General features: G+C 70.6%; 55 protein-coding genes, 2 tRNA genes and 1 rRNA gene (1 of these 58 only partly in view). 22 read left to right on the plus strand and 36 right to left on the minus strand.

Going from position 1 to position 55,683, the window contains the following annotated elements; genetic code table 11:
• Positions 1 to 296, minus strand: a 16S ribosomal RNA gene (locus tag JKJ07_RS39075); the annotation flags it as partial.
• A 611-nt stretch (positions 297 to 907) separates the two neighbouring features.
• On the opposite strand from JKJ07_RS39075, the gene JKJ07_RS39080 reads away from it, so the two are divergent.
• Complete coding sequence (locus JKJ07_RS39080; RefSeq protein ID WP_202997065.1) at positions 908 to 1,123, plus strand: hypothetical protein; 216 nt, start codon at positions 908 to 910, stop codon at positions 1,121 to 1,123.
• Positions 1,124 to 1,522: 399 nt separating this feature from the next.
• On the opposite strand, the gene JKJ07_RS39085 is transcribed toward JKJ07_RS39080, so the two are convergent.
• The 3 genes from JKJ07_RS39085 to JKJ07_RS39095 form a co-directional block, all read right to left on the minus strand.
• The gene (locus JKJ07_RS39085; protein WP_202997066.1) at positions 1,523 to 2,320 is read right to left on the minus strand and encodes a carbon-nitrogen hydrolase family protein; all 798 of its coding nucleotides are present in this window, start codon (positions 2,318 to 2,320) and stop codon (positions 1,523 to 1,525) included.
• A gap of 143 nt (positions 2,321 to 2,463) precedes the next feature.
• Positions 2,464 to 3,030, minus strand: a complete 567-nt coding sequence (locus tag JKJ07_RS39090) for a hypothetical protein (protein WP_202997067.1) — start codon at positions 3,028 to 3,030, stop codon at positions 2,464 to 2,466.
• The gene (locus JKJ07_RS39095) at positions 3,027 to 3,386 is read right to left on the minus strand and encodes a nuclear transport factor 2 family protein (protein ID WP_202997068.1); all 360 of its coding nucleotides are present in this window, start codon (positions 3,384 to 3,386) and stop codon (positions 3,027 to 3,029) included. Before JKJ07_RS39095 ends, JKJ07_RS39090 begins: the two co-directional genes overlap by 4 nt.
• Positions 3,387 to 3,458: 72 nt before the next feature.
• Here JKJ07_RS39095 and JKJ07_RS39100 point away from each other — a divergent pair, with 72 nt between their 5' ends.
• Entirely contained in the window at positions 3,459 to 4,031 is a 573-nt protein-coding gene (locus JKJ07_RS39100) for a PadR family transcriptional regulator (RefSeq protein ID WP_202997069.1), read from the plus strand.
• A gap of 85 nt (positions 4,032 to 4,116) precedes the next feature.
• On the opposite strand, the gene clpX is transcribed toward JKJ07_RS39100, so the two are convergent.
• The 5 genes from clpX to JKJ07_RS39125 form a co-directional block, all read right to left on the minus strand.
• Entirely contained in the window at positions 4,117 to 5,406 is a 1,290-nt protein-coding gene (clpX, locus tag JKJ07_RS39105; RefSeq protein ID WP_202997070.1) for an ATP-dependent Clp protease ATP-binding subunit ClpX, read from the minus strand.
• Between the two features lie 210 nt (positions 5,407 to 5,616).
• Positions 5,617 to 6,273: an ATP-dependent Clp protease proteolytic subunit gene (locus JKJ07_RS39110; protein ID WP_202997071.1), complete on the minus strand. Its 657-nt coding sequence runs from the start codon at positions 6,271 to 6,273 to the stop codon at positions 5,617 to 5,619.
• 11 nt (positions 6,274 to 6,284) lie between these two features.
• Entirely contained in the window at positions 6,285 to 6,914 is a 630-nt protein-coding gene (locus tag JKJ07_RS39115) for an ATP-dependent Clp protease proteolytic subunit (protein ID WP_202997072.1), read from the minus strand.
• Between the two features lie 263 nt (positions 6,915 to 7,177).
• Positions 7,178 to 8,527: a trigger factor gene (gene tig, locus JKJ07_RS39120; RefSeq protein ID WP_202997073.1), complete on the minus strand. Its 1,350-nt coding sequence runs from the start codon at positions 8,525 to 8,527 to the stop codon at positions 7,178 to 7,180.
• A 37-nt stretch (positions 8,528 to 8,564) separates the two neighbouring features.
• Positions 8,565 to 8,638 (minus strand) — tRNA-Pro (locus tag JKJ07_RS39125).
• Between the two features lie 133 nt (positions 8,639 to 8,771).
• Between JKJ07_RS39125 and JKJ07_RS39130 the strand changes: the two genes are divergently transcribed.
• The 8 genes from JKJ07_RS39130 to JKJ07_RS39165 all read left to right on the plus strand — a co-directional run bounded on the left by JKJ07_RS39130 (position 8,772) and on the right by JKJ07_RS39165 (position 16,562).
• Positions 8,772 to 8,842 (plus strand) — tRNA-Gly (locus JKJ07_RS39130).
• A 1,201-nt stretch (positions 8,843 to 10,043) separates the two neighbouring features.
• Positions 10,044 to 10,679 (plus strand): GntR family transcriptional regulator, encoded by a 636-nt coding sequence (locus JKJ07_RS39135; RefSeq protein WP_202997074.1) that lies wholly within the window; start codon positions 10,044 to 10,046, stop codon positions 10,677 to 10,679.
• 76 nt (positions 10,680 to 10,755) lie between these two features.
• On the plus strand, positions 10,756 to 12,351 hold the full coding sequence (gene atzF, locus JKJ07_RS39140) for an allophanate hydrolase (protein WP_307834638.1): 1,596 nt from the start codon (positions 10,756 to 10,758) through the stop codon (positions 12,349 to 12,351).
• Positions 12,348 to 13,040, plus strand: coding sequence for a biuret amidohydrolase (biuH, locus tag JKJ07_RS39145; protein WP_202997075.1), 693 nt, complete (start codon positions 12,348 to 12,350; stop codon positions 13,038 to 13,040). Before atzF ends, biuH begins: the two co-directional genes overlap by 4 nt.
• A gap of 3 nt (positions 13,041 to 13,043) precedes the next feature.
• Positions 13,044 to 13,703, plus strand: a complete 660-nt coding sequence (locus JKJ07_RS39150; RefSeq protein ID WP_202997076.1) for a cysteine hydrolase family protein — start codon at positions 13,044 to 13,046, stop codon at positions 13,701 to 13,703.
• On the plus strand, positions 13,700 to 15,289 hold the full coding sequence (locus JKJ07_RS39155) for a SulP family inorganic anion transporter (RefSeq protein ID WP_236030669.1): 1,590 nt from the start codon (positions 13,700 to 13,702) through the stop codon (positions 15,287 to 15,289). Before JKJ07_RS39150 ends, JKJ07_RS39155 begins: the two co-directional genes overlap by 4 nt.
• Positions 15,290 to 15,300: 11 nt before the next feature.
• Positions 15,301 to 15,660, plus strand: coding sequence for an AtzH-like domain-containing protein (locus tag JKJ07_RS39160; protein ID WP_202997077.1), 360 nt, complete (start codon positions 15,301 to 15,303; stop codon positions 15,658 to 15,660).
• A gap of 29 nt (positions 15,661 to 15,689) precedes the next feature.
• Entirely contained in the window at positions 15,690 to 16,562 is an 873-nt protein-coding gene (locus JKJ07_RS39165) for an SDR family oxidoreductase (protein ID WP_202997078.1), read from the plus strand.
• On the opposite strand, the gene JKJ07_RS39170 is transcribed toward JKJ07_RS39165, so the two are convergent.
• Positions 16,555 to 17,166, minus strand: a complete 612-nt coding sequence (locus tag JKJ07_RS39170; RefSeq protein WP_202997079.1) for a DNA-directed RNA polymerase II — start codon at positions 17,164 to 17,166, stop codon at positions 16,555 to 16,557. The two genes, JKJ07_RS39165 and JKJ07_RS39170, sit on opposite strands and share 8 nt — an antisense overlap.
• 102 nt (positions 17,167 to 17,268) lie before the next feature.
• On the opposite strand from JKJ07_RS39170, the gene JKJ07_RS39175 reads away from it, so the two are divergent.
• Together JKJ07_RS39175 and JKJ07_RS50625 are read left to right on the plus strand one after the other, a co-directional pair.
• Entirely contained in the window at positions 17,269 to 18,489 is a 1,221-nt protein-coding gene (locus JKJ07_RS39175; protein WP_202997080.1) for a GNAT family N-acetyltransferase, read from the plus strand.
• A gap of 25 nt (positions 18,490 to 18,514) precedes the next feature.
• Entirely contained in the window at positions 18,515 to 18,946 is a 432-nt protein-coding gene (locus JKJ07_RS50625; protein ID WP_236030670.1) for a hypothetical protein, read from the plus strand.
• Here the strand turns inward: JKJ07_RS50625 and JKJ07_RS39185 are convergent.
• Genes JKJ07_RS39185 through JKJ07_RS39200 form a run of 4 tightly spaced genes read right to left on the minus strand, consistent with a single transcriptional unit; the run spans position 18,943 to position 21,784 of the window.
• Positions 18,943 to 19,419, minus strand: coding sequence for a ribose-5-phosphate isomerase (locus JKJ07_RS39185; protein WP_202997081.1), 477 nt, complete (start codon positions 19,417 to 19,419; stop codon positions 18,943 to 18,945). The genes JKJ07_RS50625 and JKJ07_RS39185 overlap by 4 nt on opposite strands.
• Before the next feature lie 27 nt (positions 19,420 to 19,446).
• Positions 19,447 to 20,361 (minus strand): alpha/beta hydrolase, encoded by a 915-nt coding sequence (locus JKJ07_RS39190; protein WP_202997082.1) that lies wholly within the window; start codon positions 20,359 to 20,361, stop codon positions 19,447 to 19,449.
• 3 nt (positions 20,362 to 20,364) lie between these two features.
• Complete coding sequence (locus JKJ07_RS39195; protein ID WP_202997083.1) at positions 20,365 to 21,561, minus strand: DUF1015 family protein; 1,197 nt, start codon at positions 21,559 to 21,561, stop codon at positions 20,365 to 20,367.
• A gap of 10 nt (positions 21,562 to 21,571) precedes the next feature.
• Positions 21,572 to 21,784 carry a hypothetical protein gene (locus JKJ07_RS39200; protein WP_202997084.1) on the minus strand — a complete coding sequence of 71 codons (213 nt, stop codon included), beginning with the start codon at positions 21,782 to 21,784 and terminating at the stop codon, positions 21,572 to 21,574.
• Positions 21,785 to 21,995: 211 nt separating this feature from the next.
• Here JKJ07_RS39200 and pepN point away from each other — a divergent pair, with 211 nt between their 5' ends.
• Complete coding sequence (gene pepN, locus JKJ07_RS39205) at positions 21,996 to 24,557, plus strand: aminopeptidase N (RefSeq protein WP_202997085.1); 2,562 nt, start codon at positions 21,996 to 21,998, stop codon at positions 24,555 to 24,557.
• 4 nt (positions 24,558 to 24,561) lie between these two features.
• Here the strand turns inward: pepN and JKJ07_RS39210 are convergent, their stop codons facing one another.
• The 3 genes from JKJ07_RS39210 to ctaJ form a co-directional block, all read right to left on the minus strand.
• Entirely contained in the window at positions 24,562 to 25,134 is a 573-nt protein-coding gene (locus JKJ07_RS39210; RefSeq protein WP_202997086.1) for a Uma2 family endonuclease, read from the minus strand.
• A gap of 158 nt (positions 25,135 to 25,292) precedes the next feature.
• A complete protein-coding gene (locus tag JKJ07_RS39215; RefSeq protein ID WP_202997340.1) occupies positions 25,293 to 25,679 on the minus strand; it encodes a DUF5130 family protein in 387 nt (128 codons plus the stop codon).
• A gap of 64 nt (positions 25,680 to 25,743) precedes the next feature.
• Positions 25,744 to 26,028 carry an aa3-type cytochrome oxidase subunit CtaJ gene (ctaJ, locus tag JKJ07_RS39220; RefSeq protein ID WP_202997087.1) on the minus strand — a complete coding sequence of 95 codons (285 nt, stop codon included), beginning with the start codon at positions 26,026 to 26,028 and terminating at the stop codon, positions 25,744 to 25,746.
• A gap of 201 nt (positions 26,029 to 26,229) precedes the next feature.
• Here ctaJ and JKJ07_RS39225 point away from each other — a divergent pair, with 201 nt between their 5' ends.
• On the plus strand, positions 26,230 to 26,733 hold the full coding sequence (locus tag JKJ07_RS39225) for a hypothetical protein (protein WP_202997088.1): 504 nt from the start codon (positions 26,230 to 26,232) through the stop codon (positions 26,731 to 26,733).
• A 46-nt stretch (positions 26,734 to 26,779) separates the two neighbouring features.
• Positions 26,780 to 27,568 carry a class F sortase gene (locus JKJ07_RS39230; protein WP_236030672.1) on the plus strand — a complete coding sequence of 263 codons (789 nt, stop codon included), beginning with the start codon at positions 26,780 to 26,782 and terminating at the stop codon, positions 27,566 to 27,568.
• A gap of 28 nt (positions 27,569 to 27,596) precedes the next feature.
• Here the strand turns inward: JKJ07_RS39230 and JKJ07_RS39235 are convergent, their stop codons facing one another.
• A complete protein-coding gene (locus tag JKJ07_RS39235) occupies positions 27,597 to 28,145 on the minus strand; it encodes an HNH endonuclease (RefSeq protein ID WP_202997090.1) in 549 nt (182 codons plus the stop codon).
• A gap of 216 nt (positions 28,146 to 28,361) precedes the next feature.
• Here JKJ07_RS39235 and JKJ07_RS39240 point away from each other — a divergent pair, with 216 nt between their 5' ends.
• The 4 genes from JKJ07_RS39240 (at position 28,362) to JKJ07_RS39255 (ending at position 32,787) form a co-directional block, all read left to right on the plus strand.
• Entirely contained in the window at positions 28,362 to 29,429 is a 1,068-nt protein-coding gene (locus JKJ07_RS39240; protein ID WP_498370764.1) for a mechanosensitive ion channel family protein, read from the plus strand.
• Between the two features lie 208 nt (positions 29,430 to 29,637).
• Positions 29,638 to 31,008 (plus strand): MFS transporter, encoded by a 1,371-nt coding sequence (locus JKJ07_RS39245; RefSeq protein ID WP_202997091.1) that lies wholly within the window; start codon positions 29,638 to 29,640, stop codon positions 31,006 to 31,008.
• An 8-nt stretch (positions 31,009 to 31,016) separates the two neighbouring features.
• Positions 31,017 to 31,442, plus strand: coding sequence for a globin (locus JKJ07_RS39250; RefSeq protein ID WP_438871474.1), 426 nt, complete (start codon positions 31,017 to 31,019; stop codon positions 31,440 to 31,442).
• Positions 31,443 to 31,530: 88 nt separating this feature from the next.
• The gene (locus JKJ07_RS39255) at positions 31,531 to 32,787 is read left to right on the plus strand and encodes a delta-60 repeat domain-containing protein (protein WP_202997093.1); all 1,257 of its coding nucleotides are present in this window, start codon (positions 31,531 to 31,533) and stop codon (positions 32,785 to 32,787) included.
• 54 nt (positions 32,788 to 32,841) lie between these two features.
• On the opposite strand, the gene JKJ07_RS39260 is transcribed toward JKJ07_RS39255, so the two are convergent.
• The 5 genes from JKJ07_RS39260 to JKJ07_RS39280 all read right to left on the minus strand — a co-directional run bounded on the left by JKJ07_RS39260 (position 32,842) and on the right by JKJ07_RS39280 (position 36,975).
• Positions 32,842 to 33,426: a type III secretion system chaperone family protein gene (locus tag JKJ07_RS39260; RefSeq protein WP_202997094.1), complete on the minus strand. Its 585-nt coding sequence runs from the start codon at positions 33,424 to 33,426 to the stop codon at positions 32,842 to 32,844.
• A gap of 131 nt (positions 33,427 to 33,557) precedes the next feature.
• On the minus strand, positions 33,558 to 34,217 hold the full coding sequence (locus JKJ07_RS39265; RefSeq protein ID WP_202997095.1) for a DUF8185 domain-containing protein: 660 nt from the start codon (positions 34,215 to 34,217) through the stop codon (positions 33,558 to 33,560).
• A 16-nt stretch (positions 34,218 to 34,233) separates the two neighbouring features.
• Positions 34,234 to 34,674: an acyl-CoA thioesterase gene (locus JKJ07_RS39270; RefSeq protein ID WP_202997096.1), complete on the minus strand. Its 441-nt coding sequence runs from the start codon at positions 34,672 to 34,674 to the stop codon at positions 34,234 to 34,236.
• Positions 34,667 to 36,343 (minus strand): energy-dependent translational throttle protein EttA, encoded by a 1,677-nt coding sequence (gene ettA, locus JKJ07_RS39275; RefSeq protein ID WP_202997097.1) that lies wholly within the window; start codon positions 36,341 to 36,343, stop codon positions 34,667 to 34,669. Before ettA ends, JKJ07_RS39270 begins: the two co-directional genes overlap by 8 nt.
• Before the next feature lie 134 nt (positions 36,344 to 36,477).
• Complete coding sequence (locus JKJ07_RS39280) at positions 36,478 to 36,975, minus strand: hypothetical protein (RefSeq protein WP_202997098.1); 498 nt, start codon at positions 36,973 to 36,975, stop codon at positions 36,478 to 36,480.
• A 176-nt stretch (positions 36,976 to 37,151) separates the two neighbouring features.
• On the opposite strand from JKJ07_RS39280, the gene JKJ07_RS39285 reads away from it, so the two are divergent.
• Entirely contained in the window at positions 37,152 to 38,573 is a 1,422-nt protein-coding gene (locus tag JKJ07_RS39285; RefSeq protein WP_202997099.1) for an alpha,alpha-trehalose-phosphate synthase (UDP-forming), read from the plus strand.
• Here JKJ07_RS39285 and JKJ07_RS39290 read toward each other — a convergent pair.
• The 4 genes from JKJ07_RS39290 to cobC are packed head-to-tail and all read right to left on the minus strand — an operon-like array spanning position 38,561 to position 42,260.
• Entirely contained in the window at positions 38,561 to 38,938 is a 378-nt protein-coding gene (locus JKJ07_RS39290; RefSeq protein WP_202997100.1) for a VOC family protein, read from the minus strand. The genes JKJ07_RS39285 and JKJ07_RS39290 overlap by 13 nt on opposite strands.
• A gap of 30 nt (positions 38,939 to 38,968) precedes the next feature.
• On the minus strand, positions 38,969 to 40,156 hold the full coding sequence (gene cobA, locus JKJ07_RS39295) for a uroporphyrinogen-III C-methyltransferase (protein WP_202997101.1): 1,188 nt from the start codon (positions 40,154 to 40,156) through the stop codon (positions 38,969 to 38,971).
• Positions 40,153 to 41,211 carry a nicotinate-nucleotide--dimethylbenzimidazole phosphoribosyltransferase gene (gene cobT / locus JKJ07_RS39300; protein WP_307834640.1) on the minus strand — a complete coding sequence of 353 codons (1,059 nt, stop codon included), beginning with the start codon at positions 41,209 to 41,211 and terminating at the stop codon, positions 40,153 to 40,155. Before cobT ends, cobA begins: the two co-directional genes overlap by 4 nt.
• Complete coding sequence (gene cobC / locus JKJ07_RS39305) at positions 41,208 to 42,260, minus strand: Rv2231c family histidinol phosphate aminotransferase CobC (protein ID WP_202997102.1); 1,053 nt, start codon at positions 42,258 to 42,260, stop codon at positions 41,208 to 41,210. Before cobC ends, cobT begins: the two co-directional genes overlap by 4 nt.
• A gap of 65 nt (positions 42,261 to 42,325) precedes the next feature.
• Here cobC and JKJ07_RS39310 point away from each other — a divergent pair, with 65 nt between their 5' ends.
• Positions 42,326 to 44,548 (plus strand): transglycosylase domain-containing protein, encoded by a 2,223-nt coding sequence (locus JKJ07_RS39310; protein WP_202997103.1) that lies wholly within the window; start codon positions 42,326 to 42,328, stop codon positions 44,546 to 44,548.
• Here the strand turns inward: JKJ07_RS39310 and JKJ07_RS39315 are convergent.
• Both JKJ07_RS39315 and JKJ07_RS39320 read right to left on the minus strand, forming a co-directional pair.
• Positions 44,545 to 45,165: a TIGR03086 family metal-binding protein gene (locus JKJ07_RS39315; RefSeq protein WP_236030673.1), complete on the minus strand. Its 621-nt coding sequence runs from the start codon at positions 45,163 to 45,165 to the stop codon at positions 44,545 to 44,547. The two genes, JKJ07_RS39310 and JKJ07_RS39315, sit on opposite strands and share 4 nt — an antisense overlap.
• A gap of 124 nt (positions 45,166 to 45,289) precedes the next feature.
• A complete protein-coding gene (locus tag JKJ07_RS39320; RefSeq protein WP_202997105.1) occupies positions 45,290 to 46,747 on the minus strand; it encodes a cobyrinic acid a,c-diamide synthase CobB in 1,458 nt (485 codons plus the stop codon).
• A gap of 101 nt (positions 46,748 to 46,848) precedes the next feature.
• On the opposite strand from JKJ07_RS39320, the gene JKJ07_RS39325 reads away from it, so the two are divergent.
• Entirely contained in the window at positions 46,849 to 47,934 is a 1,086-nt protein-coding gene (locus JKJ07_RS39325; RefSeq protein WP_202997106.1) for an SURF1 family cytochrome oxidase biogenesis protein, read from the plus strand.
• A 37-nt stretch (positions 47,935 to 47,971) separates the two neighbouring features.
• Here the strand turns inward: JKJ07_RS39325 and JKJ07_RS39330 are convergent, their stop codons facing one another.
• From JKJ07_RS39330 to JKJ07_RS39360, 7 genes are all read right to left on the minus strand, one after another.
• Positions 47,972 to 49,705 carry an ATP-dependent DNA ligase gene (locus JKJ07_RS39330; RefSeq protein ID WP_202997107.1) on the minus strand — a complete coding sequence of 578 codons (1,734 nt, stop codon included), beginning with the start codon at positions 49,703 to 49,705 and terminating at the stop codon, positions 47,972 to 47,974.
• Positions 49,706 to 49,778: 73 nt separating this feature from the next.
• A complete protein-coding gene (locus JKJ07_RS39335) occupies positions 49,779 to 50,075 on the minus strand; it encodes a hypothetical protein (RefSeq protein WP_202997376.1) in 297 nt (98 codons plus the stop codon).
• A 79-nt stretch (positions 50,076 to 50,154) separates the two neighbouring features.
• On the minus strand, positions 50,155 to 51,636 hold the full coding sequence (locus JKJ07_RS39340; RefSeq protein WP_202997108.1) for an FAD-dependent monooxygenase: 1,482 nt from the start codon (positions 51,634 to 51,636) through the stop codon (positions 50,155 to 50,157).
• A gap of 10 nt (positions 51,637 to 51,646) precedes the next feature.
• A complete protein-coding gene (locus JKJ07_RS39345; protein WP_202997109.1) occupies positions 51,647 to 53,002 on the minus strand; it encodes a dipeptidase in 1,356 nt (451 codons plus the stop codon).
• A gap of 21 nt (positions 53,003 to 53,023) precedes the next feature.
• Positions 53,024 to 54,085 (minus strand): M48 family metallopeptidase, encoded by a 1,062-nt coding sequence (locus JKJ07_RS39350; RefSeq protein WP_202997110.1) that lies wholly within the window; start codon positions 54,083 to 54,085, stop codon positions 53,024 to 53,026.
• The gene (locus tag JKJ07_RS39355) at positions 54,082 to 54,681 is read right to left on the minus strand and encodes a uridine kinase family protein (protein WP_202997111.1); all 600 of its coding nucleotides are present in this window, start codon (positions 54,679 to 54,681) and stop codon (positions 54,082 to 54,084) included. The genes JKJ07_RS39350 and JKJ07_RS39355 overlap by 4 nt, the downstream gene beginning before the upstream one ends.
• Positions 54,674 to 55,683 carry the 3' portion of a cobyric acid synthase gene (locus JKJ07_RS39360; RefSeq protein WP_202997343.1) on the minus strand. Its footprint extends 574 nt past the window's final position, so 1,010 of the gene's 1,584 nt are visible here — the last part of the coding sequence; its start codon lies off the right edge, out of view — the gene reads right to left on this strand; it ends in the stop codon at positions 54,674 to 54,676. Before JKJ07_RS39360 ends, JKJ07_RS39355 begins: the two co-directional genes overlap by 8 nt.

Raw genomic sequence — 55,683 nt, forward strand, 5'->3', positions numbered from 1 at the left:
GCCCTCTCAGGCCGGCTACCCGTCGTCGCCTTGGTAGGCCATCACCCCACCAACAAGCTGATAGGCCGCGAGCCCATCCCAGACCGAAAAACTTTCCACCAAAAGACCATGCGGTCCAAGGTCGTATCCGGTATTAGCCCCCGTTTCCGAGGGTTATCCCAAAGTCCAGGGCAGGTTACTCACGTGTTACTCACCCGTTCGCCGCTCGAGTACCCCGAAGGGCCTTTCCGCTCGACTTGCATGTGTTAAGCACGCCGCCAGCGTTCGTCCTGAGCCAGGATCAAACTCTCCAACAAAAACTGTGGAAAAGCGTCCCGGCAGTTAAACAACTGCCAAAGGAATCTCCCACCAACAAACCCCATCCAAAAACGAGGCAAGCCGGCCGGGGTATTACTTAATTGGCACTGGCTTATCAAGCACCCTGTTGAGTTCTCAAAGAACAACCACACCCGGCTAACCGCTCCGGGGCAACCGCTCAAACTTACCCGGTCGGCTTCGCGAGCGCAAGATCCGAAATCTTGCTCGCACCGCCCAAGTTTGCCCCACGACTCGAACCCGCTATCCGGCGGGTAGTTCGTGAGAGTGGCCTCGCGGACCGGCCGATGATCACTGAGTGTTGAACTTGCTTAGTGATCTGCTTGCCCGGTTCCCGCTGGCTTGACTACCCTACCCGGTCGGTTTCGCTGGCGCAAGTTGCCCTGCTCCGCTCCGCCCGAACTGGTTCGTCAAGCTTAACGCCTTGCCTTCCGGGTTGCCTGACGACCGTCGCTTTCGCTCCGTTCGTCCGGGTTTCCCTCGGGCAGAGAGAAAGTTACGCGACCGGGTGCCGCGCATGCAAATCGACCCCCATGCCCGCCGGAGCGCCGAGACGCCCCGAAACCGCTTCGCATCGTGAAAGAGTGGGCCCATGGGAGCTCCCGGGACGCTGGCAGCCGACGCGTTCATCGACATGATCATGCCTTTCGGACAGTTCCTCATCGGCACGCTTGTGCTGGTCACGCTGGTCGTCTCGATCCGCCGGCTCCTGGAACGGGGTCCCTCCCGCATGGGCGGAGCCATGCTCCTGAGCGGCGGCGCCGTAATCGGTCTGGCACTGGTCGGCTACTTAGTGCAGCTCCTGTGACCCCGGCTACACCCCGCCAGGCTCATTGAAGGACCCCCAGCTCCCCAATGGGTGAATCAAGGTCTCCGCAGTTCCCCAAACAGCCGAAACTGTTGCCGGCGGAGTCGCCGCAGCCTTCAGCGGCGACCCCCACAGCTCAGGTGCCTCAGGTACGCCCAAGTGAGCGAAGGCTTGGTCGCGGGCCTTCGTTACCGGGCTCGGTCGCGGGCCTTCATTGCGGGGCTCGGTCGCGGACCTTGAGCGCGGACCCCGAGCGCGGACCCTGAGCGCGGACCCCGAGCGCGGACCCTGAAGCGCGGGGCTGCCGGCAAGCGCCGCCTACCGGGAGGACGACGTAACCGGGCCACGGCCGCCAGCGGGTGGTGAGAGAAGGCGGCGCGACTGGCCCCTTCTGGGTGGTCAGAGGCGGCGGTTGGCGAGGCTGGGCAGTTCTGTTCGGATCTGGTCGAGGCGGGCCAGGTCGAGGTCGGCCAGGGTGATGCCTACCGTGTCGGGCGCCTGGGCGAGGATGGTGCCCCAGGGGTCGATGATCATGCTGCGGCCGAAACACGTACGGGAGGGGTCGTGGTCTCCGATTTGGCCGGCGGCCACGACGTAGCACTGGTTTTCGATCGCGCGCGCCCGGAGCAGGACCTCCCAGTGGTCGCGCCCCGTGTGCAGCATGAACGCGGCCGGCACGATCAGGACCCGGGCCTCGCCCTCGACCGCCAGGCGACGATAGAGCTCGGGGAACCGCAGGTCGTAGCAGATCGAGAGGCCCGTGCGGACCCCCGCGATCTCGGCGACGACCGTCTGGTCACCGGCGGCTACCGAGCGGGACTCCTGATAGGAGACCCGGCCGGCGATCTCCACGTCGTACAGGTGGATCTTGCGGTAGGTCGTGACCAGCTCGCCCTGGGGGTCGAAGACGAGCGAGGTGTTGTAGGTGCGGCGCTCGTCGGGGCCGCTCTCGTGGAAGGAGCCGGCGTGCACCCAGAGGCCGAGCTCGCGGGCGGCGTTCGCGAAGAACTGAGCGAACTCGCCGTCGATGCCCTCGGGTTTGGGAGCGGTGTCGCCCGGGCCGAGGTAGTCGACGTATTCCGGCAGCACGGCCAGCTCGGCGCCCGCGCCCGCGGCCCGCTCGAGCAGACCCCGGGCCACGCGCAGGTTGTCATCCCGATCGGCCCGCGAATTCACCTGGCACACCGCTACGCGCATGGGTGAAGCCTACGAGCGAACCCGACTCCGACCAACCTCCGAAAGTCGCCCCTCGACCCAGTACCAAAGGCGCTGGGCAGAGGCCCGCGGGTGGGCCAGGCTTGCCGTCATCGAGAGGAAGGAAGCCGATGAGGGTCGAGGGATCACGCTGGGGAGATGCGGCCGGCTCGGGTGAGGAGGGCTTTGATGAAGCTGCGGTGCTTGGGGGCGAGGCGGGTCCAGATGTAACGGCCGGGCGGGTGGTTGTAGCGAACCAGCATCGCCTGGGTCAGCTGCGTCTCAGAGACGTGGAAGACCAGACGGGCGGTGACACCCGCGGCGGCTCGGGATTCGAGCACGATGGCGGTCGGCGCGCTGTAGAGGATGCGCCAGCCCAGCACCTGGGAGCGGGACCACGGCGGGGCCAGCGGGATGCCCAGGAGGGTCCAGGCGGTCAGCATCTGCGCCCGTGCCGTCCACGGAGCGCGCTCGAGGACGCGGCGGGCCCACCGCTCGGCGGTTTCCGCGGAGGGAGCGGCCGAGTCGATGGCGACCGTGAAGGACTCCCGGTAGTGGACGGGGGCCAGGGCGGCCAGGGCCTCCAGCTCCGGCGAGATGTCGATCTCGCGCACAGAGCCGGCCGGGTGGGCGGGGTCGGCCGGATGGGCGGGGCCGGCCGGATGGGCGGGGTCGGCCGGATGGGCGGGGTCGGCCGGGTGAGCGGGGGTCATGTCAGGCGGGACTGCATGGCTGTGGCCAGGGCTTGGATGCCCTTGAGGGGGCGGATCATCACGGTGAACTCGGCGATCCGGCCGTCGGGGCCGGCGTGCAGGAAGTCGCAGCCCTCGAGGTGCATATCGCCCACGCGGGCCTTGAAGAGCAGGGCGTGGGAAGGCTCGTCGGAGAGTTCGTGGGTGTACTCGAAGTCCTCGAAGACCTTAATCACGGCCAGCAAAATCGGCGCCACGGCGAAGCGGCCGCGGTAGGGCGTGTAGACGGCGGGGCTCTTGAAGACGACGTCCTCGTGGAGGAGCGCCAGGGCGGCTTCCACGTCGCTGGACTCGATGGCGGCTCGGAACGGATGCACGGCGCGACCCCTATACTCAACAAATTGAATAGGTGCGGATTAACCTAACTCGCCGCCCGGGAGGAAGTCCAGATGTCACTGCGCCACGCACTGCTGGCCGCCCTGTCGCAGGGAGAGGCGTCCGGATACGAGTTGGCCAAGCGGTTCGACGTGGCGGTCGCCGACTACTGGACGGCCACGCCGCAGCAGCTCTACCGGGATCTCGAACGGCTCGAGCAGGACGGCCTCGTCGAGGCACGCGTCGTCGAGCAGACCCGGCGGCCCAACAAACGCGTGTTCACGATGACCGAAAAGGGACTCGAGGAGCTGCGGGCCTTCGGGCGCCGGCCGTCCAAGCCACCGGCCATGCGCGACGAGCTGCTCGTCAAACTGCAGGCGGCCGACCGCACCGGCGAACCCGAGACGCTGATCGAAGCCGCGCGGGCACGACTGACCCGCTCGAAGGAGAAGCTGGCCCGCTACGAGCAGCTGCGCGAACGACTGCTCGACGGGCGCACCGAAGACGACTACCTGGGGGACAGCGACGAGGTCGGGCCCTACCTGACCCTGATGGCCGGGCGCGAATACGAGCAGCTCAACATCCGCTGGGCGCAGACTGTGATCGAAACGCTTACGCGGCGGCGGCAAGGGCCGGAAGCCGGGTGATCGGCCCGGCCACGACGGCGCCGATCCGCAGCGGCGTCCAGCCACGCGGGTGCGCTTGAAAGAGCCACACCCGCGTACGGGGAAATCAGGCGGACTTCTCCTCGCGCTCCCGACGGCGGCGGCCCACGAACTCACGCGGGACGATCGTCGGGTTCACGTTTTCCAGAACGACCTCGCGCGTGATGACCACGCGGGCGGCGTCAGGGTTGCTGGGCACCTCGAACATTACGGACTGCAGCACTTCTTCCATGATGGCGCGGAGACCGCGGGCGCCCGTGCCGCGCAGCATGGCCTGGTCGGCGATGGCCTCGAGCGCGCCGTAGTCGAACTCGAGCTCGACGCCGTCCAGCTCGAAGAGGCGCTGATACTGCTTGACGTACGCGTTGCGCGGCTCGGTCAAGATCTTGATCAGGGCCTCGCGGTCGAGGTTGCGCACCGTGGTGATGACCGGCAGGCGACCGATGAACTCGGGGATCAGCCCGAACTTCAGCATGTCCTCCGGCATGACCCGGCTGAAGATGTCATCGGTGTTCCGCTCCGAGATCGACCGCAGGTGGGCGCCGAAGCCGACGCCGCCGTGGCCGACGCGGGACTCGATGATGCGATCCAGCCCGGCGAACGCGCCACCCACGATGAACAGCACATTCGTGGTGTCGATCTGGATGAACTCCTGGTGCGGGTGCTTGCGGCCGCCCTGCGGCGGAACGTTCGCCACCGTGCCCTCGAGGATCTTCAGGAGGGCCTGCTGGACGCCCTCACCGGAGACGTCGCGGGTGATCGACGGGTTCTCGCTCTTGCGGGCGATCTTGTCGACCTCGTCGATGTAGATGATGCCCTGCTCGGCGCGCTTCACGTCGTAGTCGGCGGCCTGGATGAGCTTGAGCAGGATGTTTTCCACATCCTCACCCACATAGCCGGCCTCGGTGAGCGCCGTGGCGTCCGCGATCGCGAACGGCACATTGAGCATGCGGGCCAGCGTCTGCGCCAGGTGAGTCTTGCCGCAGCCCGTGGGGCCGATGAGCATGATGTTGGACTTGGCCACCTCGACGTCGCTGCCCGCACCGGGGGCGCCGCTCGACTCGGCCTGAATCCTCTTGTAGTGGTTGTAGACGGCGACCGAAAGCGCCTTCTTGGCCTGCTCCTGGCCCACCACGTACTGATCGAGGAACTGGCAGATCTCCATCGGCTTGGGAAGCTCTTCCCACTTCACCTCGCCGGTCTCGGCCAGCTCCTCTTCGATGATCTCGTTGCAGAGGTCGATGCACTCGTCGCAGATGTAGACCCCAGGGCCCGCGATGAGCTTTTTGACCTGCTTCTGTGACTTCCCACAGAAGGAGCACTTCAGTAGGTCGCCGCCGTCGCCGATCCGTGCCACCTACGTTCTCCTTGAGCTCATCGGCCGACTCGCACCGGCCCCTGATCCGAGGACTGATTGCCTCGTTGCCATCTCATCGTCTGCGGAACCGCGTAACTGAGGCTGCATGCTCGACGTTACCCGCAAAGGTGCCGTTCTCCGACCCCCCAAAACGGGCGTGTCAGGGGTCGGCCAGTTTATCGCCTGCCGGCCGGCCCCTGACATGATGCCTCAGCTGACCGACTGCAGGCTCTTCTTGCGGCTCGCGAGCACGACGTCGACCAGACCGTACTCCTTGGCCTCCTCGGCCGTCATGATCTTGTCGCGGTCGACGTCCTTGCGGACCTGCTCCGGCGTGCGGCCGGAGTGACGCGAGATCATCTCCTCCATCTGCGTGCGCATGCGGAGGATCTCACGGGCCTGAATCTCGATGTCCGACCCCTGGCCGTAGCCGCCCTCGGTGGCCGGCTGGTGGATCAGCACCCGCGAGTGCGGCAGCGCCATCCGCTTGCCCGGCGTGCCGCCGGCCAGCAGGACGGCGGCCGCGCTGGCCGCCTGCCCGAGGCAGACCGTCGAGATGTCGGGGCGGACGTACTGCATCGTGTCGTAGATCGCCGTCATGGCGGTGAAGGAGCCGCCGGGCGAGTTGATGTACATCAGGATGTCGCGATCCGGGTCCGAGCTCTCCAGCGTCAGCAGCTGGGCCATCACGTCGTTGGCCGACGCGTCGTCCACCTGCACGCCGAGGAAGATGATCCGGTCCTCGAACATCTTGTTGTACGGGTTCGTCTCCTTCATCATCCCGTTCGAGGAACGCTCGACGAAGGAGGGCAGCACGTAGCGGTTGTGCACCGGCGCGAACCCGGAGGGCAAGGTCAGGTCAGTCATGGTTCAGCTCCTCAGTTCAGCGTTCCGGCGCCCTCGGGAACCTGCGTGGCCCCGGTGATCACCGCGTCGATGAAGCCATAGTCCTTCGCCTCCTCGGCCGTGAACCAGCGGTCCCGGTCGGAGTCGGCTTCGATCTGCTCCTGAGTCTGGCCGGTGTGGAAGGCGACCCGCTCCTGGAACATGCGCTTGGTGTAAAGCATCTGCTCGGCCTGGATGGCGATGTCGGCGGCCGTGCCACCCATGCCACCCGACGGCTGGTGCATCATGATCCGCGCGTGCGGCAGCGAGAAGCGCTTGCCCGGGGCACCGGCGCAGAGCAACAGCTGTCCCATCGACGCGGCCATACCCATAGCTACGGTCTGCACGTCGTTGTCGATGAACTGCATCGTGTCGTAGATCGCCATGCCCGAGTAGACAGAGCCACCGGGCGAGTTGATCCAGAGGTTGATGTCGCGCTCGGGGTCCTCGGCGGAAAGCAGCAGCAGCTGCGCGCAGATGCGGTTGGCCACCGAGTCGGTCACCTCGCTGCCGAGGAAGATGATGCGCTCACGCAGCAGGCGGTTGAAGACCGAGTCGTCGAGGTTGCCACTGAGGGATTCACCGCGCAGCGCGGGGCTCGCGGGAAGATGAAGATCGGTCATGGCAGCCCTTCACAGCTAACTGTGTCGGCCTCAAGTTTCGGGGCCGGCAGGTCGTCCGTCGTACGACCAACCTAACCGGTCGAATGCGCATCAGCTTCCCGCTCGGGCAGGTGTTCGCTGACAGCGCAGGCGGCCCGGAGAGCCATAGAACGCGATCGCCCCGCCGACGAGGAGACAGTCGATTTCCGTCGCCGCCGGTTTTGCGGTGCCGGAAATCGGCTGGCTCCTCGTCGGCCCCGAAGGGGCATCGCGTTCCAGCTAGCTCAGTGGTTGTGACCGGCGTGCTCGTCCTCGGACGCGGCCCGCAGGTCGTCGAGGGTCAGCACGGTGCCCTCCGAGTCCTTCATCTCGACCTGCTCCATGACCGAGGCCAGCGCCTTGCCCCGGCGCACGTCGCCGAACACGGCGGCCGCGGCACCCGACTGCACCAGCTGGTCGTAATACTGCTGCGGCTGCATCTGCGCCCGCTGCGCCCGGTGCACGATCTCGTGACCGAACTCGTCGTCGGAGACCTGAACGTCCTCGGCGTCGGCGATCGTGTCGAGCAGCAGCTGGATGCGGACGCCCTCCTGAGCGGCCTCGGTCAGCTCCTGGTCGATCTGCTCCTCGGTCTTGTCCTCCGAGGTCAGATAATCCTGCAGGGTCGCGCCGATCCGCTCCAGCTGGTCGGTCATGGCCTGCTTGCGCCCCTCGACCTCGTCCTTCACGACACCCTCGGGCGCCGGGATGTCCGCGGCCTCGACCAGCTGCTTGAGCGCCTCGTCACGAGCCGCGTAGATCTGCTCGACCTTCTTGACCTTGGTCAGGCGCTCCCGCAGGTCGTTCTTCAGCTCGTCGAGCGTGTCGAACTCGCTCGCCATCTGCGCGAAATCGTCGTCGACCTCGGGCAGCTGCTTGTCCTTGACGCTGCGGACCTTGACCTCGACGTCGGCGTCACGGCCGGCGAAGTCGCCGCCCACCAGCTGCGTGGTGAACTGGGCGTCGGCGTCCGCGACCAGGCCCACCAGCACCTCGTCGAGACCCGGGAGCAGCTGCTTGCTGCCGACCTCGTGCGAGATGTTGGTCGCCGAGCCGCCCGGCACCTCCTCGCCGTCAACCGTGGCCTTCAGGTCGAGCTGCACGTAGTCGCCCTCGGCGGCCGGCCGGTCGACCGTCTTCAGCGTGGCGAACCGCTCGCGCAGGCCGTTGATCTGCTCATCGATCTCGTTGTCGCCGATCTCGACCGCCGGAACCGTGACCGAGATGGTCTTCAGGTCGGGGACGGTGATCTCCGGACGGACGTCGACCTCGGCCGTGAACTTGAGCGGCTCGTTGTCGGAGAACTCGGTGATCTCGACCTCGGGACGACCCAGCGTCTTGACGTCGTGCTCCTGCACGGCCGCCAGGATCTGCTGCGGGATCGCCTCCTGAACGGCCTCGTTGAGGACCGCGCCACGCCCGACACGCTGGTCGATGACCGCCGCCGGGATCTTGCCGCGACGGAAGCCCGGCACCTGCACCTGCGCGCCGATCTCCCGGTACGCCTTCTGCAGGCTCGGCTTGAGCTCGTCGAACGGCACCTCGATGGCGAGCTTCACCCTGGTCGGGCTCAGAGTCTCGACGGTGCTCTTCACAGGCGTACTCCTTGTTGCTGCGGATAGTTAATAGCAGTCGGGGTGGCGGGATTTGAACCCACGGCCCCTCGCTCCCAAAGCGAGTGCGCTACCAAGCTGCGCCACACCCCGTGGCGACGGCCAGTGTATGCGGTCCGCTTCCGCCCGCGTGCGCTGGAGTCACCTGGTGGGGAATCCGGTTCGCGTCGGCGGGAGTTGATTCAGTAAGCTATCCCCGGCGACCCCACTTTAGGGCGGGGTTGGCGCGGGCGTAGCTCAATGGTAGAGCCTCAGTCTTCCAAACTGATTACGCGAGTTCGATTCTCGTCGCCCGCTCGCTCAGGAGCGGTGTGTCCGCTGGCAAGCGCGGACCTTGTCGCTCCCCATTTCTCCTGGGGGCCGAGCCCCCAGACCCCACGTTGCGAGTGGTTGCTGGCCGTCGTTGGTCGCCGTCAAAAAACCATTCCGTACGGGTTTTCGGCTGCACAAACGCAGGTGGGGTGTGCTCGCTTCGCCTCGCGAGGTGGTCGGTGCGCTAAGACGGTCTCGCCGCATCCGGATCAGATCAGGGCAACCAGGACCGCGCGACGCGCCCCACCACGCTCGGGGCGACTCGCCGCGCTCAGGTCCGCCGCGTCGCGCGCGGGCCGCCGCCACCATGCGGATGCGGGGCAGCTCAGACGGCGTTTCAGCGCCGGGTTCAGTCACAATTTGGTGTCGCCCTGCGTGACTGCCTGTTAATGCCACGGTGCGATTTAAGGGTCCGCTAATAGACGGACGTCTAATCCTGCCACTACCGTCTCCGCGGGTATCTGGAACGCATCAAGCTCCAGAAGCTCCCGGCCGGGAAACCGCCGGCCGAGACGCGCGGCGCCGGGTGGCGGCCCGGCGCCGCGCCCCCACCCAACCCGCCCCCGCGCCCCGCGAAGACCACCGGCCACACCCCCGCGTAGTAAGTGAGCACTCACTTCCTCCTTACTCGGGAGGGCCGGCCTACATACGGCGGAGGCGGCCCACGCGCTGCGGGGCAAACCCGAGCACGGCGAGGCGGCCCACATTCGGCGAAGGTCGCCCACGCGCTGCGGGGCAAACCCGAGCACGGCGAGACGGCCGGCATGAGGCGGAGACGGTCCAGGCGGTGCGAGGCAAACCTGAACGCGGTGAGGCGGCCTGCGTGTGGTGACGCGGTCCGAGCGGACCTGGGCGCGGGGCTCGGCCTGGGTCGATTTGTTGTGCGGGCGGCGGGGGCGCGAGGGGGCTGGAGATTGTGCGGATGGTGCGGGAAACGGGGAGGGGTGGGTGGAGGGGGTGGGGCTAGGGTCGCGCGATGGTGGTCTTGTGGGGTGGGCTTGTTTTGGTTGGGGTGGTGATGGTCGTCGTTGCGGTGTGGCCGGGGGCGCGGCGGCGTGGGCGCGACGAGGACGACTGAAGATCGCGGGGGCGCGGGCGCGGCCGGGACGACTGAAGAGCGCGGGGGCGCGAGGGCGGCGGGGGCGGCTGAGCGAAGGGCGCGGGCGGGGGCTGGCAGACTTCAGGGGTGAGCGACGGGGAGCTGCGGGCGTACAGCCTTGTTGAGCTTGCTGTTGAGCGGGTGCGGCGGGAGATCCTGAGCGGGCGCACCGAGCCGGGTGAGCGGCTGGTCGAGGAGCAGCTCACGCGGCAGTTGGGGATCAGCCGGGCGCCGTTGCGGGAAGCTATGCGGCTGCTGGCCCAGCAGGGGCTGGTCGAGCACATTCCGCGGCGGGGGGCTCGGGTGGCCACGCTCTCCGCGGATGATGTGCGGGAGCTCTACGAGGTTCGGGACGTGTTGGAGCGGCACGCTGTCGCGGCGATGCCGGTGGCGCCGGATCTGACGGGGTTGCGGGCGGCGCTCGAGGTGATGCGGAAGGCGACCGAGGCCGGTGACCGGCTCGAGCTGGCCAACGCGCACCGGCGGTTCCACACCGAGGTGGTGGCGCTCGGCGGGAATCGGCAACTGGCCGACCTCTACGGGTCGGTGCTGGTGCGGATCCAGCTCTACATGGCGGTCAACATGCGGCGCGAGGCCGAGGCGGCCCGGGCGGAGGACGGCGTGCTGCGGCACGAGCGCCTGTTCGCGGCGGTGGAGGAAGGCGACACGGCGGCGGTGCTGGAGGCGTTGAGCGCGCACGGCGCCCGCACGTATCTGAGCTGACCGGCCGCAGCGGTGTGAAATCGGGGCGTTACAAAGTGTCGCGTTGGCTGAAACAGAATTGTCGACAATCGACGATGTGGATGTCGATGCGGTAGTGGAGCGGGCGGGGCGGGCCGAGGGGGTCTGGATCTCGCGGTTCGGGCCGGACGAGCTGCGGGAACGCGCCGCGGCCGTGGACACCGGGCTGCCGCTGGCGGGAGTGCCGTTCGCGGTCAAGGACAACATCGACGTGGCGGGGTTGCCGACCACGGCGGGGTGCCCGGACTTCGCGTACATGCCGGATCGGAACGCGCCGGTGGTGCAACGGCTGGTCGACGCGGGGGCGATCGTCGTCGGCAAGACGAACCTCGATCAGTTCGCCACGGGACTGACGGGCGCGCGGTCGCCGTACGGGGCTCCGGAGAGCGTGTTCGGGGGCGGGCTCATCTCGGGCGGGTCCAGCTCGGGGTCGGCCGTGGCCGTGGCGGACGGGACGGTGGCGTTCTCGCTCGGCACCGATACGGCGGGGTCGGGCCGGGTGCCCGCGGCGCTCAACGGGATCGTGGGCGTCAAACCGACGCGCGGGCTGCTCAGCACCCTCGGGGTCGTGCCGGCCTGCCGATCGCTCGACTGCGTGTCGGTGTTCGCGCGGGACCTGACCACGGCCGGCCGGGTGCTGCGGGTCGCGCGGGGATTCGTACGGGAGGACCCCTGGTCGCGGGAAGGGGACCGGCCGCTGATCGCCCAGCCGCGGATGGGCGTACCGGAAGCTCTGGATTTTTTCGGTGACTCGGGGCAGGAGAAGGCGTTCGCGCGGTTCGGCGGGGCGGCCACCGTCGACATCGGACCGCTGCTCGAGGCGGGTGACCTGCTCTATCGCGGGCCGTGGGTGGCCGAGCGGCTGGCCGATCTCGGGGAGTTCCTGGCCGCGCATCCGGAGTCGGTGCTGCCGGTGACCAGGGCCGTGCTGGAGACCGGGCACGGGTTCACGGCGGCCGACGCGTTCCGGGCCCAGCACCGCCTGCAGCAGCTCAGGAACGCGGCCGACCGGATGTGGGAGCGGATCGACGTGCTCGTGCTGCCGACCATCGGCACCACCTACACGCACGACGAGATCGCCGCGGATCCGATCGGGCGCAACCTGAATCTGGGGCGCTACACGCAGTTCGCGAACCTGCTCGACATGGCCGCGGTGACCGTGCCCAACGGGTTCACCGCGGACGGACGGCCCGCCTCGATCACCCTGTTCGGCCCGGCCTTCAGCGACGAGACGCTGGCGCTGGCGGCCGCCGGCATCAAGACCGACGACACCATGACGCTGGCCGTGGTCGGGCTGCACCTCGACGGCGAGCCGCGCAACCACGAACTGTCCGAACGCGGCGCCACCCTCGCCGGCACCGCCCGGACCGCACCCCGCTACCGCCTTCACCTGCTGCCCTCGGGGGCACCGGGCCTGGTCCGGGGCGACGACGGAGCCGCCATCGAGGTCGAGCTCTGGCACCTGCCCGCCGCGCAGGTCGGCGGGTTCCTGGCCGGCATCCCGGCGCCCCTCTCGCTGGGCCGGATCGCGCTCGAGGACGGAACCGAGGTCACCGGGTTCCTGTGCGAGGCGTACGCGGCGGCCGGCACACCGGACATCACCGCCAGCGGCGGCTGGCGCAACTACCGCAGCTCGGGAGGACCGAACTCATGACCGCACGCATCGGCCCGGTGAAAGCGAACCCCTACCTCTGGCCGTACGACGGCTCGGTGCCCGTGGCGAACACGGCGCTGATCTGCGTCGACTGGCAGACCGACTTCTGCGGCAAGGGCGGCTACGTCGACTCGATGGGCTACGACATCGAGCTGACCCGGGCCGGGCTGCCGGCCACCGCACGACTGCTCGACCACGTCCGCGGGCTCGGCATGCTCGTGATCCACACGCGTGAGGGCCACGACCCCGATCTCTCCGACCTGCCGCCCAACAAGCGGTGGCGGTCGGCTCAGATCGGGGCCGAGATCGGCAGCGACGGGCCGTGCGGCCGGATCCTGATCAAGGGCGAGCCGGGCTGGGAGATCGTGCCCGAGGTCGCGCCAGTGGCCGGTGAAGTGATCGTCGACAAGCCCGGCAAGGGCGCCTTCTATGCCACCAATCTCGACCTCGTGCTGCGCACGCACGGGATCACCCACCTGATCCTGACCGGGATCACCACGGACGTCTGCGTGCACACCACCATGCGCGAGGCCAACGACCGCGGTTACGAGTGCCTGATCCTCAGCGACTGCACGGGGGCCACCGATCCGTCCAACCACACCGCCGCGCTGCACATGGTCACCATGCAGGGCGGCGTCTTCGGCTGCGTCGCCACCTCGGACGACGTGATAGCGGCAACGGAGGTTTGACCGATGCCCTCAGTGGACGCCCTACCCCACCCCTTCACCTTCGACCCTGCCGAGACGGCCCTGCTCGTCATCGACATGCAGCGCGATTTCCTCTTGCCGGGCGGCTTCGGCGAGAGCCTGGGCAACGACGTCTCCCAGCTCAGCCGCACAATCGAGCCGCTGAGTGCGCTGCTCGCGGCGTGGCGGTCGTACGGGCTGCCTGTCATTCACACCCGCGAGGGGCACCTGCCCGATCTGTCCGACTGCCCGCCCGCGAAATTGCGAAAAGGGGGCATCGGGGAACAAGGCGCCTTCGGCCGGATTCTCGTACGCGGGGAGTACGGCCACGACATCGTCGACGAGCTGGCGCCGCTCGAGGACGAGGTCGTCATCGACAAACCGGGCAAGGGCGCCTTCTATGCGACCGAATTGTCCGAAGTCATCGAGAAGCTGGGCGCCAAGAAGCTGGTCGTCACGGGGGTCACGACCGAGGTGTGTGTGCACACAACGGTCCGTGAGGCGAACGACCGCGGCTTCGACTGTCTCGTCCTGTCCGACTGCGTCGGCTCGTACTTCCCGGAATTTCAGCGCGTCGGGCTGGAGATGATCGCCGCGCAGGGCGCCATCTTCGGCTGGGTCGCCGACTCCCCCACCCTCATCGCCGCCCTCCAGGAGCAGAAATGACGACCGATACCGCTGCCAAGCTGCCCTACTGGGTGCGCGGCGACACGAACGCCTTCTTCGGCTTCGGCGTCAACGTGCTGGTCAACGTGCTCACCCTGACGGGACTCTGCATCGGCGTCATCAAGATGCCCGCGGCCGACGTCTTCGGCGTCATCCTGCCCGCGCTCGGCGTCGCCCTGGTCGCCGGCAACATCTACTACACGTTCCTGGCCCGGCGCCTGGCCGCGCGCGAGGGCCGTTCCGACGTCACGGCACTCCCGTACGGGCCGAGCGTGCCGCACATGTTCATCGTGATCTTCGTGATCATGCTGCCGATCTATTTGAGCACCGGGAACGCCGTGCAGGCGTGGACGGCCGGCATCGCGTGGGCGTTCATCATCGGCGTGATCGTGCTGATCGGCGCGTTCGTCGGCCCGTACATCCGCAAGTACACGCCGCGGGCGGCGCTGCTCGGCACCCTGGCCGGCATCTCGATCACGTTCATCTCGATGAACCCGGCCGGCAACATGTGGAACTACGCGTGGATCGCCCTGCCGGTCTTCGGGCTGCTGCTGATCGGGCTGCTGACCGACGTCAAGCTGCCCTTCAACTTCCCCATCGGCCTGGCCGCGCTGCTCGTCGGCACCGCGATCGGCTGGATCGGCGGCGCCATGTCGGTGCCCGACGTGACCGCGGCCGCCCGGGACATCGCGTTCGCGTTCCCGCATCTGAAGTTCGACCTGCTCTTCGACGGCCTCGCCGACATGGCGCCGCTGCTGGCCACGGCCATCCCGCTGGGCGTCTACAACTTCACCGAGGCGATGACCAACGTGGAGAGCGCGGCCACGGCCGGTGACCGTTACAACCTGCGCAGCGTGCTGCTGGCCGACGGGGCAGGCGCGGTGATCGGCTCGTGTCTCGGGTCGCCCTTCCCGCCCGCCGTCTATGTCGGGCACCCCGGGTGGAAGGCGGCTGGCGGCCGTACGGGCTATTCGATGGCAACCGGCGTGGTGATCGCGCTGCTCTGCTTCTTCGGGTTGTTCGGCCTGCTCGGGGCGATCTTCCCGACCGCGGCGATCGTGCCGATCCTGCTCTACATCGGGTTGCTGATCGGGGCCCAGGCGTTCCAGGCGACACCCCGGGCGCACGCGGCGGCGGTGGTCGCGGCGCTCATCCCGAACATCGCGTCGTGGGCGACCGGGCAGATGGACAACGTGCTGTCGGCCGCGGGCACGACGGCGAGCGAGGTCGGCATCGGCACGCTGGCCGGCGCGGGCGTGGTCTACGACGGGTTGAAGACGCTCGGCGAGGGCGCGATCCTGGCCGGTCTGGTGCTCGGCGCGATCGTGGCGTTCATCATCGACAAGCGGTTCTGGCACGCGGCGGTCTTCGCGGGCTCGGGCGCGGTGCTCAGCTTCATCGGGCTGATCCACGCCGAGAAGGTGCAGTGGAACGCGGACGGGCAGGTGACGCTCGGCTACCTGTTCCTGACCGTCGTGTGCGTGCTGTTCGCGCTGACCCGGCCCGCCCCGCGGGTGCCCGACCCGGCCGAGACCGAGGCCGAGGTGCCGGCCCCGCGTAAGGAAGAGCCCGCGGTCGCGCAGTGAGGACGAGTGCCATGGATGCCATTACCGAGGTGAGTGCGGCCTTCGAGGCGTACGAGAAGGCCTTGGTCGCCAACGACGTGGAGGCGATGCTCGGGTTCTTCGCCGCGGACGCCGTCCGCTACGGGCTGGCCGATCAGCAGGTGGGGCTGGCCGAACAGCGGCGCTGGCGGGTCGCCCAACCACCGCTGCCGCCCGGCCGGTTCCTCCAGGACACGATCATTTCCCCGTACGGGGAACAGGTTGTCGTCGTGAACACCCGGTTCGGTTATCCCGGCCGTGACGTGCTGGGCCGCCAGTCGCAGACGTGGGTGCGGCTGCCCGAGGGCTGGCGGATCGTCGCGGCCCACGTCTCGGAGCCGTCGGCCGCATAACTCCGGCGTCGCCGGGCATCCGGAACGTCATGAATCCCAAGAACGAGTATCCCCAGTCACCCCTCGACGGCGGCGAGCAAGGACCGCCGGGGCTCACCGGGGCCATGCCGGACCGCCCCGATCACGGCGAGGACAGCTATCGCGGGTCGGGGCGGCTCAGCGGGCGCCGGGCGATCATCACGGGCGGCGACTCGGGCATCGGGCGGGCGGTGGCCATCGCGTACGCGCGAGAAGGGGCCGACGTGCTGCTCTCGTACCTGCCCGAGGAAGAGGAGGACGCGGCCGACACCGCCCAGCTGATCGAGAAGGCCGGGCAGAAGGCCGTACGCGTGCCGGGCGACATCCGGGACGAGGCGCACTGCAAGGCGATCGTCGAGCGGGCGGTCGCCGAGCTGGGCGGCGTGGACATCCTGGTCAACAACGCCGCGTACCAGATGGCGCAGCCGGGCGGGATCACCGAGATCACGACCGAGCAGTTCGACCGGGTGATGAAGACCAACCTGTACGCGATGTTCTGGCTGAGCCGCGCCGCCGTGCCGCACATGGGAGCGGGCTCGGCGATCATCAACACCGCGTCGATCCAGGCCTACCAGTCGTCGAGCCACCTGCTCGACTACGCCACCACCAAGGGCGGCATCGTCGCCTTCACCAAGGCGCTGGCCGAGGACCTGGCCGATCAGGGCATCCGGGTCAACGCGGTCGCGCCGGGGCCGATCTGGACGCCGCTGATCCCGACGACCATGCCGCCCGCGAAGGTGGAGAAGTTCGGGTCGGACACTCCGCTCGGGCGGCCCGGCCAGCCGGCCGAGCTCGCCTCCGCGTATGTCTACTTCGCGAGCCCGGAGTCGAGCTACACGACCGGTGAGGTGCTGGGCATCACCGGCGGCAAGCCCGTCAGCTGAACAAACCGGTCACCCAGTTGACCGCGTCCATGACCCACTCGGTCTGCTGCAGCCAGGCCAGGCCGACGACGGCCAGGAACAGGGCCGTGACCAGGTGCGAACCGCGAGCGGTGCGCCGGACACGGCCCATCTGGCGCTCCAGCACCAGGTGACCGACGAGCCGGCCCAGGCAGAAGACGCCGACCGCGACCACCAGCGTCACGACCAGCACGACGGTCGGCGTGCCGAACGGGCCGCCGCTGGACAGCGCCCAGATGCCCCAGCAGACGAACGCGAACAGCACCGCGGCGCTGGTCCACTCGCCGCCCAGGCGCAACTCGCTCCACTTCCAGCTCATGCTGGGGTGGTGACCGGTGGGCGCCCCGGCGCCGGGCCAGCCCGTGCCGGTCGGCTCGTGCTCCGCATAAGGCTGGTGGGGCCGCGCGTTCACCTGGGCCCGGCCCTGGCTGAACGGCGCCCGCGGCTCCGGTTCCGGCTGCGCCGGGGTCGCCGGGAAGGGCGCCGTCGGCGGCGGCCCCTGCGTCGGCGTGGTGGGCGCGTCGGCCCACGGGTCCTGCGGTGGCATGTCGAGCGTCCGCTCCGACCACTGCGGTTGCTCAGGCATCGGTTCCCCCTCCGGTCGGCGGTGCGTCCCACCCGCCTCTTCGAGAGTAGCCAGCCTACAAATCGTTCGCTCGTGACGCCCCGTTCCGTTACACAAGTGCCCATGGACGAATCCGTGCGCCTGCGCACCGCCACCGACGACGATTCGCGCGCGATCGCCGACCTGCTGCTCTACGTCTTCCACGAACACGCGACGGACGAGTCGCGCGCCCTCGAACAGCTGATCATCGAGCCCGGCCGCTCGGTCGTGGCCGACGACGCGGGCCTGGTCGTGGGCACCGCCGCGGCTCAGACCCGCGATCTGACCGTGCCCGGCGCGGTCGTGGCGGCCGCCCACGTGACCGGGGTCGGCGTCTCACCGACCCACCGCCGCCGCGGCATCCTGACCGCGATGATGCGCCACCAGCTGACCGAGATCGCCGAGGCCGGGCGCGAGCCGGTGGCCGTGCTGTGGGCCAGCGAGACCGCGATCTACCCCCGCTTCGGCTACGGTCCGGCCGCGAGCCGGCTCCGGTTCGACATCCTCAGCCGTGAGGTGCGGATCACCGCCCCGGCCGCGCCCGCCGGTCGCCTGCGCCTGGTCGAGCCGAAAGCCGCGCAGGCCGACCTGGTCGCCGTGCACGACCGGCTGCGCGTCCATCGGGTCGGCTGGTCGAGCCGCCCCGGCTACTGGTGGGATTACCTGCTGACCGACAACGACGATCACCGCGACGGCGGCACCGAGATGCGCGGCGTGCTCTACGAGACGGCCGACGGCCCGATCGGGTATGCGACGTGGCGGGTCAAGAACGACTGGGACGTGCACGGCCCGGCCGCCGAGGTGCGCGTGCGCGAGGTCGTGGCGAGCGACCCGGGTGTCTACGCCGAGCTGTGGCGCTTTCTGCTCAGCCTCGACCTGGCCCGCAAGGCGTCGTTCCACTACGGCGCGGTCGACGAGCAGCTCCAATTCATGATCGACGAGCCCCGCAAGCTTGGCCGCAGCCTGCAGGACAGCCTCTGGGTGCGCCTGGTCGACCTGCCGGCGGCGCTCGAGGCCCGGCGCTACGCGGGCCCGGTCGACGTGGTGATCGCGGTCACCGACCCGATCATCGAGGCCAACAACGGCCGGTGGCGGCTCACCGGGGGTCCGGACAAAGCCTCCTGCGTACGCACGGAGGACGCCCCCGATTTCGCCTGCTCGATCACCGAGCTCGGCGCGGCCTACCTGGGCGGCACGACCCTGGCCACGCTCGTTGCCGCGGGCCGGGTCGAGCAGTTCACCGACAACCTGCCGTCGACCGCCTTCACCTGGCACCGCCAGCCCAGCGCGATCGAGGTGTTCTGAGCGGGCTCAGGGTAGCGTCGGCGGCATGGGTGAGCCCGAACGCCGACGCCGCCGCCTGCGCCCCTCCTCCGGAAACCCGGCGCCGCCGGTCACCGAGGAACCCTCCTCCGGCTCAGCGGTGACCGAGCCGATCGAGGACCCGGCGGCCGTCGAGACCCCCGTCCCGACGGCACCCGTCTCACCGGCTCCGCCTGCTGCTCCGACCGAGCGGGTCGTGCGGCCGCCTCGCAACGGGGGCAGCCGCCGCCCGCCGTCGGGCAACGGCGACGACCGCGAGGCCGAACGCGGCCTGCGCGGCCTGGTCGGCTCGGGGTCCTCCCAGGTCAGCGTCGGCGCCGCGCTACGCGCCCGCGACGCCGCCCGCCCCACGGATCAGGACCTGGCCGACGCCGACACCAACCTCACGATCGTCCGCCGCAACTGGGTCCCCCGCGAAGAGCTGCCCCGCAACCGCTAGTTCTCGGGCAGGGCCGGAAGCTCGGGGCGGCCGGCCTCGTATTCGGCGAGCTGGCCGATGCGGCGGGCGTGGCGCGGGTTGCCCGAGAACGGGGTGGCCAGGAACGTCTCGACGAACGCCGTGGCCTCGTCGAGGGTGTGCTCGCGGGCGCCGATGCTGATGACGTTGGCGTCGTTGTGCTGGCGGGCCAGCTGGGCGATCTCGGTGCGCCAGACCAGCGCGGCCCGGACCCCGTCGATCTTGTTGGCGGCGATCTGCTCGCCGTTGCCGGAACCGCCGATCACGATGCCCAGGGAGCCCGCGTCGGCGACGACCTTGGCCCCGGTGTGCAGGCAGAACGCCGGGTAGTCGTCCTCGGGGTCGTAGACGTGCGGTCCCACGTCGACAACGTCGTGCCCCTGCTTGATCAGGTGGTTGACGAGGTGCATCTTCAGCTCGTAACCGGCGTGGTCGGAACCCAGGTAGACGCGCATGGACTCACTCTCTCAGAAATGCCGACGTTAGAAGGTCAAGGCCGCGCGCAGGTAGGCCGCGACCTGGTCGGTGGCCACCCGCGCGTCGTCGATCGCCGCGAGCTTGCGGGCGAAACCATGATTCACGCCCATGTAGCGGGTGTGCACGACGGGGACCCCGGCCGCGGTCAGCGCGTCGGCGTAGTCGGCGCCCTCGTCGCGCAGGGCGTCGTACTCCGCCGTGATGATCAGGGTGGGTGGCAGGCCGGCCAGGTCTTCGGCGGCCAGCGGGGCCACGTCGGGCGTGAAGCGGGTCATCGGGTCGGGCACGTACGTCTCCCAGGCCAGCTTCATCGAGGCCCGGTCCAGCCCGTACGAGCCGACCTCGTCGAACGACTCCGAGGCGGTCATCGGGTCGATCGCGGGGTAGATCAGCACCTGGAGGTCGAGCGGGGTGGCCGCGTCGCGCTGCCGGCGGGCCGCCACCGTGGCCAGCTGGCCGCCCGCGCTGTCGCCGCCGATGGCCAGCCGGGACGGGTCGGCCCCGAGCTCGGCGGCGCCGGCCTTCCGCACGTACGCCAAGACCGCCTCGACGTCCTGCAGGGCGGCCGGGAACGGATGCTCGGGGGCCAGCCGGTAGCCGACGGAGAGCACCGCGCAGCCGGACCGGTCGGCGACCCGGCGGCAGAACCGGTCGACGGTCTCGATGCTGCCGTAGCACCAGCCGCCGCCGTGCAGATAGACGAACAGGGGCGCGTCGACCCGGGCCGCGTAGAGCCGGGCCGGGACTCCCCCGGCGTCGACGTCGACCACCACGGGCAGCGGCAGCGCCGGGCCGCACTCGGCCTCGTTGGAGTCCTCCATCGCCTGCCGGAGGAACTGCAGCACCTCGTACGGCTCGGTGAGGGTGGCCGGCGGCCGGGCCCGGAGCCCGGCCGCCGCGGTGACCTGAGGGTTGAGCATCGCTCAGTCGAGCTGGGCGAGGACGAGACCGCCACGAGCCTTGGGGGTGAACCAAGTGCTCTTGCGAGGCAGTTTCTGCCGCTCGAGGTTGACCCGGACGAAGTCGTCCACGGTCACGGGCGCGACGAGCACGGCCAGCTCGGACCGCCCGGCCTCGACCTCGCCGCGCAGCCACTCGGCCGGATAGTCGCCGCCCACGTAGTTGATCCGCTTGTCGCCCGGGTCGAGGCCCAGCACGTCACGCAGCAGGACCCGCTCGACCAGCGCGTGGTCGAGGTTGTCGACGTCGGGCAGGGTCACGTTGACCGGCAGCCCGACCGTGAACGACCGGCCTGCGGCAAACAACTCGATGGTGCCCTTGGCCGGGATCTGCGCCGGGCGGGGCACCTCGGTGACCGTGGCGCCGGCCGCGCGCAGCCGGGCCAGCATCTCTTCGACGCTCACCGGCAGCTCGCTGACCAGCCGGTTGTAGGGCTGGATGGCGACCGAGGCGGGCGTGGTGACGACGGCCAGGAAGCGGGGCAGCCCGGCGGTCTGCGCGGCCAGGCTGCGGTGGTTGCCGTCGGCCACGACCAGCTCGCCCCCGCCGGCCAGCGCGGTCAGCTCGGTCTGGAGCGGGCCGGGGCCGAGGGCCCAGATGGCGTGGGTGCGGCCGGTCTGGTCGGTGTCGGTGGCCGCGGGCGGGCCCGCCTGCTCGGTGGCGGCGGCCAGCGCCGCGTGCAGCTGCTCGCCCCCGGTGGTCTGCAGCAGCAGGACCGGCGACAGCAGCGTCGCCACGGCCTCGGCCAGGGCCACCCGCTCGCGAACCTTCTCGAGGAAGACGTCCTCGTTGCGGATCACCAGGCCGGGCTCGTCGGCGCTGGTGGAGATCTGATCGGTGTCGACCATGCTCCAGAGCCCGTACGCCGCGGGTTCGCCGGGCGCGGTGATGCGATAGAGCACGACCACCTCGTCGGCCGGGGTGTAGAACCCCTCGGCCCGGTCGAGGGCCAGCCGGGCGACCGCGTCGGGCAGCGCCTGCGGGAAGGACTTGCCCAGGGAGTCGGGAGCCAGGTGCGGCATCTCGATCGCGAGCGAACTATGCGGATTGTCGGCGATGATTGACGTGATTTCGGCGTCGTCGGCGAATTCGTCGTAGTTCTGGGCGCCGGTGCCACCCGTGGTGACCCAGGCCCGGCTGATCGGATGCACGACCGTCATGGGGTCGAAACTACCGGGCGGCCCGGACGTGCTTGCCGACGGGCATGTTGCCGCGTGACCTGGCCTGCTGTCCCCGGCGCCAGCTCCCGACGGGGCGCTCGACCGGGACGGCCTGAACCGTCACCGGCGGCGCGACCAGGGCCGCCAGGTCGGCCGGCAGGTTCGTCCAGTCGCCGCGGTGCACCGCGATGCTGGAATGGGCGACGGCGTCGGAGTCCGCCATCTTCGCCTCCGCGTGGGATGAGGTGTGCATCACCTCATCCAACGAGATGACGCGGAGCGGGGTACCGCTTTCGCCGGTGACACCGCATGTTGAGTCACAAATGGGACCGACATGCTGTCCGGTCGGTAGCAGCTCGACTCCGGGTGAGGTGTGACACCGGACAGACGCCTAGGCTGGCGAGGAAAGCTTGTGCGCTCAGAGGAGAGTGACTGTGGCCGGAGTTCGTAATTTGACCCAGGTGGAGGCGGCCGAGCGGGCGCGCCTGCTGGATGTCACCGGGTACGACATCACCTTGGATCTGACCGACGGCCACGGCAATCCCGGCGACGGCACCTTCCGCTCCACCACGGTTGTGACGTTCACCTGTCGTGAGCCCGGTGCGGAGACCTTCATCGAGACCGCCGCCGCCTCGGTGCGGTCGGCCACGCTGAACGGCGAGGCGATCGACCTCGGCGGGTTCTCGGCCGAGAAGGGCCTGACCCTGACCGGGCTGGCCGCCGAGAACGAGCTGGTGGTGGACGCCGACTTCGCCTACTCGGCGAGCGGGCAGGGCCTGCAGCGCAGCCCCGACCCGGTCGACAAGGAGGTCTACCTCTACAGTCAGTTCGAGACGGCCGACGCCCAGCGGGTGTACTCCTGCTTCGACCAGCCCGATCTCAAGAGCGTCTACACCTGGCACGCGACCGTTCCGAAGCACTGGAAGGTCATCTCGAACATGCCGGTCGACCGCGACGAGCCCGCGGGCCCCGGCGCCAAGACCGTGCACTTCCAGACCTCGGCCCGGATGAGCACCTACATCACCGCGCTCTGCGCCGGGCCGTACCACGAGGTGCGCGACGAGCACGACGGCATCTCGCTGGGCGTCTTCTGCCGCGCGTCGATGGCGCAGTATCTCGACCCGGACGACCTGTTCCTGGTCACCAAGCAGGGCTTCGACTTCTTCCACGAGCAGTTCGGCGTGCGCTACCCGCTGCCCAAGTACGACCAGCTGTGGGTGCCCGACTTCAACGCCGGCGCGATGGAGAACTTCGGCTGCGTGACGCACGCCGAGGCGCACTACATCTACCGCTCGCAGGTCACCGACTTCGAGTACGAGCAGCGCGCGAACACGATCCTGCACGAGATGGCGCACATGTGGTTCGGCGACCTCGTGACGATGCGCTGGTGGAACGACCTGTGGCTGAACGAGTCGTTCGCCGAGTGGGCCAGCCACTGGTGCAACACGCACGCCACGCGCTTCACCGACGCCTGGACGACCTTCCTCTCCGTACGCAAGAGCTGGGGTTACCGCCAGGACCAGCTGTCGTCGACGCACCCGGTCTACACCGAGATGCCCGACCTCGAGGCCGTGGAGGTCAACTTCGACGGCATCACGTACGCCAAGGGCGCCAGCGTGATCAAGCAGCTGGTCGCGTACGTGGGCCTCGACTCGTTCCTGACCGGCCTGCGGGCGTATTTCGGCAAGCACGCCTGGGGCAACGCCACCTTCGACGACCTGCTCACCGAGCTGGAGACCGCGTCCGGCCGCGAGCTGCGCAAGTTCGCCGCCCAGTGGCTCGAGACGGCCCAGGTCAACACGCTGCGCCCGCTGGTCGAGATCGGCTCCGACGGCACGTACGGGAAGGTGGTCGTGCAGCAGGAGGCGCCGGCCGGCTATCCGACGCTGCGCACCCACCGCATCGGGGTCGGCCTCTACGACCTCGAGGGCGACCGGCTGGTGCGGCGCGACCTGCTCGAGATCGACGTCACCGGCGAGCGCACCGAGATCACCGAGCTGGCCGGCGTCAAGGCGGCCGACGTGCTGCTGCTCAACGACGACGACCTCTCGTACGCGAAGCTGCGGCTGGACGAGCGCTCGATGGCCACGGTCGTGCGGCACATCGACGGGCTCGACTCGTCGCTGTCGCGCGCGCTGTGCTGGAACGCCGCGTGGGACATGCTGCGCGACGCCGAGCTGGCCGCCCGCGACTACGTGACGCTGGTCTGCTCGGGCCTGCCCGCCGAGACCGACATCAACCTCACCACCTGGACGGCCCGGCAGGCGTCCACGGCCGTCGCGCAGTACGCCGACCCGGCCTGGCAGGCCACCGGCTGGGCCCAGCTGGCCGAGCTGGCCCGCACCTCGCTGGCCGCGGCCGAGCCCGGCAGCGGGTGGCAGCTCACCTGGGCCCGCTCGTTCGTCGGCGCCGCCCGCACGCCGGAGGAGCAGGCCGTGCTGCGCGGCTGGCTCGACGGCGAGGGCGTGCCCGAGGGCCTGGTCGTCGACACCGAGCTGCGCTGGTCGCTGCTGCAGGCGCTGGCGTCGCTGGACGCGGCGACCGACGAGCAGATCGAGGACGAGCTCAACTCGGACCGGACGGCCAGCGGCGAGCGGGAGGCGGCGATCGCCCGCGCGCTGATCCCGACGCCGGAGAACAAGGCCCGCGTGTGGGCCGACCTGACCGGCGAGAAGGACGTGCCCAACTGGCTCAACCGGTCGCTGCTGAGCGGCTTCCAGAGCGCCAGGCGGCCCGACCTGACCGCGCCCTACGCCGAGAAGTTCTTCGACGTGGTGGCCGACGTGTGGGCCCGCTCGGACAGCGAGCCCGCGCAGGAGTTCGCGATGATGGGCTACCCGGTTTATCAGATCAGCGAGCAGACGGTCGCGCAGACCGACGCCTGGCTGGCCCGGGAGGGCAACCCGCCCTCGCTGCGCCGGCTGGTCGCCGAGGGCCGCGACGGCGTCGTGCGGGCCCTGAAGGCGCGCGCGAAAGACACGGCCGCCGGGAAGTAACCGATCAGATCCACGCCGCCGGGGCGACCCGGACGGGATAGGGGGCGTCGAGCTTGACCGGCTCGGCGCCCTCGATGCTGTGCACGGCCCGATAGCGGGCGGCGCCCAGCTCGTACGTGCGCAGCATCGGGCTCGTGCGGCCCGGCTCGACCCGCCAGAAGGCCCCGATGCCGGCCTCGGCGTACAGGGAGGGTTTGAGCAGACGGTCGAAGCGCCGGGTGGCCGTGGTCTCGACCTCGACCACGAGGGCCACGTCCTCCGGGTCGCACCAGATCGCCCCCGACGAGCGCGGCCGCAGCACCGTCACGTCGGGCACCAGGTTGCTGTCGCCGATCTCGACGCCCAGGCGGTCGCAGACCCACCAGCCGGGCGGGGCCGCGGCGCGCAGGGTGGCCACGACCGCGCGGACGATCGCCTCGTGCGACTCGGGCTCGGGCGGCGCGACGTGCAGGCTGCCGTCGACGATCTCGTAGCGGTGGCCGTCCTGCGGGAACAGATGCAGGTCGGGCTCCGTCCAGCGGCCGTCCGGCGCCGTCCACCGTTGCGGATGCTCGGTAATCGAAGCCGGGCTCGTCATCGTCACACCTCCACGGCCACCACGCACCGTCGCGCGGAGTAACGAGATTACCTACACCCCGTTGTTACCGCCGGGTTTCGGCCCGGAAGATTCTCTTTGTGCACGACAAGAGCCCCCGTCCCACCAGCGGCGGGGCGAGGGCTCTGTCCTAGATCTGACTATGAGCGGCCGGCGTGACTGGCCAGCTGGTCGAGACCGGCGACCACGCCGCCGGCCAGATCGCCGCCCGCGAACGCGGCCGCCATCGACAGGCCGGCCAGCTTCGCATCCCGGTCGGAGATGCGCTTGCGCGCCTCGTTGCCGGTGACGATCTCGAGCTTGCGCTGGTTGGGCGAGACCGCGATGAGCACGGCCTCGGCGGCGCCGTCGATCTGCCGGTGCAGCCGCTCCGCGTACTCCCGGGCCGGCGTCTCGAACTCGCCGATGAAGACGCTGAACGTCAGGCCGGTCTCGGTGTTCGCGATGCGCAGCGCGTGGTCGAGCCGCAGCAGCTGCCGGGTCGTGAAGGGACCGTCGGCGGCGCTGGGCCCGTGGTGGGCCACGATGCTGTCGCCGCCGGGGTGCTCGAGCTCGGTCAGGGGCTGGTCGTGCCCACCCTGCCGGGCCAGGTCACCAGCTGTCACTTGCGCCTCCTGTGGAACCGGGCTTGACCCGGGCGCCGCTGCTGTCCTCCAGCACGGGACCGCCGGTCAGGGCCGGGCGCCCGGTGGCGCCGACGACCTGCTCCGGCGCGGCCAGGAACCAGATCGGCCGGAAGTCGTAGGGACGACCGGGCCGGTATCGACGATCAGGCTGCTTCGCGTCGCGCGTGCCCGCGAGGGACAGCGCGGCGATCAACCCGATCACGGCAGCCGGAATGATCACGTAGACCAGAACGGTGATTGAAATCGACAACCTCAACGCCCCCAGGCGTCTGTATTCCCAGTTGATCCGAACATCTGTCACGGTAGCGGAGCGCTGGTCGTCCCGGAGCGTCGGGTGTCGAACCGGGTTCTCACGCCGTCGGGATCTACGCGGAATCGGCCCCGGGGTGCGAAAATCACCCTCACGCGCCGTTCGTGCCCACGCGTCCACGGGCGGCAGGAGGGGGAACCGATGCGCCTGCCCGTCCCCGCCGCCCTGGCGGCGCTCGTTCTGGGCCTACCTGTCCTGTTCGTCCCAGTCCTCGTGGCCCGGCCCGCGGCAGCCGCCCGCGCGGCCATCTTCCTCGAACTGAGCCCGAGCACGGTCCCGGCCGGCGACGAGGTCGGGCTGCGGGCCTCCTGTGACGACAATCTCAAGGCGGCCACGGTCACCTCGGGGCTGTTCGGCTCGGTCACGGTGGCCCCGCGATACGGGTTCCTGACCGCGACGGCGCGGGTGCCCGGCACCACCCGCCCGGGCGACTACCGGGTCGATCTGAGCTGTCCCGACGGCTCGACGGCGACGGCCACCCTGCACGTGGTGGCCAAGGTGCAACCGGCCCGCGGCCCGGCCACGGGCGGCGGCGGCACGGCTCCCGGGCGCCAGGCCCCCCTGCTGATCGGCGGTGGCCTGGCCATCGTCGCGGCGGCCATCGGACTGGGCGCGGTCTCGCTGCGCCGGCGGCGGCTCGGCTGAGGCGCGGATGGCCCGCCCACAGTCACCCCGAGCGTCCGGGCCTCGCATGCCCGAGTCGGTGCTGCGCAAGCGGCCGGCCCAGATCGTCGCGCCCCCGCCCGGTGTCATCACCGGCCCGCTGCCCGCCCCGCGGTCGGCTCCCGGGCGTCACCCCTTCCGCACCCCCAGCCCGGGGCCCCGGCCCAAGACGCCGCCCCGGCCGATGCGCGGCCGCAAGCCGTGGCCGATCGGGCTGATCGCGCTGGCCCTGCTCTTCCTCGGCCTGTTCGTGGTCGCCATGGGCATCGGCGCGGCCACCAACATCGACCTGACCAGCATCTTCAGCAGCTCGGCGAAGAACACCCCGCCGCCGCGGGCCTTCCCGGTGCTCGACCCGAGCCGCCCCGAGCGGCTGAGCATCCCGGCGATCAACGTGCAGGCGCCGATCCTCGAGGTGGGCCGGGCCGCGGACGGCTCGGTCGACGTGCCGCCCCTGAAACGGCACAACGAGGCGGGCTGGTTCGACGGCGGGCCGACACCGGGCCAGTTCGGGCCGGCCCTGATCGTCGGGCACGCGGACACCCGTACGGGCCCCTCGGTCTTCAACCGGCTGCCCAAGCTCAAGCCGGGGCAGCGCATCGAGGTGGCCCGGGCCGACAACTCGGTCGCGGTGTTCGAGGTGAACTCGGTCGAGCACTTCGACAAGGGCAAGCTGCCGGTGCAGCGCGTCTACAGCGACTACAGCCGGCCCTCGCTGCGACTGATCACCTGCGGCGGGCGCTGGGTCGGGGGCAGCACGGGCTACTCCGACAACATCGTCGTCTTCGCCTCGCTGGTCTCGGCCAAGAACACCTGACCGCTGAGCCTGCTAAAAGGTCCAATAATTACGCCGCCTCGGCTGTGACAGCCGGGGCGGCGGGAAGGTCGAGCCAGTCGGCCCAACGGGGGTCGGGCGTGCGGTGTCCCAGCACGCGCCAGGCCACCCCACGGGGCGCCGCTGGTATCTGGTGGAGCCGCCAGCCCAGCTCGGCCGGTGTCTTGTCGCCCTTGCTGTGATTGCACTTGGCGCAGGCGGCGACGACGTTGTCCCAGGCGTGCAGGCCGCCCCGGCTGCGCGGGAAGACGTGGTCGATGGTCTCGGCCGAGCCGCGGCAGTAGGCGCAGCGGCCGCCGTCGCGGGCGAAGATCGCGCGGCGGGAGAGGCCGACATGTGTGCGATACGGCACCTTCACGTATCGGGTCAGGCGCACCACGGACGGGACCGGGAGATTGGTGTGCACGCTGTGCAGGATGCCGTCACCGTCGGAGACGCACTCTGCCTTGGCCGTCAGGACGAGGATGGTCGCTCGACGCACCGATACGACGCACAGCGGCTCGTAGGTGGCGTTCAGAACCAACGCGGATGAGCCCACTATGGGTCGTATGTCAGGCATCGCGATCACCCTTCGGTGTAGGTGCTAGTCACCGCTCCTATTGAATCCGCAGACGAGTAACGAGGCGCCGGCGACGATGCCTCGTGCGCCAATAGTCCCTGATGGATGACCAAATTGCGAGCACAATCCGTGGCCGGACGGTAAACGTCTGAGGTCACAGCGCTGTGCGGTGGCTGAGAGGCGGCCCAGGTTCGCCCGGTACGGTGGCTCCCCGTGTTGTTGCTAGCCCCCAATCCCGACCCGGCCCCCTCGACCGACATCTACGTCACGCCCGACGTCACCGCGAACTGCGACACCGACGTCCTGTGCAAGCAGGTGCTGGACTGGACCGGCAACCAGTGGCTCGCGAACAGCAGCTACGTGATCATCGTGAAGCCGTTGCGGATCATCGGCATCATCCTGATCGCGCTGCTGATCCGCTGGCTGATCCACCGGGCGATCGACCGCCTGACCACCAGCACCAGCCGCGCCTCGATGCCCGCGCTGCTGAAACCGCTCAAGGAACGGGTCTCGGCGAACGCCGAGGAGGGCCAGTTCATCCCGGAGCGCCGGCGGCAGCGGGCCGAGGCGATCGGTTCGGTGCTGCGCAGCTTCGTCAGCGCGGTGGTCTTCACGATGGCGGCGCTGCTCGTCTTCGGCGAGCTCGGCTTCAACCTGGGCCCGCTGCTGGCCAGCGCCGGCATCGTCGGCGTGGCCCTCGGCTTCGGCGCCCAGAGCCTGGTCAAGGACTTGATAGCCGGTCTGTTCATGCTGCTCGAGGACCAGTACGGCGTGGGTGACACGGTGGACGTGGGCGAGGCGACCGGCGTCGTCGAGACGGTCGGCCTGCGCATCACCCAGATCCGCGACGCGCGCGGCGTGCTCTGGTACATCAGGAACGGCGAGATCATCCGGGTCGGCAACAAGAGCCAGGGCTGGGCCATGGTTGTGATCGACATCCCGATCGGCTTCGTCAACTCCGAGGAGGCGATCGCCGTGCTGCGCGAAGCCGCCGACGCCGTGGCCAACCAGTCCGAGCACCAGACCGAGTTCCTCGAGCCGCCGGACGTGGTCGGTGTCGAGCAGCTGACCGTGGACGGCGCGGTGATCCGGACGATCGCCAAGACCACCGCCGACGGCCAGTTCGCGGTGCAGCGGGACCTGCGGCGGGCCCTGACCGAGTCGCTCGAGACCTCCGGGCTGTCCGAGCGCATCGCCGTCTCTCGATTGATGCCGCGCGGCGCGGTACCGCCGGCTTTCTTTCAGAATTCCGGGAGTGACCAGCAGCCGGGCGGGGCGACCTGAGCTGGGATTAGTCCTTCCGGGTGATGCCGGGGCCGACCGAATGGCCGACAAATCGCCCGTACGCACTAGCATCCACTCGGACGATCGGGCAGAATCCGCTTGAGCATCTGCACTTGCGGCATCACGTTCCTTTCGGGCACCGACCTCGCGCCGGGAGTGCCCGGTGACCGCCCCGATCCGGCGGAACGCCGAGAACGATGGAGGGCTGGTGTCCGAGGACCCGGACGCGCGAAGGGCCGGTCGGCACCGCGCGACTACGGAGGGCGAACGCCTGGTCACTTTTCGTGACCTGTTCGCCATCCGTGAATACCGGGCGCTCTACATCTCGCTGGTCGCCAACTGGGTCGGCGACTATCTGGCCCGCGCCGCCATCACCGTCCTCGTCTACGAGCAGAGCAAGTCGGTTCTGCTCTCGGCGGCGGCGTTCGCGGTCAGCTTCCTGCCCTGGGTCATCGGCGGCACGCTGCTCTCGGCGCTGGCCGAGCGCTATCCGTACCGTCGCGTGCTCCTCACGGCGGACATCTATCGCATGGTGCTCATCGCCCTGCTGCTGATCCCGCACGTGCCGATCCCGGTCATGCTGCTGATCGTCTTCCTGGCCAGCCTGGGCACGCCGCCGACGCAGGCGGCCCGCTCGGCGCTCCAGCCGCTCGTGGTGGGCCGCGACAAGCTGCCGATCGCGGTCGCCACGAACGCGACCAGCGTGCAAGCGGCCCAGGTGTTCGGCTACCTCGCCGGCGCGGCCCTGGCCACCGCGATCAACCCGCAGGTGGCGCTGGTCATCGACGTGATCACGTTCGCCCTGTCGGCCGCCCTGATCGCCCTCTTCCTGCAGCCCCGGCCGGCCGCGTACGCCCGCTCGCCCCGCAGCCACCTGCTGCGCGAGTCGGTCGAGGGGTTCCGGCTGGTGTTCGGCGTGCCGACGCTGCGCGCCATTGCGATCATGGTGTTCGTCCTGACGATGTTCGCCATCGTGCCCGAGGGCCTGGCCGCCGCGTGGGCCGCCGAGGGCGGCGATCCGGCCGACCGCGGCATCAACCAGGGCATGATCATGGCCGCGGGCCCGATCGGCTTCGTGATCGGCGGCCTGCTGATCAACCGGCTCGCCCGGCCCGCCCTGCGCGACCGGCTGGTGCGGCCGCTCGCCGTGCTCTCGGCCTTGGCGCTGGTGCCGGCCCTGGCCGCGCCGCCCGCGCCGGTCGTGGCCGTGCTGGTGGCCCTCTCCGGCATCGCCCAGGGCGGGGTGATGCCCACCCTCAACGGCAAGTTCGTGCTGATCCTGCCGCACGGATACCGCGCCCGGGCGTACGGCGTGATGCAGACCGGCCTGCAGTTCAGTCAGTTCGGGGCCGTGATGGTGACCGGCCTGCTGGCCGACCGCTTCTGGCTGCCGATGGTGGTCGGGCTGTGGAGCGTGGGCGGCACGATCGCGCTGGGGCTGCTGGCCCGCCGGTGGCCGCGGCCCGCCGCCTTCGCCGCCGCCGTCCAGGCCGCCGAGTCCGGCGCCGCGGCGCCACCGCCACCGGCCCCGCTTCGGCCCACCGTGGCGACGACCAGCGTCACACCCGAGGTGCCCTGACCGCGGCGGTGGTCACGCCTCGCGGCTGGCAGGATGGACGGGTGACTGCACCTGCCAGCTTCTTCGATGCCATCGGCGGCGAGCCCACGTTCCGGCGCCTGGTCGACCGCTTCTACGAGGGTGTCGCCGGTGATCCGCTGCTCAAGCCGATGTATCCCGAGGAGGATCTCGGCCCGGCGGCCGAACGGCTGACGCTCTTCCTCATGCAGTACTGGGGCGGCCCGAACACGTATTCGGCGACCCGCGGCCACCCCCGGCTGCGGATGCGGCACGCGCCGTTCCGGGTCGACGTGGCCGCGCGTGACGCGTGGCTCAAGCACATGCGCGACGCCGTCGACTCGCTGGAGCTGCCCCAGACGCAGCACGACGAGCTGTGGAACTACCTGGAGCGGGCGGCGTACTTCATGGTCAACCACATGGACGAGCACGGCTGATCGTTCCCCCGCGCAGGGCTAGGTCGTTGATTCGGTGACAAACTCGCTGATCACCTGAAATTTCGGGTATTACGACCAGGAGATCGCCATGCGCCGCCGCCTGATCGCCGCCGCCACTGTCGTTGCCGCCGCCGTAGCGTGCGCGCACCCCGCCGCGGCCGACATGGCCCACTCCACGCTGGTGTCGACCAACCCGGTCGACTACACGCCGCACGTCATGGACGGAACGGTCTGGTCGATGGCCGTGGTCGGTGACACCGTGGTCGTCGGCGGGGCCTTCACCAAGGTCACCGACAGCACCCGCCGGACGACCTTCGCCCGCAAGAACCTGTTCGCGTTCGACCTGCACGACGGGGCCATTCGCACCTTCGCCCCGCAGGTCGACGGCGCGGTCTACGCCCTCTCGGCCGGCCCCGACGGCACGGTCTACGCCGGCGGCGCCTTCAAGACCGTCAACGGCACCGCCCAGCGCGGCCTGACCAAGCTCACGCTGGGCGGCCAGCGGGTCAGCTCCTTCGGGGCCCGGATCGGCTGGGGTGACGTGCGGGCGCTGCAGGCCCGCGGTTCCCGCCTGTACGCGGCAGGGACGTTCCAGGCGATCAACGGGGTCAACCGGAGCGGACTGGCCCGCCTGAACGCCGACACCGGCACGGTCGACACCGGCTTCGACGCCCGGCTGAGCGCCCCCGGCCTGAGCCGGACCCGGGTCGAGCACTTCGACATCTCGCCCGACGGCCGCAAGCTGATCGCGGTCGGCGCGCTGCTGCGGGCCAGCGGATACGACCGTACGCAGATCGCCATGTTCGACGTCGGGGGGCCGTCGGCCGAGCTGACGAGCTGGTACACCGACGCCTACAAGCCACAGTGCATGAAGGGCTTCGACACCTATCTGCGCCAGGTGAAGTTCTCGCCCGACGGGTCGTACTTCGTGGTCGCGGCGACCGGGCGCGCGTCCTCCCCCGACCGGCTGTGCGACTCGGCGGCGCGCTTCGAGGTGGGTGGCTCCGGCCGGCACAACCCGACCTGGGTGCAGCGCACCGGCGGCGACTCGCTGTACGCGCTCGCGGTGACCGGGTCGGCCGTCTATCTCGGCGGGCACCAGCGCTACTTCGACAACCCGTACGGCACCGACGCCAAGGGGCCGGGGCCGGGGGCTGTCTCGCGGCCGGGCATCGGGGCGGTCAGCTCGTCGACGGGACGGGCCCTCTCGTGGAACCCGACCCGCAAGCGCGGCGTGGGGGTGCGGGTCTTCGTCGCCCTCCCGCAGGGCCTGCTGGTCGGCTCGGACACCGACGAGCTGGGCAGGGAGTTCCACGGCCGCGTCGGTCTCTTCCCGATGCGCTGAGCCGGGCAAAGACAAAGGCCCTCGGCGCATCGCGCCGGGGCCTTTGTCTTTCGGTCAGAGCAGAGCGCCCTCGTCGTGGAGCCAGTCGACGAAGCTGGTGGCTACTGCGGCACCGCAGTCGAGCAGTTCTACCAGGAGGGCGTCGTGGCAGCCGGCGGCCAGGGGGACCTGGAGCTCGGCGTAGATCGGGAGCTGGCCTCGCTCGGTCGGGTCGCCCACGTAGGCCTTGCAGAAGCGGCGGGTGTGGTTCCACTCGTTGACCACGCGGTAGGCCCGGTCGGCCCAGTCGGGCGGGACCGTGGCGTGCGGGCGGGCGCGCATCACGAGGATCTCGTCGTCCGGCCCCTCGAGGGTGAACAGCACCGCGTGCCGCTCCCACATGGCCAGCAGGCTGCCCCCGCCGTCGGCGAGAAAACGGATGTCGAGCAGATCGAGCGCCTTGCCGATGCGCGTGAGCGTCACCGGAGCGACAACCTCGGGCTCCTCGGTCGCGGACTTCTCGACCGGGACCGGAAGCCGGCTCGGCTCACGTTGCGCCGGGACTCCGACACGCACCGTGCCGCTCCGAACCGTCGAATCCTCGTCGGTCTCCGGCGCGCTGCCCGCGGCCGAACCCGGACGCCATGACCACCACGGCATCTTTGTGCACCTCACTCCCCAGCGAACCCACCGCCGGACGTAGCGAGTGGATCCGAGGGCCGACGGTACCCGTACCGGTCGCGGAGGTCATCCCCCCAACCGGAGGGCGGGACCGGTCGTCCGAGTGGGCATCACCCTTTCGGGTGACTACCTATAGGCATAACGGTCAATTTCTTGACCGTCTGTAGCCACGCCACTCCATATGGTGCGGAAAGTCCCACCCAATTCCCCGCCACCCGAATCCGGGTATCCGGAGCCTCAGTCTCCCCCGGGCCGAGGAATCCCATCCGGGAGATCGCCTGAACGAGTCGCTGTGATACCTCGACCGGGCGGCCCCCGGCCGGGGTCGCCACCAGCGCGACGTGGTCGAGCAGGGCGTCGCGCACGGCCCGCTGGCCGACCGCGCGACCGGCGAGGCCACCGGAGGAGACCTCACGCAGCGTGCCCGCCGCAGCGTCGGCCAGCCGGCTCAGCTCGGCCCCTGACACCGACTCGACCGTCTCGCCGCCGGGCGGGGGCAGCGGCCAGCGCCACTGGGCGTCGCGCCGGGCCGGCAGCTCGTCGCCGCCCCGGGCCAGCACCGAGAGCAACTCGCCGGCCGAGACCGTGGCGTCGCCGGGGCCGTGCCCGGCCACCTCGCGGGTGACCAGCACCTCCCACGGCAGCCGGCCCCAGAGCGCGACCCGGCCGCCGGTGGTGCGCAGGCGTACGGGGGCGGTGGGGTCCAACCGGGTCAGCCGGGCCAGGAACGCGCCCGCGTCGGGCACGCCGGCCAGGCCGTGGGAAATCATGACCGACCGCGCGACGTCATGGGGCCACCTCGAGATAGGGCCGCAGGAAGTCGCGCTCGGCCTCGCTGAGCCGCCGCGGGTGCCCGTTGGCCAGGTTGTAGGGCACGCAGACCGAACGGGCCCGGCTGGCCAGCACGCCGTCGTCGTACAGCTCGTACGAGACCGTGAACGCGGCCGCGCGCTGCTCGGAGATCCACATCTCGACCCGTACGCGCGGCGACTCCGTCGCCCCAGAAGGCTCAGTGCCGTAATCAACCGGACGTAAGTAGTCGATCTCGTGGCGGGCGATGACGATGCCCTCCTCGAACGACCCCAGGCCGTGCTGGCGGGCGCCGACGAAGAACATGGCGACGCGCGCCTCCTCGTACAGGGTGAGGAAGCGCGCGTTATTGACGTGCCCGTACGCATCCATGTCGGACCAACGCAGGGCTACGTCATGCACGAATCTTTTAGTCACGCGTGAGCTTGCGGTAGGTCACGCGGTGCGGACGGGCGGCCTCGGCGCCGAGCCGGTCGATCTTGTTCTTCTCGTACGCCTCGAAGTTGCCCTCGAACCAGAACCACTTGTCGGGGTCCTCGTCGGTGCCCTCCCACGCGAGCATGTGAGTGGCGACCCGGTCGAGGAACATCCGGTCGTGGGAGATGACCACGGCGCAGCCCGGGAACTCGAGCAGCGCGTTCTCCAGGCTGCCCAGGGTCTCGACGTCGAGGTCGTTGGTCGGCTCGTCGAGCAGGATCACGTTGCCGCCGATCTTCAGCGTCAGCGCGAGGTTGAGCCGGTTGCGCTCGCCGCCGGAGAGCACCTTGACCGGCTTCTGCTGGTCGGGTCCCTTGAAGCCGAACGCCGCCACGTACGCCCGGGACGGCATCTCGACCTTGCCGACCATCAGGTGGTCGAGACCGTCGGAGACGACCTCCCACACCGTCTGGTCGCCCATCAGGCCCTCGCGGCTCTGGTCCACGTACGACAGCTGGACCGTCTCGCCGACCCGCACCGTGCCGTCATCCGGCTGCTCGAGCCCGACGATGGTCTTGAACAGCGTGGTCTTGCCGACGCCGTTCGGGCCGATGATGCCGACGATGCCGTTGCGCGGCAGCGAGAACGACAGGTGGTCGATCAGCGTACGGCCGTCGAAGCCCTTGGTCAGATCCTTGGTCTCGATGACCGTGTTGCCCAGGCGCGGGCCCGGCGGGATCTGGATCTCCTCGAAGTCGAGCTTGCGGGTCTTCTCGGCCTCGCTGGCCATCTCCTCGTAGCGGTCGAGGCGGGCCTTGCTCTTGGTCTGGCGGGCCTTCGCGTTGGACCGCACCCACTCGAGCTCCTCGGTGAGGCGCCGCTTGAGCTTGGCGTCCTTGCGACCCTCGACCGCCAGGCGCTGGGCCTTCTTGTCGAGATAGGTCGAGTAGTTGCCCTCGTACGGGTAGGTGCGCCCGCGGTCGAGCTCGAGGATCCAGTTGGCCACGTTGTCCAGGAAGTACCGGTCGTGGGTGATGGCGATGACGGTGCCCGCGTACTTGGCGAGGTGCTGCTCCAGCCAGTGCACGCTCTCGGCGTCCAGGTGGTTGGTGGGCTCGTCGAGCAGCAGCAGGTCGGGCGCCTCGAGCAGCAGCTTGCAGAGCGCGACGCGGCGGCGCTCACCACCGGAGAGCTGGGTGACGTCGGCGTCCGGGGGCGGGCAGCGCAGCGCGTCCATCGCCAGCTCGAGCTGGGAGTCGAGATCCCAGGCGTTGACGTTGTCGAGCTCCTCTTGGAGCTTGCCCATCTCTTCCATGAGCTCGTCGGTGTAGTCGGTCGCCATCTCCTCGGCGATCTTGTTGAACCGCTCGAGCTTCGCCTTGGTCTCGGCGACGGCCTCCTCGATGTTGCCGAGGACGGTCTTCTCCTCGTTGAGAGGGGGCTCCTGAGCGAGCATGCCGACGGTGTAGCCGGGCATCAGCCGGGCCTCGCCGTTGCTCAGCGTCTCGACGCCGGCCATGACCTTGAGCAGGGTGGACTTACCGGCGCCGTTCGGGCCGACGACGCCGATCTTGGCGCCCGGCAGGAAGTTCAGCGTCACGTTGTCGAGCACGACCTTGTCGCCGTGCGCCTTGCGCGCCTTTTCCAGGACGTAGATGAACTGGGCCACGGTGCGCCCTACCTCCGTGATCGATGAATTCAAGCTGAATGGTGCCGGATGAGTCGCAGAATGCAGACGCAATCTTTCCAGGTCGCTCGCCGGCCGCTTTCAACAACCCCGGCCGGGCCCGCCGGATTCCCCCGTCACTTGATGACGCGGGCCTTGTCGCGCTGCGTCTCCTTGCCGCTGGCGAAGGTCACGGTCAACCGGGACGAGGAGACCTCGATGACGTTCCCGTTGGCCGCCGTGACCTTGTAGCTGTCCTTCCCGACCTCTTCCACCTCCGGCAGGAACAGGCCGTTCTTGCCCTGCTCGAGGTCCTGGTCGACGTTCGTCCAGCCCTGGTAGAACAGCCGCCCCTGAACATCGGTGCAGATCCAGATCGTGCTGTTGGTCCGGTCGACGTGCACCTTGAGCACCTGCCAGAGATCGTTGTGGAAGTTCTCCTGCTTGGCCATGTCGCGCGCTGCCTGCAGACAGAACGGGCCGGGCGGCGTGAACGGGGGCCTGGACGACGTGGTCTGCTCGGTGCTCGGGAGCGCTCCCCCGCCGCTCGCGCGCTCGGTGCCCCGCTGCTGCTCGGCAAGGATGTAGCCGCCCGCCATGGCGATGATCGTCAAGAAAACCGTGGCAATGACCACAGGAAAGAAGATCGGCCGCCGGGGCGGGGAAAGATCAGCAGACGGTGTCACGCGCCCAGAATGGCACCCGGCCGCCACCGAGGTCCATCGGCGGCGGCAGACACTGGGCACGCCCCGTGCTGCTACGCACAGTAGGCTCACAGGGGGGACAGAAACGACCCGGAGGTGCACTCAGCGTGGCCGAACGAAGTTCCTTCGTCGTAGTCGCCAACCGTCTGCCCGTCGATGAGGTAACGACCCCGGACGGGGAGCGTCAGTGGCGCACGAGTCCGGGTGGCCTGGTCACAGCGCTGCACCCGGTGCTCACCGAGCACGGTGGCACCTGGATCGGGTGGGCCGGTGGCACCGGTGAGGCGCCCGACCCGTTCGAGCTGGAGGGCATCCGGATCCACCCGGTGCCGTTGAGCGCCGAGGAGCTGGAGCGCTATTACGAGGGCCAGTCCAACGCGACCATCTGGCCGCTCTATCACGACGCCGTCGAGACCCCGGTTTACAAGCGGCGCTGGCGTGAGACGTATCGCCTGGTCAACCAGCGTTTCGCCGAGGCCGCGGCCAAGGTCGCCGACGACGGCGCGACCGTCTGGGTGCAGGATTACCAGCTCCAGCTGGTGCCGGCCATGCTGCGCGAGCTCCGGCCCGACCTCAAGATCGGGTTCTTCCTGCACATCCCGTTCCCGCCCATCGAGCTGTTCATGCAGATGCCCTTCCGGGCCGAGGTGCTGCGCGGCCTGCTCGGCTCCGACCTGGTCGGCTTCCAGCAGCGGCTCGCGGCGCAGAACTTCGTCCGGCTGGCCCGGCACCTGCTCGGCCTGCGCTACGAGGGCCAGTCGATCCAGGTCGACGGGCGCAAGGTCAAGGCGGGCGCGTTCCCGATCAGCATCGACACCAAGGAGATGGAGCGCCTCGCGGCCGACCCCAAGGTGCAGGCCCGGGCCAAGGAGATCCGGGCCGAGCTGGGCGACCCCAAGACGATCATCCTGGGCGTCGACCGGCTCGACTACACCAAGGGCATCGAGCTGCGGCTCAAGGCGTTCCGCGAGCTGCTGGCCGACGGCAAGCTCAAGGTCGGCGACGCGGTGATGGTGCAGGTGGCGACCCCGAGCCGCGAGCGCGTCGAGCACTATCAGACGCTGCGGGTCAAGGTCGAGCGCGAGGTCGGGCGGATCAACGGCGAGTTCGGCCGGGTCGGCGTGCCGGCCGTGCACTACCTGCACCAGTCGTACAGCAAGCAGGAGCTGGCGGCGATGTACGTGGCGGCCGACGTGATGATGGTGACGCCCCTGCGCGACGGCATGAACCTGGTCGCCAAGGAATACGTCGCCTGCCGCGCCGACACGGGCGGGGCGCTGGTGCTCAGCGAGTTCGCGGGCGCGGCGACCGAGCTGCGGCAGTCGTTCCTGTGCAACCCGCACGACCCCGACGGCGTGAAGGACGCGCTGCTGCGGGCGGTCGGGACGGAGCCGGCCGAGCTGAAGCGGCGGATGCGCGTGATGCAGCGGCACCTGCGCACGCACGACGTGGCCCAGTGGGCCCAAACGTTCCTGGAGGCGCTCGAGGTGGCCGCCGAGGGCCGCGAACCGGCGCCTCAGTCGACGTAAAGACAGAAGGGATGGCCGTCCGGGTCGAGGAAGACCCGGACGTTCTCCTGGGGCTGGAAGTCGGCGAGGGTGGCGCCGGCCCTGGTCGCGTGCGCGCACGCCGACTCCAGATCCTCGACCCGGATGTCGAGGTGCATGGCCATCTGGGGCGCCCCCACGCGGGCCGGCCAGACGGGACGCGTGTAGAGCTTCTCGGTCTGGAACGACAACCCGGCGCCGCCGCCCGGAGCGGCCAGCACGACCCAGTCGTCTTCCTCCTGAGTCGCCGACCAGCCCAGCAGGCGTTGGTAGAAAGCGGCCAGCTCGCGCGCGTCGGGCGCGTCCAGCACCGTTGCTGTCAGCGTTATCTGAGGCCGTTCGTCCATGCCGAACGACCTACCCAGATAGTGACCGTTCTATACCGCTGCGTGCACGACCTCGCCGATCACCACGACCGCCGGCGGCCTGATGCCGGCCTCGGCGACCGCCCCCGCCACCTGGCCGAGCGTGCTGCGCAGCGAGCGCTGGTGGCTCGTGGAGCCCTCCTGCACGACCGCGGCGGGGGTGTCGGCGGAGCGGCCCTCGGCGATCAGCCGGTCGGCGATCTTGCTCAGGTTCTTCAGGCCCATCAGCACGACCAGGGTGCCGCGCAGCCGGGCCAGGGCCGCCCAGTCGACCAGCGAGTCGGCGTGCTCGGGCGGGATGTGCCCGCTGACCACGGTGAACTCGTGCGCGACGCCGCGGTGGGTGACCGGGATGCCGGCCAGCGCGGGCGCGGCGATCGAGCTGGTCACGCCGGGGACGACGAGCACCGGCACCCCGGCCGCGGCACAAGCGATCGCCTCCTCGCCGCCGCGGCCGAAGACGAACGGGTCGCCGCCCTTGAGCCGCACCACGAACTTCCCCTCGAGCGCGCGCTCGACCAGGATCCGGTTGATCTCCTCCTGCGCCGCGGCCGGCCCGTACGGGATCTTGGCGGCGTCGACGAACTCCACCTCGGGCCGCAGCTCGCCCAGCAGCAGGCCGGGCACGAGCCGGTCGGCCACCACGACGTCGGCCGCGGCCAGCAGGCGGCGACCCTTCACGGTGATCAGCTCGGGGTCGCCGGGCCCGGAGCCGACCAGCGCCACGCCCTTGTGCTCGCCGGCGACCGGCGGGCTGCTCTCGAGGGCGTGGGCGACCAGGTCGCGGACGGCCATCGCGCGCCGCCGGTCGCCGCCGTCGGTCACGGCCACGGTGACCTGCCCCTGCCGGGTCACGGCGGGGGTCCAGGCCGTCGCCGCGTCACGGTCGTCAGCCCGTACGCAGAAGACCCGGCGCTCCTCGGCCGCCGCGCTGACCTGCTCGGCCGCGGCCGGGTCGTCGATCGCCACGTGCACCAGCCAGGCGCCGTCGACGTCGGCCGGGGTGAACCGGCGCTCGCTCCAGCTCGCCCGCCCGGCGTCGACCTGGCCGCGCAGGGCCGGGGTGAGCTCGGGCGAGACGATGTCGACGACCGCGCCCGCGGCGAGCAGGGCGGGCACCCGGCGGGTGGCCACGGCGCCGCCACCGACGACCAGCACGCGGCGGCCGGCCAGCTTGAGCCCGAGGGGGTAGATGCTCATTTCTCCGACACTCCGGCCGAGTCGAACGTGGCGACCTCGTGCAGCACCCGCACGGCGGCCTGGACGACCGGCAGCGCCAGCGCGGCGCCGCTGCCCTCACCCAGGCGCATGCCCAGGTCGAGCAGGGGCTCGAGGCCCAGGTGGGCCAGCGCGACGGAGGCCCCGGGCTCGGCCGAGCGGTGACCGGCGACCATCGCGGCCACCGAGTCGGGGGCGAACGCGGCGGCGGCCAGGGCCGCCGAGGCGGCGATCACGCCGTCGACGATCGCGGGGACGCGCTCGGCCGCCGCGCCGAGGATGAAGCCGGTCAGCGCGGCGTGTTCGAGCCCGCCGACCGCGGCGAGCACGCCGAGCGGGTCGGCCGGGTCGGGCGCGTGCAGGGCGAGCGCGCGCCGCACGACGTCGACCTTGTGCGCGAGCATGGCGTCGTCGATGCCGGTGCCGCGGCCGGTCGCGGCGGCCGGGTCGCTGCCGGTGAAGACGGCGATCAGGGCGGCCGCGGGGGTCGTGTTGGCGATGCCCATGTCGCCGGTGAGCAGGCATTTCGCGCCCGAGGTGACCAGCGCCCGGGCCACGCCGACGCCGACCTCGAGGGCGGCCAGCGCCTCCTCGCGGGTCAGCGCCGGGCCCACCGACAGGTCGGCCGTGCCGCGGCGCACGTTCGCGTCGAGCAGGGTGGCCCCGCCGTGCAGCGGGACGGCCACGCCGACGTCGACGACCATCACGTCGGCCCCGGCCTGCCGGGCGAACGCGTTGACGACCGCGCCGCCGGCCACGAAGTTGGCCACCATCTGGGCGGTGACCTCCTGCGGCCAGGGGGTGACGCCCTGAGCGTGCACGCCGTGGTCACCGGCGAAGACGGCCACCGTGGCCGGGGTGGGCAGGGGCGGCGGGCAGACGCCGGCGAGGCCGGAGAGGCGTACGGAAAGCTCCTCGAGCGCACCCAGCGAGCCGGCCGGCTTGGTCAGGCGGGCCTGGTGATCGCGGGCGGCGGCCATGGCCTGCTCGTCGGCGGGCCGGATCGCGGCGAGGGTCTCCTCCAGGACGGCGGTCACAAGCGCTCCTCCAGCACGGTGGTCAGGGTGTCGACGAAAGCGTCGGTGGTGGCAGTGTCGCGCACCGCGATCCGCAGCCAGTCGGCGCCCAGCCCGGGAAAGGTGTCGCCGCGGCGCACGGCATAACCCCGTTCCCGCAGCTCAAGGCGGATTTTGTCGGCGCCGGGGAGGCGTACGGAAACGAAGGCACTGGCCGGATCGCCCGCGACCGTGAGGTTCGGCACGTGCCGGAGCCGTCGCACCAGGTGCGCGCGCTCGGCCGCGAGGCGGGTCGCGATCACCCGTTCGGCCTCGACCGCGACCGGCGAGGCGCAGGCGATGGCGGCGGCCAGCGCGGGCGTCGAGACGGCCCAGAGCGGCTGCGCGGCGGCCAGGCGGGGCAGCAAGTCGGCCGGGCCGAGCAGATAGCCGATGCGCAGGCCGGCCAGCCCCCACGTCTTGGTCAGGCTGCGCAGCACGACCAGGCCGGGCAGGTCGGCCCGGCCCGCCAGCGACTCCGGCTCCCCCGCCACGCCGTCGCGACAGGTCGTGTCCGAGAACGCCTCGTCGACGACCAGCACGCGGCCGGGCCGGGCGAGCCGGGCGATCTCGGCCGCCGGGTGCAGCACCGAGGTCGGGTTGGTGGGGTTGCCGACGAAGACCAGGTCGGCCTGGGCGGGCACGAGCGACGCGTCGAGGCGGAACCCGTCCTCCTCGCGCAGCAGCACCCGCTCGACGGTGTGGCCGGCGTTGCGCAGGGCGGCCTCGGGCTCGGTGAACTGCGGATGCACCACGACCGGGCGCCGGGCGTCGCGCAGGGCCTGGGCCAGCAGCACGAAGGCCTGGGCCGCGCCCGCGGTCAGCAGCACCTCGGACGGGTCGCGGCCGTGCCGGGCGGCCACGGCGGCGGTCGCCTCGGTGGCGTCGGGATAGGCCGCGAGGCCGCCCAGCGACTCCCGGAGGGGCTCGGCGAGCCATGCCGGCATGGGCTCGTGACGCACGTTGACCGCCAGATCGATCAGTCCGGCGCCCACCTCCGTGTCGCCGTGATGGCCGAGGTCGACAGTCATGGCCTCAGCATGCCCGACCCGATCGGCGTCTTACTTTCGGCCGATCCGTCCGGTCATGAATAGTTTTGTCATACCTTCATATGGTGGCAGCCGGAAAAGTCGCTCCCCTCGTCCGTGCCGGCCTGATCGCGGGTCTCGTGATCGCCGGTCTCGCCTACCCCCTAGCCGCCCTCGCCGGTCTCGGCGTCAAGGCGGGCACCGAGGCTCTGCAGAGCCTGCCCGAAGAGTTGATCGAGGTGCCCACGGCCCAGACCACCTACGTGTACGCCAAGGACAACCGGACGCTGCTGACGATGTTCTACGAGGAGCATCGGAAGCCGATCAAGATCGCCGACATGTCGCCGTACATCACGCAGGCGATCGTCGCGTCCGAGGACACCCGCTTCTACGAGCACAACGGCGTCGACGCCAAGGGCGTGGCCCGCGCGTTCGTGGCCAACCAGAAGGCGGGCGGGGTCTCGCAGGGCGCGTCGACGCTGACCATGCAGTACGTGCGGATGGCGCTGCGGGACGGCGCGCAGACCCCGAAGGAGGCGCTGGAGGCCACCGAGCAGACGACCCAGCGCAAACTGCGGGAGATGCGGATGGCCATCGAGCTCGAGAAGCGCATGTCGAAGCAGGAGATCCTCGAGCGCTACCTCAACGCGGCGTACTACGGCCACCGGGCGTACGGGATCTTCGCCGCCTCTCAGGTCTTCTTCTCCAAGCTGCCCCGGGACCTCGACCTGAACGAGGCCGCGCTGCTGGCGGGCCTGGTCAAGGCGCCGTCGGCCTACGACCCGGCGACCCAGGACCGGCAGGCCGCGACGAGCCGGCGCAACTACGTGATCGACCAGATGCTCAAGATCAAGGCGATCACGCCGCAGCAGGCCGCCCAGGCCAAGCGCGAGCCGATCAAGCTCAAGCTGAGCGCGCCACCGAACGACTGCATCAGCATCGCCGGCAAGCACAACGACTGGGGCTTCTTCTGCGACTACCTGAAGTCGTGGTGGAAGGAGCAGCCCGCCTTCGGCAGCAACCCGATGGAGCGCGAGGAGAACCTGCGGCGCGGCGGCTACCGGATCGTCACCTCGATCGACCCCAAGGTGCAGGCGTCGGCGATGAAGCACATCCTCGACAAGGAGAAGCGGCGCAGCCGGATCGCGCACGGCCAGGTGATCATCGAGCCGAACACCGGCCGGGTGGTGAGCATGGCGGTCAACCGGCGCTACTCGCTCGACCAGCGGGACAACGAGAAGCACAGCCGCTTCCGCAAGCTCAAGGGCAACTATCCGAACACGGTGAACCCGCTGCTCGGCGGGGGCTCGATGGCCGGCTACCAGGCGGGCTCGACCTTCAAGATCTTCACGATGCTGGCCGCGCTCGACGAGGGGATGCCGCTGAGCACGTCGTACTACAGCCCGCAGCGGTTCTACTCAAAATACATCACCGCGCCCGGACCGGCGACCTGCGGGGTGCACTGGTGCCCGAAGAACTCGACGGCGTCGATGACCGGCGATCAGACCATGTGGAGCGGCTTCGGCAAGTCGGTCAACACGTACTTCGTGCAGCTCGAGCAGAAGGTCGGGGCGGACAAGGCGGTCAAGATGGCCGAGCGGCTGGGGCTGCGCTGGCGCACCGACATCGACCGCAAGCTGGCCTCGCCCGAGCACGCCTCGGGGTGGGGCGCGTTCACGCTGGGGGTCAGCGACGTCACGCCGATCGAGATGGCCAACGTCTTCGCCACCCTGGCCGCCGAGGGCAACTACTGCGAACCCCTGCCCGTACGGGCGATCAAGACCAGGGACGGGAAGGACGCGACCTTCAAGGGGAAGGTGATCGCGGCCCCGCGCTGCCACCGCGCGGTCAGTGCCGACGTGGCTCGCGCGGCCACCGACGCCGCCCGCTGCGTCACCGGCTACGGCGCGGCCCGGGGCGGCTGCGGCGGCTGGGGCACCTCCGAGATGGTCTACGGCACCTTGAAGCGCCCGGTGGCCGGCAAGAGCGGCACGACGGACAGCAACAAGAGCGCCTGGTTCTGCGGCTTCACCCCGCAGCTGGCCGCGGCCGCCTTCGTCGCCGACCCCGACAACCCGGAGAAGAACGTCGGCTCGAACCGCTCGACCACCTCGAAATTCACTGTCGCGGAGACGTTGAAGGACGCGTTGAAGGGCCAGCCGAAGGCGAAGTTCACCCCGCCCTCGGACGACCTCGTCTCGCGCTGGCGGGACCGTGACCGCGACCGCGATCGGGACAGCGACTACGACAGCGAGCGGGACGACGAACGGGACGACGAGCAGGGCGACTAGGCCGCCGCGGCCCGGCGCCGGGGCGGCGGGCGCCACTTGGCGTCGCGGCCGGCCAGGGCCAGGGCCTGGTCGAGCAGGGTGGCCTCGTCGTCGACGGGCACGACCGGGCCGAACAGGCCGGGCGTGCCCTCGGCGGGGCCGCCGGACAGGAACTCGATGAGCGGCTCGAGGGTGCGCGGGTCGGCGAAGTATTCCTGACCGGTGCCGCGGGCGAGATCCCAGCTGTGCATGATCAGCTCGCTCATCGCGACGTGGCCCAGCGCGGCGGCCGGCATGGTGACGCCGCCCGCCTGCGACGTGCCCGTCCAGGCGGCGGGATCCTTCCACGCCGTGGCCAGGTCTTCGAGCAGGACGGGCAGGCGGCTGCGCCAATGCCGGCTCAGATGCTGGGCGGAGGGGACGGGCGCCGACGTCGTCTCGGCGGCGCTGAAGCGCTTGTGGGCGGCCTGGGTGAAGGCCACCGACAGACCCATCAAATGGTCGAGAAGGGTGGCGACTGTCCACTCGGGACAGGGCGTGGGATTCGACAGCTCGCCGTCGTCGACGCCGAGCAACAGTGCCCGCAGCCCACGGACCGGAGGGTCGAAATCCAGAGGAACACGATCGGCCACGGCCATCCTCCTTCGCGTCGTACCTGTTAACCCCACGTTACGGCCGGGGTACGACAGTTTCTCGCTCGCCGAAGGGCGTTTTCACGGATGCTTCCCGGCAGCGCGCATTTCCGCATGTCGATCTTGCATTTCAGGACGTGGTGATGTCTACCGTGTCACTGAGATTCGGCTTCGGCTCGAGTTGCGCCGGAGGCTGCACCGGCCGCACGGGGACGGGCGGCAGCAGCGGCGCCGGTCCCGCCATGGCGGCCGAGACGACCCGCTTGGCGATCTCGGGCGCGGCCGCCCAGTGCAGGCCCAGCTGCGAGGCGTGCACCTGCCGCCAGACGAAGCCCTCGGGGTTGCCGCCCGACCAGGTCCAGGCGGGGACGGCGCCGGCACGCGGCGTGACGATCGCCCGGTGCTGTTTGTAACCGGTGATGCGGGCGCCGGCCGGGGCCAGCGGCGAGGTGGTCGGCGCGGTCGCCTCGCGATAGCCGGCCACGGTCTGCTCGCCGGTCTCCGCCGTGATGTCGAGGACGGCGCACATCGGCCGGCCGTCGAGGTCACGGCCCAGCCACGGCAGCGCCACCCCCTCGGCGATCACCGGCCAGCCGTCGGCGGCGAACTGGGCCACCGCGTTGCACAGCCGGCGGTTGGCCGACAGCTCCTCCGCATAGCCCTCGGGCAGGCCGCCCCCGACGATCAGGGCCCGGGTGCCCGCGGGCAGGCACTCGTCGCGCAACGGGTCGACCACTGCCACGTCGGCGCCGGCCGCGGTGAGCAGCTCGGCCGTCTCGACGTACGTGAAAGGGGCGCCCGGGCCGCCGGCCAGCGCGACCACCGGACGCTGCTCGAACGCCTCGCCGCCGGCCGCCTCCCCCGGCGTCCAGATCGGGCCTGGCAGCGGGGGCGCGGAATTCGCCAGCGCCATGATGCGGTCGATGTCGAGACCGGCGCCGACGGCCTCGCCCAGCCGGCGCACGGCCCGGCTCGCCTCGACCGTACGGTGGGCCACCGGCACCGGGCCGTGCGAGCGCGCGGGCAGCACATTGGGCAGGTCACCGCGGCGCAGCGCGCCCAGCACCGGCATGCCGATGTCGTCGAGGGCGGTACGCAGCATCTGCTCGTGCCGCGGCGACGCGACCCGGTTGAGGATCACCCCGCCCAGGTGCACCATCTCGTCGAACATGCGGAAGCCGTGCACCAGGGCGGCCAGGGAATGCCCCATCGACGCCACATCGACGACCAGCACGACCGGGGCGTGCAGCACGGCGGCGACCGCGGCCGTCCCGTCGATCTCGGGCTGGCCGGTCAGCGAGTCGAACAGGCCCATCGCGCCCTCGATCACCGACAGCTGCGCGCCCGAGGAGCCGTGCAGGAAAAGCGGAGCAATGCGCTGGGCGCCGACCAGCCGCGGATCGAGGTTGCGACCGGGGCGGCCGGCGGCGAGACCGAGATAGGCGGCGTCGGTGTGATCCGGGCCGACCTTGAACCCGGCCGCCGGGATGCCCCGAGCCGCGCACGCCGCGAGCAGGCCGACCGCGATCGCGGTCTTGCCGTGCCCCGAGGCGGGGGCGCTCACGACCAGGCGGGGCTGGGCGCTCATCAATGACTCTCCCGGTGCGTGTATCGCCTGCTGTCGACTGCCGGAGTGGGACAGTACCCGGCGCGGGCGCCGGCCAGCAGGGCGACGGGTAGCCTCGTTGCGTGTACCGCTTCCTGCTGAGCCCCCGCTGGCTCGCCGCGGCCGCGCTGGCCGTGGCGGCGGCGTTGGTGATGGTGATGCTCGGCAACTGGCAGCTGCGGCGCTACGAGGAGCGCAGCGCGATCAACGATCGCATCGACGCCGCCGATTCGGTAGCCGCCGTCCCGCTCACCTCGGTGCTGACCCGGCCGGCCACCGCGGGCGTGGCCGGCGCGGCCCCCGGCAAGGACCTGGCCTGGACAAAGGTGACCGTGAGCGGGCGCTACGACCCGGCCCACGAGATCCAGGCGCGGGGCCGCACGGTCGACGGGGACGTGGGCTTCGAGATCGTGACGCCGCTCGTGCTGGCGGACGGCACGGCCGTGCTGGTCGACCGGGGCTGGGTGCCGGCGCCCGCCGGCGGGGCCCTGGCCGCGCCCGAGGTGCCGCCCGCGCCGAGCGGCCCGGTGACGGTGGTCGGCCAGGTGCACCTGTCGGAAAGCCGACCCGCGGCGATCGAGCAGCGCAACGGGCGGCTCGACACCCGGCGGATCTCCCTGCCCAGGCTCGCGCCGGAAATGCCCTACCCGGTGTACGGGGCTTATGTGCTGCTCACCACCCAGACGCCGGCGGCCGATACGGCCTTCACGCGCATCCCGATCGACCACGAGGACTCGTGGCAGAACGGGGGGTATGCGGTGCAGTGGTGGCTGTTCGCGCTGATGGCTCTGGCCGCCTATGGGTATTACGCCCGCAAGGAGGCGAAGGGGCCCGCACCGGCGCGGTCACCGGCCACACCGGCCCGCGCCCCCGTCGGCGACCGGGTCGAGGAGGCCGACCGGCGGCGCGCGGCTTCAGGCGACCGCGTGGAAGAGGCCGACCGGCGGCGTGCGGCTTCAGGTGATCGCGTGGAAAAGCCCGACCGGCGGCGTGCGGCTTCAGGTGATCGCGTGGAAGAGGCCGACCGGCGGCGTGCGGCCGCGTCGGGTGACCGGGTCGAGGAGGCGGATCGCAAGCGGGCCGCCGCGAAGGCGACGCAGGGTGACCGCGTCTCGGATGCCGACCGTGCCCGCGAGGCCGCGGCCCGGGGCGGAACCGACCAGGCCTGACCGCACAGACCGGTCTGGCGCGCCGCTCGACCTTGTTCTACTCGGGTGTGGCGTGGCCTCCGATCGCGCGGACCGTGTCGATCGTGTCGGCCTCGGTGGCCGGCTTGTCGTCGCGATAGCGCAGCACCCGGGCGAACCGCAGGGCCACGCCGCCGGGATAGCGCGGGGACGTCTGCACGCCGTCGAAGGCGATCTCGACCACCTGCACAGGCCGCACCCGCACCACCCAGCCGTCGTCGCCGGTCGCCAGCTCCTGGAAGCGCTCGGTCTGCCAGCGCAGCAACTCGTCGGTCAGGCCCTTGAACGTCTTGCCGAGCATCACGAACCCGCCCGTCTCGGGGTCGCGCGCACCCAGATGCAGGTTGGACAGCCAGCCCTTGCGCCGGCCGTGCCCCCACTCGACGGCCAGCACTACGAGGTCGAGGGTGTGCCGGGGTTTGACCTTGACCCAGGCCGAGCCGCGGCGGCCCACGTCGTACGGCGCCTCGGCCGCCTTGATGACCACGCCCTCCTGCCCGGCCGCGAGCGCGGCGGCGAAGGCCGCGGCGGCCTCCTCCTCGCTGGTCACGGTCGTGCGGCCGACGATCAGGTCGGCGGGCAGCGCGTCGGCCAGCGCCTGCCAGCGGACGTGGCCCGGCTCGTCGATCAGGTCGACACCGTCGAGGTGGAGGATGTCGAAGAAGAACGGCACCAGCGCCAGTTGATCACCGGGCCGGGCCGCGCCACCCGAGCCACCGACAGCTTCAGGACCGACGGCCGCGTCGGAGCCGGCGGTCGCATCGGAGCTGGCGGTCGCGTCGAAGCCAGCGGTCGCGTCCGAGTCGGCGGGCGCGGCGGACTGGACGGCGGTCGCGGCGGACTGGGCGGCGGGCGCGGCGGACTGGGCGGCGGCGGCCGACTTGCGGCGCGCGGCGGCCGTGCCCCGAGTGGCGGCCCGGCTTGAAGTCTCCTGGAACGGCCGCGGGCGGCCCGAGGCGTCGAGCGTCATCGCCTCGCCGTCGAGCACCGCCTCGCGCAGCGGAAGCTTGCGGACGGCCTCGACCACCTCGGGCATGCGGGCGGTGATGTCGTCGAGGCTGCGGGTGAAGACGGTCACGTCGTCGCCGGAGCGGTGCACCTGGATGCGGATGCCGTCGAGCTTCACGTCGACAGTCGCGGGCATGCCGGTGGCCAGCAGGGCGGCGCCGACGTCGGGCGCGCTCTGGGCCAGCATCGGGGTGAGCGGGGTGCCGACCCGCAGATGGATCTCGGCCAGGGCGGCCGCGCCGCCACCGAGCGCGGCCACGGCGACCTGTTTGAGATCGCCGGAGAGCAGCAGCGCCCGGCGCACCGCAGTCAGCGGCACCTCGGCCGCCTTGGCGATCGCGTCGGCCAGCAGCCCGGCCTGGGCCCCCTGGCGCAGCTCGCCGCTGAACAACCCGACGAGCAGGCGTTGCTCGTCGGCCGTGGCCGCGCCGAACAGGGCGGCCACCAGCTCGCGCCGCCGGGCCTGCGAGCCGGCCCCGGCGACGACGGAGATCTCGGCGATCAGCGTGTCGACCGCGGCCACCGTGAGCGTGGGCTCGGCCGCAGGGGCGGGTCGCTCGCGCAGGCTCGCATAACCCACGCCGGTCTGCCGCTGGCGCAGCTCGCCCGCGAGATAGGCCGAGCCGGGACCGATCTCGCCGGGCTCGAGCCGGCGCAACGCGTCGGCCAGCAACTCGACCTTCGCCTTGCGCCCGGAGGTCGCCGCGACGGCCGTCGAGGTCGCCGCCAGATCCAGGAATCGCACCAACACATCCTGGCAGCACCCCCTGACATTTTCGCCCCGAAGATCGCCGCCGGGGCGAAGAGGAGCGGAGCGCTCAGGCGGCTCGCGGCTCGGAGATGCGGAAGCCGCGGGCCCGGACGGCGTCGGCCACCCGGGAGAGCTGAGCGTCGATCTCGCACAGCGTGGCCGACAGCTCCTCGAGATGGTCGGTGAGGGCGCCTTCGGGCCAGTCGGAGACGTCGACCTCGTCCATGGCGCGGACGGCGAACCGCAGCCGGGCGATGGCCTCGAGACGGTCATGGGAGCGCAGGCGATCGATCGTGTTGCGCGGCCCGGCCAGCTTCGGCCGCACCACCAAGGACACCGTGGCGGGGAGATCGTTCGAACGCATGTTCGATATCCTAACAGGACGAGATCGCGCCCCGCACCGGTTTGCTCTGGGTGACGGGCCGCCCGAGACGCAGCGTGACTCAGCCCCGCATCAGGGCCGGAAAGACCCCGGCCGCCTCGTCCAGCCCGGCCTCGGCGGCCACAAATCCGTCCGGACGCACCAGATAGAGCCGCCCCGAGGCCAGGCCGGAGGCCGGCGGCGCGGGCGGGAAGACGTGCACGGCCACGCCCAGGTCGGGCACGTCCGAGGCGGCCACTCCGCCGTACGCGTGAATCTGCCACCGCAGGTCGCGCAGCACCGCGAAGTTGCCGCCGGCCCAGGGCAGCCGCCGCCCCACCACGGGATCGCGCCGTCCACCGGCCGCGGCCTGCGCGTTAGGCGTCATCCAGTAGTGGATGCGGGTCTGCGAGACGTATTGGAACAGCCGCGAGCCGCCCGAGGCGCGGGGCAGGAACCGCACCCCGACCGGCGCCGCCAGCGGCACGAAGATCCGGCGCAGCGTGCGGAACAGCGGCCGCTGCGAGGTGATCGCCCCGAAGAGGCGGTCGGTCGTGGCCACCAGCGTGCGGGCGACCGGGCGGCGCTCGGCCTCGTAGCGGTCGAGCCAGGCGTCCTTGCGGCGGCCCTGCAGCACGTCGGCCAGCTTGAAGGCCAGGTTGTGCGCGTCCTGCAGGCCGGTGTTCATGCCCTGGCCGCCGACCGGCGAGTGCACGTGGGCGGCGTCACCGGCGAGGAAGAACGGCCCGTCACGGAACGTCGCCGCGACCCGGTGGTGCACCTTGTACGTCGCGAACCAGCGCGACTCGGCGTACGTGACCGCGAAGTCCTTGATCCGCGGGCGCACGTCCTCCTCGGTGAGCCGCCCGTCGCCGTCGTCGTCGCGCACGAGCCCGATCAGGCGCCACGCGTTGCGGCCGCGCATCGGGAAGCCGAGCAGGAAGTCGGACTTGCCCGGGCGTACGTTGATCGCGTTCTCCACCAGGCCGCCGACGCCCAGCGCGTCGATGACGTAGAAGCGGTGCGGGTTGGTGACGCCCTCGAAGGCGATGCGCCGCGCCTTGCGGACCGCCGAGTTCGACCCGTCGCAGCCGACGCAGAAGCGGGCCCGGACGGTGTCGTTGCCGACCTTGGCCTCGATGCCCTCCTCGACCTGCTTGACGGCCGTGATCGGCGTCTCCCAGCGCACGCCGGCGCCGAGCTTCTGCAGGTTCTCGTAGAGGATCTCCTCGTTGCGGCTCTGCTCGAGGACCTCGATGAACGGGTGTGGGCTGACGTCGCCGCCGAGCGGGCCGAGCGGGACGCGCCCGAACGCCCGGTCGAGGAAGCCGGGCGCCACCGCGTCGGCCCGGTGGGCGGCGTCGAGCACCTGGTCGCCCAGGCCGAGCTGGTCGTAGATCTCGAGGCTGCGGGCCTGGACGACCAGGGCCCGCGACTCGCGCGTGGGCCCCTCCTTGCCGTCCGCCACGATCACGTCGACCCCGAGTTTGACCAGCCAGTTGGCGAGCATCAGCCCCGTCGGGCCCGCACCCGCCACCAGCACGTCACACGACAGCTCGGCCATCGGCCGCTCCCTACTTCGAAGTCGAGTTCTCCGCCACGTTCTTGAGGAGCAGGGCTTCGGCGACGCAGACGCGCTCGAACTCGCCGAGGTGCAGGCTCTCGTCCGGGCCGTGGGCCGCCGAGTAAGGGTCCTCGACGCCGGTGACCAGGATCGCGGCCTGCGGGAAGAGCTCCTGGAAGGTGGCGATGAACGGGATCGAGCCGCCCACGCCCATGTCGACCGGTTCGGTGCCGTCCCACGCCGAGCGGAACGCGGCCCGCGCGGCATCGAACACCGGGCCGGTCGCGTCGATCACGCAGGGCGAACCGTCGGCCTCGAAGGTCACCTCGACCTGCGCGCCCCACGGCACGTGCTTCTCGAGGTGGGCGCGGACGGCCGCGTAGGCCGACTTGGGGTCGTCGCCGGGCGCCAGCCGTACGGAGATCTTGGCTTTGGCCGTGGGCTGCAGGGCGTTGGCCGCCTCGAACGTGCGGGGCGCGTCGATGCCGAGCACCGAGATCGACGGCTTGGTCCAGATGCGGTCGGTGATCGAGCCCTTGCCGATCAGCTCGACGCCGTCGAGCATGCCCGCCTCGTGCCGGAACCGGTCGGCCGGATAGTCGACGCTCGCGCCCTCGCGGCCGACGAGCCCGTCGACGGCGACCTCGCCGCTCTCGTCGTGCAGGGTCGAGAGCAGGCGGGCCAGCGTGGTCAGGGCGTCGGGCACCGGGCCGCCGAACATGCCGCTGTGCACGGCGCTCTTGAGCACGCGGACCTCGGCGAACAGGTTGACCAGGCCGCGCAGCGAGGTGGTCAGGGCGGGCTGCCCGATGTCCCAGTTGCCGGAGTCGGCGATCACGATCACGTCGGAGCGCAGCTCCTCACGGAACTCCTCGATGATCGCGTCGAGCGAGAAGGAGCCGAACTCCTCCTCGCCCTCGACGAAGACGACCACGCCGACGGGCAGCTGGTCGCCGAAGGCCCGCAGCGCGGCGACGTGGGCCATCACGCCGGCCTTGTCGTCGGCGGCGCCGCGCCCGTAGAGCCGGCCGTCCCGCTCGACGGGCTCGAACGGGTCGCTGCTCCACAACGCCGGGTCGCCCGTGGGCTGCACGTCGTGGTGGGCGTAGAGCATGACTGTCGGCGCGCCCTCGGGGGCGGCCTTGCGACCGATCACGGCGGGCTGGCCGCCGCGCCGCACGATCTGCGTGTCGAGCCCGCAGCCGCGCAGCAGCTCGGCCACCGCCTCGGCCGACCGCTCGACCTGCGAGTGGTCGAAGCCCTCGAAGGCGATGCCCGGAATGCGAACCAACGCTTCCAGGTCGGCACGGACTCCGGGCATCTCGCGCGCGATGGCGGCACGCAGGTCGGTCTCACTCAAGCTCATATGAGTGATCCTAGGGGTCGTTCAGTTGCCTTCGTCGTCCTGACGGTTGCGGCGCGACGCGTCGCCCATCCAGCCCCGGGCGCCCCGCGCGGCCGATCCGGCCAGGTCAGCCGCGCCGTCGCCGAGCTTGCGGAGCAGACCGACGAGCGGATCCTGCGAATTGTTGAAGGTCTCCCGGTACGAGTTGGCGGCGGCCTTCACGTCGTCGGTCACCGAGGCGTCGCCGTCGGAGTCGCGGCGCGGGTAGTCGCCACCGAGAATCTCCGCGTACGCCCCCGAGTCGACCCACTTGCGCAGCTCGTTGGCCCGGGCCACGGGGAACGGGTGGGTGCTCCACGCCGTCATGCCGATCTTGTGGATGCTGTCGCGCAGGTCGCCGCCGCTCTCGTACTCCGCGGCCTGCTCGAGGAAGGCCGCCGTGTCGATCTGCGACAGGTCGCCGCCGCCGGCCAGCTTCATCAGCAGGCGGGTCGAGGCGGCCGGATCCTGACCGGCGAGCAGCCCGGCGCGGTCGGCCGAGAGCTCGGCCTTGCGCCACCACTCGAACATCGCCGCGATGATGGCCCGCAGCGCGATCGCGCCGACGGGCAGCCAGCTCAGGTTGGCGGCCCAGCGGGTGAGGATCATCATGATCGTCTTGTAGACCGCGTGGCCGCTGCGGACGTGGCCGATCTCGTGGCCCAGCATCGCGCGCAGCTCGTCGTCGTCCAGCCGCTCCAGCGCGCCCGTCGTGATCACGATGAACGGCTTGTCGAGGCCGATCGCGGACCCGTTGATGATGGGATCCTGACTGACGTAGAGCTCGGGCAGCTCGACCACGTCGAGGGTGGTCGCGGCCTCGGTGAAGCGCTGGTAGACCCGCGGATACTGCCGGTGGTCGACGCGGATCGCCCCGGCCAGGAACTGCAGCCGGAAGCCGCGCTCGTTCCACATGCCGAAGAACGTCTTGACCACGTCGTCGAAGCCGCGCAGCTCGCGCAGGGCGGTCAGCGCGCCGCGGTCGGCCGGATGTTCCCAGGCCCGCGAGCTGATGCCGGTCAGGGTGATCCGCCGGCGTACCGGGCGGTTCTCTTCGTCGGTCATCGTGCCCACCCCTTCGAGAAATATCCCTCTGCGGCCTGTGTCGCACCGTCGACGATCAGGTCGGCGTGCTCGGCCGTCTCGTCCGCGGCGAAGTGCCGGTCCTCGGCGGCCCGCCAGCGCCCAAGGTACTTCCGATAAGCAAGAGTGTCGTCCCCGTCGCGGGCGATCGCGCGTTCCCAGCGAAGTCCGGCCGGCGCGTCCACAAAAACGGCCAGGGTCAGTTCGGGACGAATGTCGCGCCGGGCCGCACTCACCCCCTCCAGCAGCACGGCTTCCGCGGCGTGCACCGTCACCGGCGTACCGGAAAAATCGCCTTTGACCCAGTTGTACGGCCGGTAGGTGGCCGGCTCACCCTCGCGCAGCGGAGCCAGCACTTTTTCTTCCAGCCGCGTCCAGAAGGTGAACTGGTCGTCCCACCCGTTGAGCAGGTCGTCGGTGTGCACAATCGGGCAGGCCAGCGCCGCGGCGAGCTGATCGGCGAACCGGGTCTTCCCCGCGCCGCTCGGCCCGTCGACGGCGATCAGGCGGGTGCGGCCCAGGCGCGGCTTCAGCCCCCGTACGAACGTCGCCAGCTCGCGAAACGACTGCTCAGCCACGCGCGGGAGCCCCCGGAGGCAGGAACGGCAGCCCCTCGGCCGGGCCCTGCTCGATCAACCGCAGCAGCGCGCCGGTGTCGAGATGCTCCTCGACCAGGTCACCCAGAAGATCAAGAGCGGTTTCCCGTACGGCGGTGAAGCTCGTGCCCGCAGCGACGGTGAACCCGCTCCGGCCGGCCTGGCGCGCGGCCTCGGTCAGGAAGCGGCGCCGGAACTCGTCGGACTCGAAGGCGCCGTGCCAGTGGGTGCCGAAGACGTTGCGCTCGACGGCACCCTCGGGGCGGCCATCGGCATACCGGAGCAGGGGTTGGGAACTCGATCTCGTGACGACGCCGTGGTGGATCTCGTAACCGGAGACGGGCGCGTCGAGGGCCGCACCGATCGAGCGCGTGAGTGTCTTGACCCGCTCAAAAGTGATCTCTACGGGCAGCAGACCCAGCCCCCGTACGCGACCCCGGCCGCTCTCGACCTCGTCGTGGATCGACTCGGCGAGCATCTGGAAGCCGCCGCAGATGCCGAGCAACGGTTTCCCGGCGGCCGCGTGCGCCTCGATCGCCCCCGCCAGGCCCGTGTCCCGCAACCAGGCCAGGTCGGAGACCGTCGCCTTCGAGCCCGGGATCACCACCAGATCGGCGTCGACGAGCTCGGCGGGGTCGGTGGTCAGGCGCACACGCACCCCCGGCTCGGCGGCCAGGGCCTCGGCGTCGGTGGCGTTGGAGATTCGCGGCAGCCGGACGACAGCCACCCTCAGCCACTCGGTCCCGCGCGGGCCCGTGCTGCTCAGTGTCCGATTTGACGCGTACGAGAGTGAGTCTTCGCCGTCGACCCCGACGCCCTCCTCGAACGGCAGAACACCGAGGACCGATCGGCCCGTGGTGGCGGCGATCATGTCGAGGCCGGGCCGGAGGATCTCCAGGCTGCCCCGGAACTTGTTGATCACGAAGCCGGCGATCAGCGCCTGATCGTCCTCGCTGAGCAGGGCGACCGTGCCGAGGAAGGCCG

Source organism: Paractinoplanes lichenicola, from assembly GCF_016785085.1.
Classification (GTDB): Bacteria; Actinomycetota; Actinomycetes; order Mycobacteriales; family Micromonosporaceae; genus Actinoplanes; species Actinoplanes lichenicola.

Excerpts from the sequence above, each read along its gene's own strand:
- JKJ07_RS39150 (WP_202997076.1), top strand. The coding sequence starts at position 13,044 with ATGCCCTCAGTGGACGCCCTACCCCACCCCTTCACCTTCGACCCTGCC.
- JKJ07_RS39080 (WP_202997065.1), top strand. The coding sequence starts at position 908 with ATGGGAGCTCCCGGGACGCTGGCAGCCGACGCGTTCATCGACATGATC.
- JKJ07_RS39315 (WP_236030673.1), bottom strand. The coding sequence starts at position 45,165 with ATGGCCGTGGCCGATCGTGTTCCTCTGGATTTCGACCCTCCGGTCCGT.
- cobC (WP_202997102.1), bottom strand. The coding sequence starts at position 42,260 with ATGACTGTCGACCTCGGCCATCACGGCGACACGGAGGTGGGCGCCGGA.
- JKJ07_RS39335 (WP_202997376.1), bottom strand. The coding sequence starts at position 50,075 with ATGCGTTCGAACGATCTCCCCGCCACGGTGTCCTTGGTGGTGCGGCCG.
- JKJ07_RS39230 (WP_236030672.1), top strand. The coding sequence starts at position 26,780 with ATGCCCGAGTCGGTGCTGCGCAAGCGGCCGGCCCAGATCGTCGCGCCC.
- JKJ07_RS39100 (WP_202997069.1), top strand. The coding sequence starts at position 3,459 with ATGTCACTGCGCCACGCACTGCTGGCCGCCCTGTCGCAGGGAGAGGCG.
- JKJ07_RS39235 (WP_202997090.1), bottom strand. The coding sequence starts at position 28,145 with ATGCCTGACATACGACCCATAGTGGGCTCATCCGCGTTGGTTCTGAAC.
- JKJ07_RS39085 (WP_202997066.1), bottom strand. The coding sequence starts at position 2,320 with ATGCGCGTAGCGGTGTGCCAGGTGAATTCGCGGGCCGATCGGGATGAC.
- JKJ07_RS39185 (WP_202997081.1), bottom strand. The coding sequence starts at position 19,419 with ATGCGCGTCTACCTGGGTTCCGACCACGCCGGTTACGAGCTGAAGATG.
- JKJ07_RS39160 (WP_202997077.1), top strand. The coding sequence starts at position 15,301 with ATGGATGCCATTACCGAGGTGAGTGCGGCCTTCGAGGCGTACGAGAAG.
- JKJ07_RS39340 (WP_202997108.1), bottom strand. The coding sequence starts at position 51,636 with ATGGCCGAGCTGTCGTGTGACGTGCTGGTGGCGGGTGCGGGCCCGACG.
- biuH (WP_202997075.1), top strand. The coding sequence starts at position 12,348 with ATGACCGCACGCATCGGCCCGGTGAAAGCGAACCCCTACCTCTGGCCG.
- JKJ07_RS39290 (WP_202997100.1), bottom strand. The coding sequence starts at position 38,938 with ATGGACGAACGGCCTCAGATAACGCTGACAGCAACGGTGCTGGACGCG.
- JKJ07_RS39320 (WP_202997105.1), bottom strand. The coding sequence starts at position 46,747 with ATGAGCGCCCAGCCCCGCCTGGTCGTGAGCGCCCCCGCCTCGGGGCAC.
- JKJ07_RS39255 (WP_202997093.1), top strand. The coding sequence starts at position 31,531 with ATGCGCCGCCGCCTGATCGCCGCCGCCACTGTCGTTGCCGCCGCCGTA.
- JKJ07_RS39090 (WP_202997067.1), bottom strand. The coding sequence starts at position 3,030 with ATGACCCCCGCTCACCCGGCCGACCCCGCCCATCCGGCCGACCCCGCC.
- JKJ07_RS39210 (WP_202997086.1), bottom strand. The coding sequence starts at position 25,134 with ATGACGAGCCCGGCTTCGATTACCGAGCATCCGCAACGGTGGACGGCG.
- cobA (WP_202997101.1), bottom strand. The coding sequence starts at position 40,156 with ATGAGCATCTACCCCCTCGGGCTCAAGCTGGCCGGCCGCCGCGTGCTG.
- JKJ07_RS39115 (WP_202997072.1), bottom strand. The coding sequence starts at position 6,914 with ATGACCGATCTTCATCTTCCCGCGAGCCCCGCGCTGCGCGGTGAATCC.
- JKJ07_RS39175 (WP_202997080.1), top strand. The coding sequence starts at position 17,269 with ATGGACGAATCCGTGCGCCTGCGCACCGCCACCGACGACGATTCGCGC.
- JKJ07_RS39350 (WP_202997110.1), bottom strand. The coding sequence starts at position 54,085 with ATGACCGACGAAGAGAACCGCCCGGTACGCCGGCGGATCACCCTGACC.
- JKJ07_RS39345 (WP_202997109.1), bottom strand. The coding sequence starts at position 53,002 with ATGAGCTTGAGTGAGACCGACCTGCGTGCCGCCATCGCGCGCGAGATG.
- JKJ07_RS39155 (WP_236030669.1), top strand. The coding sequence starts at position 13,700 with ATGACGACCGATACCGCTGCCAAGCTGCCCTACTGGGTGCGCGGCGAC.
- JKJ07_RS39170 (WP_202997079.1), bottom strand. The coding sequence starts at position 17,166 with ATGCCTGAGCAACCGCAGTGGTCGGAGCGGACGCTCGACATGCCACCG.
- JKJ07_RS39265 (WP_202997095.1), bottom strand. The coding sequence starts at position 34,217 with ATGATTTCCCACGGCCTGGCCGGCGTGCCCGACGCGGGCGCGTTCCTG.
- JKJ07_RS39195 (WP_202997083.1), bottom strand. The coding sequence starts at position 21,561 with ATGACGGTCGTGCATCCGATCAGCCGGGCCTGGGTCACCACGGGTGGC.
- JKJ07_RS39165 (WP_202997078.1), top strand. The coding sequence starts at position 15,690 with ATGAATCCCAAGAACGAGTATCCCCAGTCACCCCTCGACGGCGGCGAG.
- JKJ07_RS39260 (WP_202997094.1), bottom strand. The coding sequence starts at position 33,426 with ATGCCGTGGTGGTCATGGCGTCCGGGTTCGGCCGCGGGCAGCGCGCCG.
- JKJ07_RS50625 (WP_236030670.1), top strand. The coding sequence starts at position 18,515 with ATGGGTGAGCCCGAACGCCGACGCCGCCGCCTGCGCCCCTCCTCCGGA.
- JKJ07_RS39190 (WP_202997082.1), bottom strand. The coding sequence starts at position 20,361 with ATGCTCAACCCTCAGGTCACCGCGGCGGCCGGGCTCCGGGCCCGGCCG.
- JKJ07_RS39225 (WP_202997088.1), top strand. The coding sequence starts at position 26,230 with ATGCGCCTGCCCGTCCCCGCCGCCCTGGCGGCGCTCGTTCTGGGCCTA.
- JKJ07_RS39110 (WP_202997071.1), bottom strand. The coding sequence starts at position 6,273 with ATGACTGACCTGACCTTGCCCTCCGGGTTCGCGCCGGTGCACAACCGC.
- JKJ07_RS39200 (WP_202997084.1), bottom strand. The coding sequence starts at position 21,784 with ATGGCGGACTCCGACGCCGTCGCCCATTCCAGCATCGCGGTGCACCGC.